We start from the raw sequence: 55,133 nt of genomic DNA, 5'->3' as shown, positions 1-55,133 counted from the left end.
CACGCGCGGGGCGTGCTCACCGACCAGGAATTTTCGGACAAGAAGGCGGAGCTGCTGGCGCGACTGTAGCGCCTCTGCCAGTCCAGAGGTGGGCTCTTCCCATCCCCGCCCTCATCCTGAGGTGCCGGGGCGCAGCACCTCAGGATGAGGGCGCGGGCTGGAACAGTCCTTATCGGCGTCAGGCGATGCCGGCGCGCAGCAGGTCGTGGACGTGGACGATGCCGACCGGCCGGCCGTCCGTGACGGCGAAGACCGCGGTGATCAGCCGGCGGTTCATCAATTCCAGCGCGGCCTGGGCGAGCTTGTGCGGCTCGACGGTGATCGGGTCGCGGGTCATGACCGCCGAGACCGGCGTGTCGAGGATCGCCGGGCCCATATGGCGGCGCAGGTCGCCGTCCGTGACGATGCCGACAAGGCGCCCGGCCGCGTCGGTGACGCCCACGCAGCCGTAGCGGCGCGCCGCGATCTCGATCAGCACCTCCGACATGAGGGCGCCCTCGTGGACCAGCGGCATATCCTGGGGCCCATGCATCACCTGCTGCACGGTCTTGAGGCGGGCCGCCAGCGTGCCGCCGGGATGGAGGGTGTGAAACCGCGCCGAGGTGAAGCCGCGCCGCTCCAGCAGCGCCACAGCCAGCGCATCGCCGAGCGCCAGCTGGATCAGGCTGGAGGAGGTCGGCGCGAGGTCGTGCGGGCAGGCCTCTCGCACCCGCGGCAGCTCCAGGAGCACGTCGGCGGCCTTGCCCAGCGTGCTCTCGCCGTTGCGGGTGATGGCAACCAGCGGGATCGAGAAGCGGCGGCTGAAGCCTACCAAGTCGGACAGCTCCGCGGTCTCTCCGGACCACGACAGGGCGATGATCACGTCGTCGCGGGCGATCATCCCGAGATCGCCGTGGCTCGCCTCGGTGGGATGCACGAAGAACGCGTGGGTGCCGGTGGAGGCCAGCGTCGCGGCGATCTTGCGGCCGATATGCCCGCTCTTTCCGATGCCGCTGACGATGACCCGGCCCTTGCTCTGCAGGATGGTCTGCACCGCCTCCTCGAAGGCCGCGCCGAGCCGCCCCTGGAACGCCGCGCTGGTTTCCTGCAGGGCCGCAATCCCCATCTGCAGGCTGCGCATCCCGAGGTCGCGGGTGGTGGCGAGGTGCGCGGACGGCGCGTCGTAGAGGGTGTCGCGCAGGGCGCTGGAGGCGGGAGCGTTCATCGTGTCCGTTCTCGGCCCGTCCGGCCGGGTCCGCGGGCCGGGGCGGCCGGCGATGCGAAGCGTGTGCGGCGACGCTAGGCAGCCGTCGTGGTTGAAATGTGACGCGGGGACGACGGAGCGCCGCAGCCTGGTTGAAGCCATGCCCCGGCGGGTCCATGCTGCCGCGACGCCATCCCGCCACGCGGGCCGAAGGAGGGCACAAGCCCCATGACCATCCGCTTCCCCGAACCCGACCCGAGCATCCTGGCGCGCCGCGAGGCGATCCTGGCGGGCCTCGCGCCCCTGGTGGCGCCGGAGGCCCTGGTGGTGAGCGAGGACGAGCGCCGGGCCTTCGAGACGGATGGGCTCACCGCCTACCGTCAGATGCCGCTCGCCGTGGTCCTGCCTTCGACCACCGAGGAGGTCGCGGCCGTGATGGCTTACTGCCACCGCAACAATGTGCGGGTGGTGCCCCGCGGGGCCGGCACCTCGCTGGCGGGCGGGGCCATCGCGCAGGCCGACGCGATCATCCTGGGCGTCGGCAAGATGACCAAGGTCCTCGATATCGACTTCGCCAACCGCACCGCCCGGGTGCAGAGCGGCATCACCAATCTCGCGATCTCGGGGGCGGTCAGCCACGAGGGCTTCTTCTACGCCCCCGATCCGTCGAGTCAGCTCGCCTGCACGATCGCGGGCAATATCGCGATGAATTCCGGCGGCGCGCACTGCCTCAAATACGGCGTGACCACCAACAACCTGCTGGGCGTCACCCTCGTGCTCAACGACGGCACCGTGGTGGAGATCGGCGGGGAGCATCTCGACAGTCCCGGCTACGATCTCCTGGGCCTCGTCTGCGGCTCGGAAGGCCAGCTCGGCGTCGTCACCGAAGCGACGGTGCGCATCCTGCGCGCCGCGGAAGGCGCGCGGCCGGTTCTGGTCGGGTTTTCGAAGGTCGAGGATGCGGGCGACTGCGTCGCCGCGATCATCGCGGCCGGCATCATCCCGGTGGCGATCGAGTACATGGACCGGGAGGCGATCCTCATCACCGAGGACTTCGCCCAGGCCGGCTATCCCCGCGACGCCGAGGCCATGCTGATCATCGAGGTCGAGGGCTCGGACACCGAGTGCGATGCCATGCTGGCGCGGATCGAGCGGATCGCTCAGGATTTCCGGCCGACGAGCGTCCGGGTCTCCCGCTCGGAGGCGGAATCCGCCGCGATCTGGAAGGGCCGCAAGTCGGCGTTCGGGGCGACGGGCCGGATCTCCGATTACATCTGCATGGACGGTACCATCCCCACCGGCCGGCTCGGGCCGGTGCTGGAGCGGATCGGCGCGATCTGCGCCGAGAAGGGCCTGCGGGTCGCCAACGTGTTCCACGCGGGCGACGGCAACCTGCACCCGCTGATCCTGTTCGACATCAACAAACCGGGCGAGCTGCAGAAGGCCGAGGCCGCCGGCGACGAGATCCTGAAGCTCTGCGTCGAGGTCGGCGGCTGTCTGACCGGCGAGCACGGCGTCGGCATCGAGAAGCGCGAGCTGATGCGCTTCCAGTACGATCAGGTGGATCTGGAGCAGCAGATGCGGGTCAAAGCGGTGTTCGATCCCGACTGGATGCTGAACCCCGCCAAGGTGTTCCCGCTGGAGGGACGACTCGCGGCCTGATCCGGGCCACAAGGTGGAGGCTCTCGACCGTCCCCGATCGAGAGCCCGCCTCCGATCCGTCCCGGTGTGTCAGGCGGCCTCGACCTTGCGGCTGGCGCGACCCTTGGCCGGGGTGGCCGCGGCCTTGCGGCGGCCCTGCGCCGGGGCGGGCGCGGCCTCTTCCGCCGGCGCGGATTCCTTGTCGGCCTGCTGGGCGCGGCCGGGCTGGCCGAGGCCGAGGCTCTTGGCCAGCGCCGAGCGCTGCGCCGAATAATTCGCCGACGTGGTCGGGTAATCGGCCGGCAGGCCGAAGCGCTCACGATAGCTCTGCGGATCCAGACCGTGCTTGGTCAGGTGGCGCTTCAGGGTCTTGTACGACTTGCCGTCGATGAAGCTGATCAGACCATCGGGTCGGATCGACTTGCGGATCTGGGCGGGTGTCGGCCGCTCGACAGACTCGGCCGCGGGTGCGGACGGGCCGGAAGCGATCGTGTTCAGGGCCTCGTGGATGCTCGCGATCAACGCCGGCAATTCGGCCGACGGCAGCGAGTTGTTGGAAACGTAGGCCGCGACGACGTCTACGGTCCGTTCGATGTGATCCAATTGCGATGTCGGCGCAGCTTCTGACATTCTCTCTTTCCTTGGCTAGAAAGCCTGATGTGGTCCCCTCTGTCCGCGAGTTAAGACAGCGCCTGAAAAAAGCAAGGTGATTCATACAATTCCCTGTGATCGGCTAAAAGTCTAAGTCTGCATCACCCGATCAGGCTTACAGGGTAAGGTTGCAATGACGGCGCTGTATGCACACTTATGAGGCGCTTTATCCCGACCGGATTTGCGAATGCTGCGCGGATCCGGCAGGCGGGTTTTCGTTGGTGGCAGAGACCGTTACACCCCGGTTGAGGGGGTGCTCTAGACGGTGTTGCGCCGACGCTCATCGGTTCTGCCGAAGGCAGCACCGAGACAATGCACAGTGTTCGTGTCGGACTGCGTATCCGGCAGAGGCGCCTGCGGCATTTGCGCTTGGCCGCTTCCCCCGTCAGGCGAAGGTTTTGCGCGGGTCGAAAGCGTCGCGCACTGCCTCGCCGGCGAAGACGAGCAGGCTCAGCATCACGGCGATGACCAGGAACCCGGTCAGCCCGAGCCACGGCGCGGTCAAGTTGTCCTTGCCCTGGGCGAGCAGCTCACCGAGCGACGGCGAGCCCGGCGGCAGGCCGAAGCCGAGGAAGTCGAGGGACGTCAGGGTGGTGATCGAGCCGTTGAGGATGAACGGCAGGAAGGTCAACGTCGCCACCATGGCGTTCGGCAGCAGGTGGACGGTCATGATGCGGATATTCGACAGACCCAGCGCCCGCGCGGCCCGGACGTATTCGAAGTTCCGGGCGCGCAGGAACTCGGCGCGCACGACGCTCACCAGCGAGACCCAGGAGAAGAGCAGCATGATCCCGAGCAGCACGAAGAAGCCCGGGGCGATGAAGGCCGAAATGATGATGATCAGGTAGAGGGTCGGGATGCCGCCCCAGACCTCGATGAAGCGCTGGAAGGCGAGATCGACCCAGCCGCCGAAATAGCCCTGCACGGCCCCGGCCACCACGCCGATCGCCGAGGAGATCGCCGCCAGGATCAGGCCGAACAGCACCGAGATGCGGAACCCGTAGATCACCCGCGCCAGCACGTCCCGCGTGGTGTTGTCGGTGCCGAGCCAGTGCCAGGGGATGTCTGCGCAGGTCGTGCCGCCGAGTTTTTCCGCCACGGGCCGGCACTGCGCGTCCGAGAGCATCCAGGTCGGCGGCGAGGGCGAGGGGGTCGGCAGGTCCTCGTTGATCGTGTCGTAGGAGAACGGGATCGGCGGCCAGAGCGCCCAGCCGTTCTCGGCGATCTCCTTGCGGATCTCGGGGGAGCGGTAATCGGTCACGGCGAGGAAGCCGCCGAACTTCTCCTCGGGGTAGTCGACCAGTACCGGAACCAGCCACTCGCCCTTGTAGGACAGGAGGATCGGCCGGTCGTTGGCGATGAACTCGGCGAAGAGGCTGAGGACGAACAGCCCGGCGAAGATCAGGAACGACCCATAGCCGAGGCGGTTGCGGCGGAAATTGTCGAGCCGGCGCCGGTTGAGCGGCGACAAGCCGCGGCTTCTCGTCGGAGCGGGCGGCGGGGGCGCCCCTTCATCGGGACGCAGGACGATGGGCTGGGCGCCGGGCATCGGAGCCGGCACGACCTCGCTGTCGCCGGGACGGGCGAACTCGTTCATGGGCGTCGCTCCGCGTTTCGGGCGTGCGCCCGCTTTCGTGACGGATATCGCACGCGGCGATCCCCTCTCCAGACGGGAGAGGGGACACGTCGCGCTTGGCCGCAGCGGCAGCGCCGTCCCGCCAAGCGAGACCCGGGCCGGCATGCGCAACGCCGGGCCCCATCGATCCGTCCGGAGACGCTCAGCCGTCGAGACGGGTCGCGGTACCCTCGATCTCGGTGGGGCGCAGGCCGCCGCTGCGCTCCATCCAGCGGCGCAGCAGGCGGACATTGCGGCGGTTGGCCTTGAAGGCGGCGTCGAACAGGTCGCCCGCCAGCGGCACCGCGCCGATCAGCCCATCGAAGGCGACGTTCAGCCCCATCCGGGCCAGCAGCCAGCGCGGCGCCCCGAGGCGCTTGGCCTCGTAAACGATGAAGGACGAGATCACCATGCCGGCCACGTCGCCGATCACCGGCACGAGGCCGATCAGCGCGTCGAATCCGACCCGCCGGTTGATTCCCGGGATGATGAAGGCCGTGTCCATCAGGTGGGCCAGCGTCTCCAGCCGGGCGAGGCTCGCCTCGCGGCCGAGATCCGCCGACAGGAACGGCGGCCGGCCGCCGGGAAACGTCTCGGCGCGGGCGAAGCGCCCGGCCGGGGAAGCCTGGGTGAAATCCATGATCGGGGTCCGTCGGGAAGCCATTCTCCCCAACGATGTGGCCCCCCGGCCGGATCCCCGCAAGGAAGGGGGCCGTCACACCCCACCCCCGGTAAGCCCGCGCATCCGGTCGAGGGCGGCGTCCAGGGTCGCGTCGCCCTTGGCGAAGCACAGGCGGACGAGGCTGCGCACCGACGCGTCCGGGTAGAAAGCACTCACCGGGATCGCCGCGACGCCGTGGCGGGTGACGAGTGCCTCGCAGAACGCCACGTCGTCCGCGTGGCCGAGGCCCGTGATGTCGATGTTGAGGAACCACGTGGCTTGGGCGGGCAGTACCCGGAAACCGAGATCCCGCAGCCCTGTCGCCAACCGGTCGCGGGAACCGGCATAGCCCGCCCGCATGGCTTCGAACCACGGAACCGGCTTTCCGAGCCCGTAGGCCACCGCCTCCTGAAGGTTCGGCGGAGTGGTGAAGGTGAGGAACTGGTGCGCCTTGGCGAGCCCGCGCATCAGCCGGGCATCGGCCATCACGAAGCCGACCTTCCAGCCGGTGAGCGAGAAAATCTTGCCCGCTGAGCCGATCTTGACCGTCCGCTCACGCATCCCGGGCAGCGCCATGAGCGGAATGTGGCGTGCGCCGTCGAAGACCATGTGTTCCCAGACCTCGTCGCAGAGCGCGGTCACGTCGAAGCGCCGGCAGTAGCGCGCGAGCAGGTCGAGATCCTCGTGGCCGAACAGCGTCGCGCTCGGATTGAGCGGATTGTTCAGCACCACGACCCGGGTGCGGTTTCCGAAGGCCTCGTCGAGGGCCGCCTCGTCGAGGCGGAAGGCCGGCGGCTGCAGGGCGACGATCCGCGGCACGCCGCCGGCCCGCCGGACCAGCGGCAGGTAGGCGTCGTACATGGGCGCGAACAGCACGACCTCGTCGCCGGGCTCGATCAGCGCCAGGAGCGCACCGGCGAGGGCTTCGGTGGCCCCGGAGGTCACCATCACCTCGGTCTCGGGATCGAGGACGAGGCCTTGATGCTGCGCGTAATGTGTTGCCACCGCCTCGCGCAGAACCGGGAGGCCCATCATCGGCGGATACTGGTTCCAGCCGTCCAGCAGAGCCCGGGCGCCGCGCTCCCGGACGTCCGCAGGGCCGGGCTCGTCGGGGAAGCCCTGGCCGAGATTGATCGCCCCGTGGACGCGCGCCAGCCGCGACATGGTCTCGAACACCGTCGTCGGCAGGGCGGCGAAGACCGGATTCATGCGGAACAAGTCGCCGCTTCAGGCGCAACGGGCAATCGGAGCATCGCCGGCCTGTAGCACGAGGCCGGCCGCGTGCGGAATGTGCGCGGCCGCACAGACCTGCGCGGGCGCGCAGATCGGGTGGGTGACGAATGTTGACTTTCATCACTCGTATCGTAGGTTGGAATCACGGCTGGAGTGGCGCTCTCGTCGGCGGGGCTTCGCCCCCTCGCCCCGCTGTCGGGGTGCCGCTCCGGTCCTCTCGAAGGGCCATCGATCTCCGGATCGGTGGTCCTTTCGGCATGTCCGGAGCCTGCCGTGGCGACGGCGTCCCCGACTCCAGGGTGCGGACGATGACGCGCTGCCTTCTCTTGGCCCTGCTGATCGCCGGTCTCGGATTCGGCCTGCGACAGGCCATCCCGGTCACGCCCGTGGACGCGGCGTTCCAGTCAGTGCTGCACGCCTACGCGACACCGGGGACCAGCCCGGGGAACGACCAGCAACACGACTGAAACTTCGCCGCCCTAGTGACGGCGCATTGGCCGGGCACCGGTGGACGGCGCCTGCGGGGTGAACATGGCGCCGCGGTAAGGAGCCGTTCGGGGTCCAGACAACTTTATGGGCTTACGCTCTCGCGTGAGAGACGGGATCCGCCGGAGCACGCGACGATGGCGCCGCGGGGGACCGGAATGGGGGCTTGGACAGCGAGGGATAGGGCATCACCGGTCGCAGCGGCGGCCGGCCTGTGCTCTAGTCAGGTATGAACGAGAGTTCACCGATCCGGACCGACACGGCCCGCGCCTACCAGCCCGGTGAGGCGCCCACGCGCGATGTCCGGACGCGACGCCGGTTCCGGCCGATCCGCTGGCTCGTCATCCTCGTGCTGCTCGCCGGCGCCGGGGCGATCGGCCATCGCTGGTACGAGGCCCGGACCGACAAGGGTGCCGAGCCCGCCACGGCGCATCGGACCGGCGGCCGCGGCGGCCGGCACGGCGGCGCCGACATGCCGCAGGCCGTCGGCATCGCCACCGTGACCACCGGCGACATGCCGGTGGTCCTGCAGGGCCTCGGCACCGTGACGCCGCTCGCCACCGTGACGGTGAAGTCGCAGATCAGCGGCTACCTGACCCAGGTGAAGTTCCGCGAAGGCCAGATGGTGAAGGCGGGCGACGAACTCGCCCAGATCGACTCCCGCCCCTACGAGGCGCTGCTCGCCCAGTATCAGGGCCAGCTCGCCCGGGATCAGGCGCTCCTGCAGAACTCGAAGCTCGACCTGCAGCGCTACCAGACGCTGAACCGGCAGGACTCGATCTCGAAGCAGAACGTCGACACGCAGGCCGCGCTCGTGAAGCAGAACGAGGGCACGGTCGCGGCCGACCAGGCGCTCGTCGACCAGCAGAAGCTCAACATCACCTACACGCACATCGTCTCGCCGGTGGACGGCCGGGTCGGCCTGCGCCAAGTCGACCAGGGCAACTACATCTCGGCCGCCTCGACGGCGATCGTGGTGGTGACCCAGCTGCACCCGATCTCGGTGGTCTTCACCCTGCCGGAGGACGACGTGGCGCGGGTGATGCGGCAGGTGCGCGCCGGCGCCAAGCTCACCGTGCGGGCCTACGACCGCGGCGACGCCCACGAGATCGCCACCGGCCGCCTCGACACGGTCGACAACCAGATCGACACGACCACCGGCACGGTGAAGCTGCGCGCGCTGTTCGACAATTCCGACGAGGAGCTGTTCCCGAACCAGTTCGTCAACGCCAAGCTGACCGTCGACACGGTGCGGGGCGCGACGCTGGTGCCGAATTCCAGCCTGCTCCAGGGCACGCCCGGCACCTACGTCTACCTGATGGATGGGGACAGCAAGGTCACGGTCCGGCCGATCAAGACCGGCGAGACCGACGGGACCCACACCGTGGTGGCCTCGGGCCTGAACCCGGGCGACCGGGTCGTCACCGACGGCACCGACCGGCTGAAGGACGGCGCGCCGGTGCGGATCACCGAGGGCGCGCGGGCGGCCGCGGGCGACGGCAAGGCCGCGGAGGCGAAGCCCGACGGCAAGGGTGAGGTGAAGCCGGGTGCACCGGCCGAGACCGCGGCTGATACGCAGGGTGCAGCGGAGGGCGGTCGTCGGCACCGGCGCCGTCAGGCGCAGTGAGGACGGGTCTGGCACGCGAGACCCGCGGCCTTCCCTCCCCCCTCCGCGGACCCGGGAAGATTCCGGAAGGTCAGTCCCAATCTCCTCCTCATCCTGAGGTGCGGCGCAGCCGCCTCGAAGGAGGGCTCCAAGGATCGCGCGGCCGGCTGGAGGACTCCTTCGCGGCCTCCGCTGCGCTCCGGCACCTCAGGATGAGGGCGCGGATGGGACGTCCGTTCCTCTCAATCCAAGCCTCCACGCAGCACGTGCTCACCGGCGCGGACGGGTCGCGCTCATGAACCCGTCCCGCCTCTTCATCCTGCGGCCGGTGGCCACGACGCTGCTGATGCTGGCGATCCTGATCGTCGGCGGCGTGTCGTACCTGAACCTGCCGGTCTCGGCGCTGCCGGCGGTCGATTACCCGACCATCCAGGTCCAGACCTTCTATCCGGGCGCCAGCCCGGAGGTGATGACCTCCTCGGTGACGGCGCCGCTGGAGCGGCAGTTCGGCCAGCTCGCCAACCTCAACCAGATGACCTCGCAATCCTCCGCGGGCGCCTCGGTCATCACCCTGCAGTTCAGCCTGGACCTGCCCCTGGACATCGCCGAGCAGCAGGTTCAGGCGGCGATCAACGCCGCCGGCAACCTCCTGCCCTCCGACCTGCCGGCGCCGCCGATCTACGCCAAGGTCAACCCGGCCGACGCGCCGGTCCTGACGCTGGCGCTCACCTCGAAGACCCTACCGCTCACCCAGGTGCGCGACCTCGCCGAGTCGCGCCTGGCGCAAAAAATCAGTCAGGTGGCGGGCGTCGGCCTCGTGAGCATCTCGGGCGGGCAGCGCCCGGCCGTGCGGGTGCGGTTCAACGCGCGGGCGCTCGCCGCCTACGGGCTCAACATCGACGACCTGCGCACGACGATCACCAACCTCAACGTCAACACGCCCAAGGGCACGATCGACGGGCCGACGCAGTCCTACGCGATCAACGCCAACGACCAGATCCGCGACCCGAAGGCCTACGATTCGGCGATTATCGCCTACCGCAACGGCGCCCCGGTGATGCTGTCGGAGGTGGCCGACGTGGTCGAGGGGCCGGAGAACACCAAGCTCGGCGCCTGGGCCGACGCGACGCCGGCGGTGATCCTCAACATCCAGCGCCAGCCCGGTGCCAACGTCATCGCGACCGTCGACAAGATCAAGGCGCTGCTGCCGCAGCTCCAGGCGAGCCTCCCGGCCGCCGTGGCGGTGGCGCCGCTCACCGACCGGACCACCACGATCCGCGCCTCCGTGGAGGACGTGCAGTTCGAGCTCGGCCTCGCCATCGCGCTGGTCGTGCTGGTGATCTTCCTGTTCCTGCGCAGCCTGTCGGCGACCCTGATCCCGAGCCTGTCGGTGCCCCTGTCGCTGGTCGGCGCCCTCTCGGTCATGGACCTCTACGGCTTCTCCCTCGACAACCTGTCGCTGATGGCGCTGACCATCGCCACCGGCTTCGTGGTCGACGACGCCATCGTGGTGATCGAGAACATCGCCCGCCACGTGGAGGCCGGCGACTCGCCCCTGGAGGCGGCGCTCAAGGGCTCCCGCGAGATCGGCTTCACCATCATCTCGCTCACCGTCTCGCTGATCGCCGTGCTGATCCCGCTCCTGTTCATGGGCGACGTGGTCGGGCGGCTGTTCCACGAATTCGCCATCACGCTGGCGGCCACGATCGTGATCTCGGCGGTGGTGTCGCTGACGCTGGTGCCGATGCTGTGCGCCCGGCTCCTGAAGCACGTGCCCGAGGCGGCGCACCGCCGGGAGGGTGCGATCGCCCGCCTCGGCCGGCGCGCCATCGACGGCACGATCGAGTCCTACGGCCGCTCCCTGCGGGTCGTCCTGAACCACCAGGGCCTGACGCTGCTGGTGGCGCTCGGCACGCTCGGGCTCACGATCTACCTGTTCGCGGTGATCCCGAAGGGCTTCTTCCCCGTGCAGGACACGGGCGTGATCCAGGGCATCACCCAGGCCGACCAGTCGGTCTCCTACGCTGCCATGGCCGAGCGCCAGCAGCGGATGGCCGAGATCGTCCTCAAGGACCCGGACGTGGCGAGCCTGTCGTCGTTCATCGGGGTCGACGGCCAGAACGTCACGCTCAATTCCGGCCGGATGCTGATCAACCTGAAGCCCCGAGAGGAGCGCACGGCCTCGGCCAGCGCGATCATCCGGCGGATCTCGGCGGCCACCGCGAACCAGCCCGGCATGCGGCTCTACATGCAGCCGGTCCAAGACCTGACCATCGACACCGCGGTCTCGGCGACCCAGTACCAGGTGATCCTGGAGAGCCCGAACATCGACGATTTCGAGACCTGGGTGCCGCGCTTCACCGAGGCGCTGGCGAAGTCGCCCGTGGTCACCGACGTGGCGAGCGACCACCAGGGCCAGGGGCTCGCCGCCTACGTGACCATCGACCGGCCCACCGCCGGCCGCTACGGCATCACCCCGGCCACCATCGACAACGCCCTCTACGACGCCTTCGGCCAGCGGATCATCTCGACGATCTTCACCCAGTCCAATCAGTACCGGGTGATCCTGGAGGCCGACCCGAAGCTGCACACGACCCTGCGCAGCCTCGACGCGATCTACCTGCCCTCGTCCACGGCGACCAACGGGCAGGTGCCGCTCTCGGCCGTGGCGCGGATCAGCGAGCGGCGGGCGCCGCTGCTGATCTCGCATCTCGGCCAGTTCCCCGCCACCACCGTGTCGTTCAACCTCGCGCCCGGCGCGGCGCTCGGGCAGGCGGTCGAGGCGATCGACAAGGTCAAGGCCGAGATCGGCCTGCCGCCCTCGTTCCGGGTGGTGCCGCAGGGCTCGGTCTTCGCCTTCCAGTCGGCGCTCGGCAACGAGCTGTTCCTGGTCCTGGCGGCGATCGTCACGGTCTACATCGTGCTGGGCGTGCTCTACGAGAGCTTCATCCACCCGATCACGATCCTCTCTACCCTGCCGTCGGCGGGCATCGGGGCGCTGCTCGGCCTGATGCTATTCGGCCTGTCCCTCGACATCATCGCGGTGATCGGCATCGTGCTGCTGATCGGCATCGTGAAGAAGAACGCCATCATGATGATCGACTTCGCGCTCCAGGCGGAGCGCGAGGACGGGCTGGAGCCCCGGGAGGCGATCTTCCAGGCCTGTCTGCTGCGCTTTCGGCCGATCCTGATGACGACGCTCGCGGCGCTCTTCGCCGCGGTGCCGCTGATCCTCGGCACCGGCGTGGGCTCGGAGCTGCGCCAGCCGCTCGGCATCTGCATCGCGGGCGGCCTGATCGTCAGCCAGGTGCTGACGCTGTTCACGACGCCGGTGATCTACCTGGCCTTCGACCGGCTGGAGCGGCGGATCGCGGGGCGGCGGGATCCTGATCTCGCGGGCGGCGAGGCGCTGCCGTGAACATCTCCGAGCCGTTCATCCGGCGGCCGGTCGCGACCACGCTGCTCACGATCGGCGTGCTGCTCGCCGGGCTGTTCGCCTTCCTGAAGCTGCCGGTGGCGCCGCTGCCGCAGATCGACTTCCCCGTCATCCTCGTCCAGGCGCAGATGGCCGGCGCCTCGCCCGACACCATGGCCACCACCGTGGCGGCGCCCCTGGAGCGGCGGCTCGGCGCCATCGCGGACGTTAACGAGATGACGTCCACGAACTCCCTCGGGTCGACCCGGATCGTGCTGCTGTTCGGCCTGAACCGCGACATCGACGGAGCGGCGCGCGACGTGCAGGCTGCCATCAACGCCGCCCGGGCCGACCTGCCGACCTCGCTCCGTCAGAACCCCACCTACCGGAAGTTCAACCCCGCCGACACGCCGATCATCATCCTCGGCATGACCTCGGAGACGCTGACCCGCGGCCAGGTCTACGATTCCGCCGCCACCGTGGTGCAGCAGAAGCTGTCGCAGCTGCCGGGCGTCGGCAACGTCGATATCGGCGGCTCGTCCCTGCCGGCGGTGCGGGTCGAGCTCGATCCCACGGCCCTGTTCAACTACGGCATCGGCCTGGAGGGCATCCGCGCCGCGCTCGCCTCCGCCAACGCCAATTCGCCCAAGGGCGAGATCGACGCGGGCGACCGGCGCTACCAGCTCTACGCCAACGACCAGGGCCGCAAGGCCGCCGATTACCGCGACATCATCGTGGCCTACCGCAACGGCGCCGCGGTGAAGCTCACCGATGTCGGCCAGGTGCTCGACGGGGTCGAGGACAAGCGCAACCTCGGCATCGTCAACGGCAAGCCCGGCGTGCTGCTGTTCGTCTACAAGCAGCCCGGCGCCAACGTGGTCGAGACCATCAAGGCCGTGAAGGAGGCCCTGCCGCAGATCACCGCGGCGCTGCCCGGCGGCATCGACATCAAGCTCACCGGCGACCGCAGCGCCACGATCCGCGCCTCGCTCTCGGCCACCGAGGAGACCCTGCTGGTGGCGGTCGGCCTCGTGATCCTGGTGGTCTTCGCCTTCCTGCGCTCCTGGCGGGCCACCCTGGTCCCGGCGGTCGCCGTGCCGATCTCGATCATCGGCACCTTCTCGGCGATGTACCTGCTCGGCTACTCGCTCAACATCCTGTCGCTGACCGCGCTGATCATCGGCACCGGCTTCGTGGTCGACGACGCCATCGTGGTGCTGGAGAACGTTCAGCGGCACATCGAGGAGGGCAAGCCCCGGCTCCAGGCGGCGCTGATCGGCGCCCGGGAGGTCGGCTTCACGGTGATCTCGATGAGCCTGTCGCTCATCGCGGTGTTCCTGCCGATCCTGCTGATGGGCGGCCTCGTCGGCCGTATCTTCCAGGAATTCTCCGTCACCCTGTCCCTGTCGATCCTGATCTCCCTGGTCCTGTCGCTCACCACGACGCCGATGATGTGCGCCCGGCTGCTGCGCGCCGAGGGACAAGGGCTCGCGCCGGGGCGCCGCTCGAACCTGCTGATCCGGATCCTGGAAGGCGGCTTCGCCCGGCTGCTCGGCGCCTACGAACGGACGCTCGCGGTGGCGCTGGCCCATCCGCGCCTCGTCCTGCTGAGCCTGCTCGCCACGGTGGGCCTCAACGTCTACCTCTACATCATCGTGCCGAAGGGCTTCTTCCCCGATCAGGATACCGGCCAGATGATGGGCGGCATCCAGGCCGACCAGCGCATCTCGTTCCAGTCGATGGAGAAGAAGCTCAAGCAGGCGACCGCGATCGTCGGGGCGGATCCGGCCGTCGAGAGCGTCGTCGGCTTCACGGGAGGGCGCGGCACCAACTCGGCCAACGTGTTCGTCGGCCTGAAGCCGCTGAACGAGCGGGCGCCGATCTCCGCCGTGATGGCGCGGCTGCGGCCGAAACTCGCGCAGGTCGCGGGCGCGCGCCTCTACGTCTTCCCCCGCCAGGACCTGCAGATGGGCGGGCGCCAGAGCTTCGCCCAGTACCAGTACACCCTCCAGGGGGACACCGCCGAGGAGCTGTTCGCCGCCGCCCCGAAGCTGGTGGCGGCCCTGCAGAAGGACTCGACCTTCGCGGATGTGACCTCGGACCAGCAGGAGGGCGGGCTCGAGAGCCGGGTCGTGATCGACCGGGCGACCGCGTTCCGCTACGGCATCACGCCGAACAAGATCGACAACACCCTCTACGACGCCTTCGGCCAGCGTCAGGTCTCGACGATCTACAACCCGCTGAACCAGTACCACGTCGTGATGGAGATCGCGCCGCGCTACCTGGAGACGCCGGAGACGCTCAAGCAGATCTACGTCTCGACCTCGGGCGGCAACGCGCCGGGCTCGGCCACCACCAACGCGGTCGCCGGCACGGTGGCGGCGGGCGGGACGGTCAACACCAACGCGGCGACCGGCACCAGCAGCCCGGGCAGCGGGGCGTCGGCGGCCTTGAGCACCGCGGGTGCCGCCACAGGTACCGGCGCGGTCGGCAGCGCGTCGGGGAGCACGGGCGCCGTCGCGGCGGCTGCAGCCGCCGCCTCCGCCAGCACGGCCGACACGGCGTCGAACGCCGCCGCCATCGCGTCCGATTCGGCCCGCAACGCCTCCGCCAACGCCATCGCGGCGAGCAAGGGCGGCGCCTCGTCGAGCGCGCCGGTCTCGGCCGCCAAGGAGACGATGGTGCCGCTCTCGGCCTTCGCGCGGATCGAGCCCGGCAGCGCCCCCGTGCAGGTGAGCCACCAGGGCCTGTTCGTGGCGACCACGATCTCGTTCAACCTCGCGCCGGGCAAGAGCCTGTCGGACGCCACCGACGCCATCGACCGGGCGATGGCGTCCCTGCAGCTGCCCGCCACGATCCACGGCGAGTATGCCGGGGCGGCCAAGAACTACGTCGCCTCCGCGTCGCGCCAGCCCCTGCTGATCCTGGCGGCGATCCTGGCGGTCTACGCGGTGCTGGGGATCCTCTACGAGAGCTTCGTGCACCCGCTCACGATCCTCTCCACCTTGCCCTCGGCCGGCGTCGGCGCGGTGCTGGCCCTGCTGGTGACCGGCACCGACTTCACCATCATCGCGCTGATCGCCGTGTTCCTGCTCATCGGCATCGTGAAGAAGAACGCGATCATGATGATCGACGTGGCGATCGATGCCGAGCGGACCCGGGCCGCGAATCCGGTGGACGCGATCCGCGAGGCCTGTCTCCTGCGCTTCCGGCCGATCATGATGACGACGCTCGCGGCCATGCTCGGGGCCGTGCCGCTGATCCTGGCCAACGGCGAGGGCGCCGAGCTGCGCCAGCCGCTGGGCATCGCCATCGTCGGCGGGTTGATTGTGAGCCAGATCCTGACCCTCTACACCACCCCCGTCGTCTACCTCACCCTCGATCGCCTCCGGCACAGGGTGCTCAACCGACGCAGGCGCGCCGGACGAGGCGGAGAAGCGGCACTGCCAGCCGGAGAGTGATGGTTAAGGTTTCACGTGAAACAGCCGCGGCTGCGTTCAGTCGCGCGCCTACCCCTACCTCCGCCCAGAGCTACGGGACGGCGACGGGCAGCCTTCGCGGCCTCGGCTCCCTCCTCCTCGCCGCGCCTTTCCTCGCGGGCTGCGTGGTCGGACCCGACTATGCCCGGCCCTCCGTGGAGACGCCGCTGGCCTACAAGCAGGGCGGCGTCCGGGAGGACAGCCCGGCCTATGTCGCGGCCCGCAAGAAGGGCTGGCGGGAGGCCCAGCCCAACGACGCCGTCGAGCGCGGGGATTGGTGGCGGGTGTTCAGGGACCCGACCCTCGACCGGCTGATCCGGCTGGTCGACGTCGACAACCAATCCCTTCGGCAGGCGGTGGCGAATTACCGGCAGGCCCGGGCGCTCGTCGCCTCGGCCCAGGCCGCCCTGTACCCGACGGTGATCGGCGCACCGAGCATCACCCGGACCGGCAGCGGCAGCATCACGCGCACCAACGTGTCGCTGCTCGGTCAGGCGAGCTGGGAACTCGACCTGTTCGGCGGCACCCGCCGCAACATCGAGAGCGAGGCGGCGCTGGCGCAATCCGACGCCGCCACGATCGCGCTGACCCGCCTCACCATCCAGGCGGAGGTCGCCGCCGACTATCTGACGGTGCGCTACGCCGATGCCCTCCAGAAGGTGCTCGACGAGAATGTCGAGAACTTCAGGAAGACGGTGGCGATCACCGAGAACCAGTACGCGGCCGGCATTGCGGCCCGCTCCGACGTGATCACCGCGCAGACCCAGGTCCAGACCATCGAGGCCCAGGCCATCGCGGTGCGCCTGACCCGCGTGCAGTACGTGAACGCCATCGCCACGCTGATCGGGCGTCCGCCCTCGGAGGTCTCGATCCCGGTGGCCGGCATCGGCCGGAACCCACCCGGGGTGCCCGTGGGGATCCCCAGCGATCTGCTCGAGCGCCGGCCGGATGTTGCTCAGGCGGAGCGCCTCGTCCAGGCGCAGAGCGAGCGCATCGGCGTGGCGGTTGCGGCCTTCTTCCCTAGCGTGACGATCTCGGCGCAGGGCGGCATCTCCGGGGCGACCCGCAATGGCCTGCTGTCGGCGGCCAACCAGGTCTGGTCGGTAGCGGCGTCCGGCAGCGAGGTCCTGTTCGACGGCGGGGCCCGCACCGCGGCCCTGCGTGCGGCGGAAGCCGGCTACGACGCCGCCGTGGCCAATTACCGGCAGGTGGTGCTCGCCGCGTTCGCGGAGGTGGAGAATCAGATGGCAGCCCTGCGCATCCTCGGCCAGCAGCAGAAGGCCCAGGACATCGCAGTCGACCTGTCACGCAAGGCCGTGGAGATTACCCTCAACGAGTACCGGGCCGGCACGCAGAACTTCACCACCGTGGTGACCGCGCAAGGAACGCTGGTCACCAACGAGGTCAACGCGCTCCAGGTGCGGCTCAGCCGCTTCACGGCGGCCGTCACGCTGATTCGGGCGCTCGGCGGCGGCTGGGATGTGCGCTCCCTGCCGAGCGATTCCGAGCTGAAGGGTCCGAGTCTGCCGATCGATCGGGGCGGCCAGGCGGTCCGTCCCGACGAGTAGGTCCCGGCCGGGCGCATCACCGGCACGGTGAGCGGGCCCGCCAGCCGTCTCCAGCGCTTGACTGTCGCGAGAGGCCACGGGCGACGCGCGGGTCGGCGAGGCTCCGGGCGCACGGGCGTGCATACGGTTCCCCTCGGTCATAAGATCGGCCCGGCAGAGCCCCATGGGCACCGGAACGGGCCCCGCCGCGGCGGGTTGTCAGGCCGGCTTGCTGCAGCGCAGCCAGACGGGAGTCAGGGATGGCCGAGCGGACGACAGCCCTCAAGGACAAGGCATCCTGCGGCACGAAACCGGCACCGCCCTGCACGCTGGTAATCTTCGGCGCGGGCGGCGACCTGACCAAGCGCCTGCTGATGCCCTCGCTCTACAACCTCGTCGGCGCCGGTCTCCTGCCCGAAGGTTTCTCGATCCTGGGTGTCGACCACGGCGAGGGCACCGACGAATCCCTGCGCGACAATCTCACCCGGAGTCTGGAGGCGTTCAGCAAGGATCCGACCTCGGAGTTCCACGCCGACCATATCGACCAGACAAGCTGGAGCTTCATCCGCGAGCGGCTGCACTACCTCAAGGGCGACTTCGAGAATCCCGAGACCTTCGCGGCGGTGGCGCAGCGCGTCACCGGCAACGCCGTGTTCTACTGCGCGGTGGCGGCGCGCTTCTTCGGGACGATCGTGGACGGGCTCGGGCAGGCCGGCCTGCTCAGGCAGGCGGACGGGCATTTCCGCCGTGTCGTCATCGAGAAACCGTTCGGCTCCGACCTCGTCTCGGCCCGGGAGCTCAACGCCCGTATCCTCAAACAAGGCGACGAGAGCCAATTCTACCGGATCGACCATTTCCTGGGTAAGGAGACGGTGCAGTCGATCATGGCGTTCCGCTTCGCCAACGGGTTGCTGGAGCCCGTCTGGCGGCGGGAATACATCGACAGTATCCAGATCACCGCCGCCGAGACGGTGGGTGTCGAGGAGCGTGGTGGGTTCTACGAGCCGACCGGGGCGCTGCGCGACATGGTGCCGAACCACATGTTCCAGCTCCTCTGCATGGTCGCCATGGAGCCGCCGAACTCCTTCGACGCCGAGGCGGTGCGCACCGAGAAGGCCAAGCTCGCCGAGGCCGTGCGGCCGATCCCACCGGAGGACGCGGTGCGCGGCCAGTACACCGCCGGCACCTCGGAGGGGCGCGACGTGCCGGCCTACCGCGACGAACCACATGTGGCCCGGGACTCGGTCACCGAGACCTACATCGCCCTCAAGCTCACCATCGAGAACTGGCGCTGGGCGGGGGTGCCCTTCTACATCCGCACCGGCAAGCGCATGACCGGGCGGCGCACCGAGATCGCGGTGCTGTTCAAGCCGGCCCCGTTCAAGATGTTCGAGGCCACGCCCAACGCCGATCTCGGCCCGACCGTGATGCGGATCCTGATCGACCCGGAGCACGGGGTCAGCACTGAGTTCAACGTGAAGGTCCCGGGGCCGCAGATGAAGATCGGCCGCGTGCGGTCCGGCTTCCGCTACAAGGACTTCTTCGCGGACACGCCGAATGTCGGTTACGAGACGCTGCTCTACGATTGCATGATCGGCGACGCGACCCTGTTCCAGCGGGCCGACAACATCGAGGCCGGCTGGGCAGCGGTGGACCCGCTGCTCAGGGTCTGGCCGCAGGCAGACGTGAAATTTTACCCGGCGGGCAGCACCGGCCCGAAGGAGGCCGACGACCTCCTGGCGCGCGACAGCCGCCACTGGCTGGGACTCGACGGCCAGACCGATTGAGACCGGCTGAACGACCCGCTTCCCTCATCGCCTCGCCAGAGGGCGCGTCCCGTTCAGCGCCGCTTGAACGGCAGCATCGCCGCCACGGCCAGCGCGTCGACCCGGTTGTTGAGCGGGTCACTGGCGTGGCCCTTCACCCAGTGCCACGCGACGTCGTGGCGCTCGCGGGCGACGTCGATGCGGCGCCAGAGATCCTCGTTCTTCACAGGCTTCTTGTCGGCGGTCCGCCAGCCCCGCGCCTTCCAGTTATGGATCCAGCCGGTGATGCCCTGGCGCAGGTACTGCGAGTCGGTGAACAGATCGACGCGGCAGGGGCGCTTCAGGGCCTCCAGCGCCTCGATCGCCGCCAGGATCTCCATGCGGTTGTTGGTGGTGTGCGCCTCGCCCCCCGAAAGCTCCTTCTGGGTATCGCCGAAGATCAGGATCGCGCCCCAGCCGCCCGGGCCGGGATTCCCCGAACAGGCACCGTCCGTGTAGATCGTCACGCGCTTCGGCTCGGCCGCGGCCTCACCGCCGGCCGCGGTCACATCGGTGCTCATCCCGCTCTCAGCCCTGCCGCCCGTAATCCCGCGCGTCCCGCGCCTGCCGGTGGAAGGTCAGCCGGCGGTCGAATTCCCGCGGATCCTTCGGCTTCACCAGGGCGCCCGGCGGCACGTTCAGCCAGTCCACCAGCCGGGTGAGCATGAAGCGGAGCGCCGCACCCCGGCACAGTATCGGCAGGGCCGCGACTTCCGCGGACTCCAGGGGGCGCACGGCCTCGTAGCCGGCGATCAGCGCGGCCGCCCTGTCCCGGTGGAAGGTGCCGTCAGCCTCGAAGCACCACGCGTTGAGGCAAACCGCGAGATCGTACGCGAAGGCATCCGTGCAGGCGAAGTAGAAGTCGATCAGGCCCGACAGCGCGTCGCCGATGAAGAACACGTTGTCGGTGAAAAGGTCCGCGTGGATCACCCCGCCCGGCAGGTTCCGGGGCCAGTGCGCCTCGAGGAGGGCGAGGTCGGCGCGGGTGCGCTCCGCCAATCCCGGCGCGACCGAATCGGCCTGCGCCTCGGCTTGGGCGAAGAGCGGGCGCCAGGAGGAGACCGAGAGGCTGTTCTCCCGCACCATCGCGAAATCCTGGCCGGCGGCGTGGAGTTCGGCCAGCGCGCGGCCGAGTTCCCGGCAATGCTCGACACCCGGCGTCTTGACCGAGACGCCCTCCAGGAAGCTCACGATCGCGGCGGGCCGTCCGCACAGGCGCCCGAGCGCCGTGCCGGCCCGGTCCCGCACCGGCTGCGGGCAGGCGAGACCGCGGGCCGAGAGATGCTCCATCAGCCCGATGAAGAACGGCAGATCGTCCTCCCTCACCCGCTTCTCGTAGAGGGTCAGGATGTAGGAGCCCTCGGTCGTGTGCAGGAAGAAGTTCGAGTTCTCGACGCCTTCGGCGATGCCCTTGTAGGAGAGCAGGGTGCCGATCGCGTAAGCGGACAGGAAGTCAGCGAGCGCCGCGTCGGAAACCTCGGTATAGACGGCCACGTGTTCGCGCTCTGGTTGGGAAGTTTCAGCGGCGCGGATCGTCCAACCCGCGCCCTCATCCTGAGGTGCCGGAGCGCAGCGGAGGCCTCGAAGGAGCCCTCCAGATGGCCCTGCGATCCCTGGAGCCCTCCTTCGGGGCTCGTGCTCCGCACGAGCACCTCAGGATGAGGGCATGGGTGGGATAAACCCTTGAGACGTGGTCCTGGGACCGCCTACTCGGCGGCCTCGCTGCGCAGCTCGCGCGGGAGCGGGAAGACCATGTCCTCGATCACCGTCGAGACCGTGTCGACCATGACGTCGTAGCGGGCCGCGAAGGCGTCGATGATCTCCTCGACCAGAACCTCCGGGGCCGAGGCGCCGGCCGTGAGGCCGAGCTTCCGCACGCCCTCGAAGGCCGGCCAGTCGATCTCCTCCGCGCGCAGGACGAGGCGGGTGATCGGGCAGCCAACCCGCTCGGCGACCTCCCGCAGGCGCTGCGAGTTCGAGGAGTTGGAAGACCCAACGACGATCAGGGCGTCCACGAGCGGGGCCACCTGCTTCACCGCCTCCTGGCGGTTCGTGGTGGCGTAGCAGATATCGTCCTTGTGCGGCCCGGTGATGTTCGGGAACTTCTTCTTGAGCGCGTCGACGATGTGCCGCGTGTCGTCTACCGACAGGGTCGTCTGGGTCACCCAGGCGAGGTTGTCGGGATTCTCGGGCGTCAGCGCCTCGATCTGGTCGAGGTCCTCCACCAAGGTAATCGAGCCCTTGGGCAGCTGGCCCATCGTGCCCACCACCTCGGGATGACCGGAATGGCCGACCAGCAGCACGTGGCGGCCGCGCTTGTGATGGATCTCGGCCTCGCGATGGACCTTGGTCACCAGCGGGCAGGTGGCGTCAATGGTGGTGAGGCCGCGCGAATCGGCATTCGCCGGCACGGTCTTGGCCACCCCGTGGGCGGAGAAGATCACCGGAGCGTCGCCGTCCGGCACCTCGTCGAGTTCGCGCACGAACACGGCGCCCTTCCGCTTGAGGCTCTCGACCACGTATTTGTTGTGCACGATCTCGTGACGGACGTAGACGGGCGGCCCGTAGATGGCGAGAGCCCGTTCCACCACGTCGATGGCCCGCACCACGCCGGCGCAGAAGCCGCGGGGGGCGCAGAGCAGGATCTCCAGCGGCGGCTTGCCGGCGGTGCCCGGGACGGGCTCGAAGGGCGCAGTTTCGGCGGTCATGCGGGCGATGTGGCGAGGGCGGGGCTGTCCTGTCAACAGCACTGGCCCACGAACCGGGCAGGAAGACGGCCGCGCGGCGCCTCTGTAGCACGATTGCCGCGCGGTTTTGGCCCGTGCACGGCCTAGAGGCGCCGGAGGTCGGTCACCGCCCCGAAACTGTTCTCCTGGATCCGCGCGACGGCCTCGGCGAGGGGCTCGACCGCCACCGCCATGTGATGGCCGTTGGCGTGGATCAGCGTCTCGGGGTCGAGCATCAGGCCGACATGGCCGCGCCAGAATACGAAGTCCCCCCGGCGCAGGGCCACGAGGTCGAGCGGCAAAGCCCGCCCGAGATCCCGTTCCTGCATGTCGGCGTCGCGCGGGCAGGGCAGCCCCGCCGCATCGAGGCAGAGCTGCACGAGGCCGGAGCAGTCGAGCCCGAGACTGGTGCGGCCGCCCCACAGATACGGTGTCCCGACGAGCCGCGCCGCAGTGGCCGCGTAATCCGGCTCGCGCGTCCCGAGAGGCGCACAATGGCTGGCGAACACGTAGCCGGACGGCGTCTCCAGGTAGGATCCGGCCTCGCCGGTCACGACGAGGCGGGCACCGAGGCTCAGATGGCCGAGAACCGGCCGCTTCAGGTCCGGCTCGGGATACAGGAAGCTGCGCAGTGCCGTGATGCGGTGGGTCGGCTCCGGCTCCGCCGGGCCCAGGCAGGCCGCCGGCAGGTAGCCGACGTAACCGTCGCGGGCGAGCTGCACGAAGGCGAATCCGTCGGACTCGGCGTACAGGTCGACGGCATCGCCGAGCAGCGCTTCGGTATCGAGCCCGGCCTCCGGCGCGGGCGCTCGGCGCAGGGGGGCCGAGGGTGCCGTGACCCGGCGCGGCGTGCCGGCGACGTAGCGCTCGGCCGTGACCCGGCCGCGCAGGCGGACATCGGCGACCTCGGGACGGGCGGGGGTGAGCCGGGGATCGAGCGTCTCATTCATGCGGCGAGTCTAGCACGCGCGAGTTTGCATCTTCGTTCAAGCCCGACCCCGGTCCTGTGACCGCCAGCCCATTGCGTCCCACGCCCTGCGCTCCTATGTCGCAGACGGGGCGGGACGGGAAGGATTCTGCCGCGAGATTGTTCGTGTGCTCGGCGAAGACCTCGCCGCCCTGCTTATTTCGGCATCACGCTCCCACCAGACATGTGCCCACGACGTCCGACACACGTCTTTGATGCACTGCACAACCGGACCGGAAGGCGCTATGTCTTTACGCATGAAGACCGCGAGTCGCCCCGTGAAGAAGACGCCGAAGAGCTTCGCCGACCTGCCGCCGATTCGCGTCCGCCGCGAGCCGCCGACCGTGAACGAGGCCGTCGCCGCCGCCCAGGATCTCGCCGACGATGTCGAGCAGCAGGTGGAGATCGCCGCGGGCCTGATGGGCCTTCCGGTCGAGGAGGTCCGCCCGCACGTCCTAGCGGCCAAGAAGGCCAAGCCCGAGCGCGCCCCTGAGCGGATCCTGACCCATGCGAGCCCGAGCCGGGCGCCCCGCACCGTGGTGGTCGAGCGCCGCACCCGCCCGACCGTGGTGATCGAGCGGCGCAGCCGCCCCCTCGATCCCCGCCGCTGACCGGCCCTCACCCGGGCCGCATCACCACGGCAGCGTCTCGCCGCGGTAATCGAGGTAGTGGGCACCCGGCCGGCCGAGATGCGCCGTGATCACGTCGGCGAGGCCCGTGACGCTGGTCGCCACGTCGATATCGGCCTCCTCTCCGCCCATGTCGGTGCGCACCCAGCCCGGGTGCAGGATCAGCACGGACAGGTTCTCCGCTCGGTGGCGGATCTCGAAGCTGCGCGCCAGGGTGTTCAGCGCCGCCTTGCTGGCCCGGTAGGTCTCCCAGCCGCCGGTGTCGTTCAGGCTGACGCTGCCGAGGATCGAGCTCATCAGGGCGATGCTGCCGCCGGGCGCGAGGCGATCCAGGAAGGCTTCGGCGAAGCGGATCGGGCTGATCGCGTTGGTGAGGTAGACCTGCGCGGCCACCGCCCGCGGCACCGCGTGCAGCGGGTCGTGCGCCTGGGTGGCGACGCCCGCCACCACGAAGACCAGCTCGAAGGTCTGCGCGGCCAGACGATCGTGCAGGGCGGAGACGCCGGCATCGTCGTCGATGTCGGCGGTCTCGATGCGCAGGGCGGCCGAGTCGAGCCGGGCGAGATCGGGGGACGGCGTGCGCTGGGTCGCGGTGACATGCCAGCCGCGCGCCAGGAAGGTCTCGACGAGGCCGAGCCCCAGGCCGCGCGAGGCTCCGACGATCAGCGCGCTCTTGTGCGATTGGGTCATGGTTCTCCTCCGGGATCGGCCGGATAAGGTCCGATCGGGTTCGGAGGTTTCGTGGCCGCGGCCTTCCAGGTTCCGATCAGGCCAGGTCCCGAAAATCAATCGGCGGTCTGGACCGACCAGGTGGCGTGGCGGATGCCCGGGGCGCGGGCGAGCTCGGCCGTGACCGCGTCGAGCTCCTCGGCCTTCACGGCGCTGGCCGTGAGGGTCGCCACCACGTCGACCGCGCTCTCGCCGCGCTCCTCGATCCCGACGCTGCCGACCGGGTAGTTCGCCGCCTCCAGACGCTCCACAAGGAGGTCCTGCGCCGGCCCGGCCTCGCCCGGCGCTGTGGTGACTTGGACCTCGTAGGTCGCCTCGGTCTCGGATTCGCGGATCGGCGCGCGGTTGATGGCGTTCACGAGCGGCCGGAGCGCCGTGTTGCAGGCGAGCACGGCCGTCATCACGAAGACGGCCTCCAGGGGCAGATCGGCGCCGCAGAATGCGCCCACCGCCGCCGAGCACCAGAGGGTGGCGGCCGTGTTGAGGCCGCGGACATTCATGCCCTCCTTCATGATCACGCCGGCGCCGAGGAAGCCGATGCCCGAGATCACGTAGGCCACCGTGCGGGTGCCGCCGTCCGGGCCGGTCAGCCGCATACCGAGATCGACGAAGGCGCAGGCGCCGACCGCCACCAGCACGGCCGTGCGAAGGCCCGCGGTGCGCTGCCGGTACTGCCGCTCGGCGCCGATCACCGTGCCAAGCACGAAGGCCACGATCAGACCGATGGCGGATTTGAGCTCTTCGGGGAGGGACGCGTAGCTGGTCATCCGCCGTCTCTTGGAAGCGGGGAGGTGACGAAACCGTGACACCATGGCCCGGGCAAGGCCCGAAAGCGGGGCCGGATCGGGATTGACGGCCGCACCGGGCAGCGGGCACACCGGCCAGAGCCTGAGGATCCCTTAAGAATGTGGGACCCGGCCGAGGAGACGTGCAGGATGCAGCACACGGCCCCCGCGGCGGACACGGTCCGCGCAGGATTTCTCTCCGCATGAGCGGCGCCCTCGCCGAACGCCGGCCCCAGATCATCCCGGATGAAGGCCTGCACGGCCGCGTCATGGCGCTGCGCGAGGGGCTGGAGCGCGGCCTGATCGGCAGCGCCGGCCTCGTCGAGCGCCTGCTGATCGGGCTCCTGACCGGCGGCCACCTGCTGATCGAGGGCGCGCCGGGCCTCGCCAAGACCCGCGCGGTCAAGCGGCTCGCCGACGGCCTCGACGGCTCCTTCGCGCGCATCCAGTGCACCCCGGACCTGATGCCGGCCGATCTCACCGGCACCACCGTCTGGCGCCAGGACAGCGGCACCTTCGAGTTCCTGCCCGGGCCCCTGTTCCACGCCCTCGTGCTGGTGGACGAGGTCAACCGCGCGCCGCCCAAGGTGCAGTCGGCGCTGCTCGAATCCATGGCCGAGGGTCAGGTCACGGTCTCGGGCCACACCCGCCGCCTGTCCGATCCGTTCATGGTCGTGGCGACCCAGAACCCGATCGAGCATGCCGGCACCTTCCCGCTGCCGGAGGCGCAGCTCGACCGCTTCCTGCTCCACGTCGTGGTCGACATGCCCGACGAGACCACCGAGCGGGCGATCCTCGATCTCGTCGAGGGCGAGATCACCCATCACGTCGACGCGATGACCATGCGCCTGTCGCTCGCGGACGTGCGCGCCGCCCGGGAAGCAGCGCTCGCCACCTACGTGTCGCCGGCGCTGAAGGATTATCTGGTCCGGCTCGTGGCGGCGACCCGCACCGACGCGGCCGCTCCGGACCTGCGCGCCATGATCGAGCATCCGGCCTCGCCGCGCGGCACCCTGGCGCTGATGATGGCTGGCAAGGCGCGGGCCTGGCTGCGGGGCCGTGACCACGTGATCCCCGAGGACGTCACCGAGCTGGCCCGTGACGCCCTCTCCCACCGCATCGGCCTGACCTGGCGGGCGGCCGCCGAAGGTCAGACGGCGCGCGGCCTCGTCGGCGAGCTGGTGCAGCGGGTGCGGGCGCTCTGACGGTGTTGAGGTTCGGGCAGGATCGGGACTCATCCCCTGCCCCCCTCACGGGGGAGAGCGGGCGAGGCGGCCGCGATCCCGGCATTCACCTCTCGGGCGAAGCGCTGATGGGCATGCGGCACCTCGCGCGGCGGGGCTCGGCCCCCACGACCCGGACCCTGGCGGGGCTGCCGGGTGGCATCGTCACGCGGCGCCGCGGGCGGGGCTCCGAGCCGGAGGACGTGCGCCTCTGGTCCGAGGGCGACGACCGCCGCTTCATCGACCGCAACGCCACGGCCCGCACCGGGCAGCTGCACGTGCGCACCCACCACGACGAGCGCGACCGTGCGGTGGTGGTGCTCGCCGATTTCCGGCCCTCGATGCTGTTCGGCACCCGCCGGGCCCTGCGCTCGGTGGCGGCCGCCGAGGCCCTGGCGCTGCTCGGCTGGCGGGTCGCCGCCGATGGCGGCCGGGTCGGCCTCGCGGTGGCGGCTTCGGGCGCGCCCACCGTGCTGCGGCCGGCGGGCGGTGAGCGCGCCATGATCGCGGTGACAGGCGCTCTCGCCCAGGCCCATGCGGACGCCCTCGACGCGGTGTCCGGATCGTCAGCTCACGCGGAGCCGCCGCTTGAGGCGACGCTCGGCCTCGCCCGCAGCCTGCTGCCCGCCGGTGGCCATCTCGTCGTCGCCAGTGCCCTCGACGACCCCGGGCCGGGCTTCGACGAGCTCCTGACGCTGCTCGCCGAGCGGATCGCGATCCGGCTGATCCTGGTCAGCGACGCCTTCGAGCGCGCCCGGCCGCCGGGCTTCTACCCGTTCGCCCTGGCGGACGGGCGCCGCGGGACCGCATTGCCGGCGGCAACGCCCGCCGGACAGGCCGAGGCGCGGCTCGCCGATTATGCCCGCCGCGGCATCGCGGGCGTGCGCCTCGACGTCGAGGCGGGGCCCGAGGCCTACGCGCCGCTCATGGAGCGCCTCGATGCAGTGCTGTGAGGCCGGATCCGGCGGGTCGGCGCGATGAATCCCGTCGAGACCCCGCTCAGCCTGGACCAGCTCCGCGGCCTGCACCTGCCCGGTGGTGCCGCGGGCGCCGTGCAGGGCGAGATCGTCGCGGCGGCCTGCATGGGCTTCCTGGCCGCCCTGCTGGTGGGTCTCGTGCGATACGTGCGCAGTCGGGCGCGGGCCAGCGTCCGCCGGGCGGCGCTCGCCGAGCTCGCCCGGAGCCGCAGTCTCGACCCGGACGCCCGCCTCGTGGCTCAGGCTCGCCTGCTGCGCCGCCTCGGCCGGACGCTCGGCGGCGACGCCGAGGCCGGAACCACGGGCGCCGACTGGGCCGCCCGCCTGGACGCCCGGCTCAGGACCGATTTCTTCACCCGGGGTGCCGGGCGGGTTCTGGCCGACGGGCTCTACCGGCGGCAGGCGCCGGATCTCGATGCCCTAGACGCCGAACTCGGGCGCCTGATCGGACGGCTGCGGACATGAGCGGCGTCCTGCCCGCCGGGCTCAGCGCCGTCCTGTCAGCCTTCGACCTGGCCGCGCCCTGGGCGCTGCTGGCCCTGCCCCTGCCGCTGCTGGCCGCCCGCCTGATCCCGGCCGAGCCGGAGGGCGGCAGCGGCGCCCTGCTTGTGCCCGGCACCCTGGTGGGCGACGCGCGCGCCGGAGTCGATCTCGCCGCCCGCGGCCGTCGCCGCGCTTTTCTCACCTGGACGCTCTGGATCGCCCTGGTGGTGGCGCTGTCGGGTCCGCGTCTGGTCATGCCGGCGGCGGCCCTCCCGGCTTCCGGCCGCGAGATCATGATCGCCATGGACCTGTCGGGCTCCATGGAGCGTCGCGATTTCGCCATCGACGGCGAGACCGTGACCCGGCTCGCCGCGGTCAAGCGCGTCGGTACCGATTTCATCCGGCGGCGGGCCGGGGACCGGATCGGTCTCGTGATCTTCGCCGATCAGGCCTACGTGGCGGCGGCCCCGAGCTTCGACACCGCCGCGGTCGCCCGTGCCCTCGACGAGGCGACGATCGGCATCAGCGGCCGCTCCACCGGCATCGGCGACGGGCTCGGGCTCGCCCTGCGGCGCCTGGATTCCCGGGATGCGGAGGGCGACGCCGCAGCCGGGAACAAGGCTGGCGACGAGGCCGCGAAGGCCGTGATCCTGCTGTCGGACGGCGCGAACAATGCCGGCCAGACCGCCCCCAAGGACGTGGCCGAGCTCGCCGGGGAACTGGGTATCAAGGTCTACACCATCGCGCTCGGCCCCCGGGACATGGCCGATGCCGACGGCGAGCAGGACGTGGTGGACACCGACACCCTGCGCGAGATGGCGCAGGCGAGCGGCGGCGAGGCGTTCCGGGTGCGCACCACCGAGGATCTGGTCCGCGTCGCCGACGCCATCGACCGGCTGGAAGGGGCGCGCGCCCTAGCGCCGCCCCTGCCCCTGCGCCGGGACCTCTGGCCCTGGCCGGCCGCCTTGGCGCTCCTGAGCGCCGCCGCGCTTCTCGCCAGCCGGAGGGGGGCGTGATGTTCCCGCGTGTCTCGGCCCCTCCAGCGCGCGCCCTCATCCTGAGGCGCCGGAGCGCTGCGGAGGCCGCGAAGGAGCCCTCCAGCCGGCCGCGCGATCTCTGGAACCCTCCTTCGAGGCCGCTGACGCGGCACCTCAGGATGCGGGCGCGCGTGGGAAGACCGGCCCGATGAGTGCCCTTCACGCCTTCGCGCTGCTGCGCCCCTGGTGGATCCTGGCGATCCCGATCGTCGCCCTGCTGACGCTCCGCGCCGCGTGGCGCTCGGCGCCGCTCGGTGACTGGGTCCGGGCGGTGGATCCGGCGCTGATGGCGCATCTCGCCCGCATCGGCGCCGTGCTGGGCGGCCGGCGGCAGGCCAACCTCGCCGCCGCGGTCACGGCCGGGCTGATCGCCCTCGCGCTGACCGGCCCGGCGGTGGAGCGGGCGGACGGGCGGACCTTCCGTAACCTCGACGAGACGGTGCTCGTGGTCGACCTTTCCCGCTCCGTCACGGAAGGCGGCAATCTCCAGTCCGTCCGGCAGGCCGCCGCCGCCGTGGCCGAGGCTGCCGGCACCCGGGCCGTCTCCCTCGTGGTCTATGCGGGCGACGCCTATCTCGCGGCCTCGCCGACCACCGATCGCGACAGCCTCGGCACCACCCTGTTTTCGCTGGACGCCGACACGGTGCCGGACCGCGGCTCCCATCCCGAGCGCGGGCTGGCGCTCGCCCGCCGCACGCTCGCGGAGGCCAACGTGGTGGCGGCTGACGTGGTGCTGATCAGTGACGGCGACGGGATCGGCGAGGCCGCCACCCGGGAGGCGCGGGCGATCGCCCAGCAGGGCTGGCGGCTCCAGGCCCTGTTCGTCCCCGCCGACAAGCCGCTCCCGCCCGGCGCCCCGAAACCCGACCGGGCGGCCCTCGACGCCCTCGCCCGGGCCGGCGGCGGGGCCGTGGCCGACATCGAAACCCCGGGCCCGGTGCTCGACGCGGTCGGTGCCGGCCTCGCCCAGCACCTCGCGGCCGGCGGCTACGGGGTCCTGGCTTACGCGGATCTCGGGCGCTGGCTGTTGCTGATCGCGGCCCTGCCGGCGCTGGTCCTGTTCCGCAGGAGCGCGTGATGCGGCTGACCTTGCCCGCCACGGGTCTCGCCGCCCCGCTCCGGGCCGGCCTGCCGCCGCGCTGGCGGCGCCGCGCCCGGACCGCCGGCCTCGCGCTCGCAGGCGTCGGCCTCCTGGCGCTGCTCGCCGTCTCGCAGCCCCGCACCGGGTTCGGGCGGCTGCTGATGGGCCTCGGCCTGCCGGGCCTCGCCGCCGACGTGCTCGACGATCCGGCCTGGCGCGCCGCCGCGCTCTACGAGGCCGGCCGCTACGGCGAGGCGATCGCGCTGTTCCGCAACGGCGGGCGGCGCGCGAGCTACAATCTCGGCAACGCGCTCGCGAAAGCGGGCGACCTCGACGGCGCGCTCGCCGCCTACGACGAGGCCCTGCGCTTCAACCCCCGCGACGCCGACGCCCAGGCCAACCGCTCGCTCATCGCCCGGCTGCAGGCCGAGGTGATCGACCGCGGCCCCGGCGGCGGCATCGCCAACGGCACCGGCCAGTACGGCGCCCGCTACAACAACACCGCCAACCAGGATCAGAACAACGACATCAACGCCGCCTCCAGCGGCGAGGGCCTGGCGGGCAACAAGGAGTCGAACGCCAGCGCCTCGCTTCCCGGCAACAGCAAGGTCGCCCGCCGGGGCAAGGCCGAGCAGCAATCGATCGACGCCGGCAAGGGCCAGGCCCGGGGCTCCGCGGGCGACGCGGCGGGCCGCGGCCGGACCGGCGGGGGCTCCGCCATGGTGGCTGAGGCGCCCGAGCGCGAGGTCCGCCGGGTGACGAAGAGCTTCGAGGCCCACGAGATCCGCCCCGACCGGCTCTGGCTCCAGACCCTGCCGGACGACCCGGGCCGCTATCTCAAGCTGCGCCTGCGCGCCGAGCAGACCCGCCGGGTCGAGGCCGGCACCGCGATTCCCGCCGGGAGTAATCCATGGTGACGGTTTCCGAGGTCTCGGACAGCCGCCATTCCTCTCTCCCCCGTGCGGGCGGGAGGGGAATGGCGGCTGTCCTGCTCGCTGCTCTGGTTCTCCTCGTCGCCCCCCGCCCCGTCCGGGCCGAGATCGAGCCGGGCGATCTCACCCTGACGGTGACCGCGGAGCTGAACGGCAACAGCGCCCCCTTCCCCCGCGAGATGGTGCTGTTGAAGATCCACGGGGTCTACAAGCAGCCGATCCTGCTGGAGGAGGTCGTGCAGCCGTCGCTGGCGAACTTCTCCTGGACGCAGCTCGGCCGGGACCATTGGAGCAAGACCAAGCTCCCCGACGGCCAGAGCGCCCTCGCGTTCGACCGCACGGTGGCGGTCTTCCCGCACCATGCGGGCCAGTTCACCATCGAGCCGTTCGTCCACAAGCTCACCGTCAACGATGTCGGCGAGCGGCGGGTGGTCGAGGTCCACTCGCAGCCGATCCCCTTCCCGGTGGCGCAATGGGCGGAGCCCGCCGGCGGCCCGGATGCCAAGGAGCCCTGGTGGCTGCCCGCCAAGGACGTGGCGATCACCGATTCCTGGAGCCCGGACCCCGAGACCGTGAAGGTCGGCGAGACCACCCGGCGGATCGTCACCCTGGAGGCCCAGGGCATGGTCGCCGAGGGCCTGCCGCCGCGGCCGGTGATGCGCACCCGCGGCATCATCACCTTCGCGGGGCCCGTCACCCGCGAGACCCTGCTGACCCCCTCCGGTCCGGTGGCTCGGGCCACCTACCAGTGGGACGTGAAGCCCGGCGTGCCGGAGGTGATCCCCCTCGACGCCATCGCGATCCCGTGGTTCGACACCAACACCCGCACGATGCGCGAGACCGAGATCCCGGCCCGGCAGATCGGCGGCGGCCTGCCCGATCGCGAGACCGGCGCGGCCCCGCCCCCGATCCCCTCGCCGCTCGTGGTCGCCGCCGCGGCGCTGGCCGCCTTCGGGCTCGGGCTGGCGCTGATCGGCTTCGGCCTTGGCCGCCCCTCCCTGCGGCTTTCAGCCCCGGCCCGCCGGGACCTGCACGCGGCGGCCCGGGCGGGCGATCCCGCCGGATTCCGGGCGGCCCTGGACGCGGCGATGCGGGAGGCCCCGGACCTCATCCGGATCTGGCGGACGCGGCCTGACCTTGTGGCCGCGTTCGCCGCCCTCGACCGGTCGGTCTTCGGCGCGTCGGGCGCCCCCGTCCCGGATCTGCGGGCGCTGGCCCGTGCCCTGTCGCGTCCCGAACGGGTCGCCGCCGCGGACCGGGCACCGGACCGGCTCGCCCCTCTCGACGGACCGGCCCGCTGACCGTCCGGACGGCGGGTTCGGCGGGATGATCCTCGGCTTGTGAACGCCCCTCCGGGAACGGCACGCTGCATGGCGGCTTGGGCTGCCGGCGCTGATCGCCACCGGAGATTTCGTTCATGCCCGCGATCCTGAACAGACCCGCCTGCGCGCTGGCCGCGACGCTCGTCGTCGGCTTGGCCGTCCCGGCCGCGCGCCCGTCCTCGGCCTTCGCCCGGGCCTCCGGCACCGAGCGCACACTGAAGATGGTCGATACCGACAACGACGGCACCATCGATCTGGCCGAGGCCCAGGCCGCGGCCGGTCAGACCTTCGACGCCGCCGAGAAGGACAAGGACGGCACCGTCGACGCCAAGGAATTGAAGGGCCGGATCAGCAAGAGGGACCTGAAGGCCGCCGATGGAGATGCCGACGGCACCCTCGACCGGAAGGAATACCTCGCCCTGGTTGAGCAGCGCTTCAAGGCGGCCGATCCCGACGGCGATGGCAAGCTCGACGCGAAGGAACTCAAGACCCCGGTGGGACGGAGCCTGCTGCAGCTCCTGAAGTAACCAGCGCCGGTCGTCCCCCGCCGTTGCACAGGGGATGAGCAAGTATTATTCCTGTGCAATGGCTCAGGATCTGGGCAGGCATCAATATTTTGCACTATCTTGCGTCATCTGAAGTGCCTCCTTAGGCTTGCGGTGTCCGAGCGACAAAGCATCGGGCGAACCACCAGGGAGGAGCGCGATGACACGCGCGAACGAGGTCAAGGACAGGTTCCGCGCGCGGCTGCAGGAAGCCGATGCCCGCAGCAACGACTTCCGCAAGAAGCTCTTGGAGGATGGCACGCGGGCGTTGGAACCGGTCGTCGGGGTCCTGAACCTCATGGCCGAGGTCCTCAACGAGGAGGACAACGTCCACGGCAGCATCACTGGCCTCGAGGCCAAGATCGACCAGGACAACTTCATCAGCCTCTGTGCGCGACTGCGCGGCACCGACTCCGAGCAGAAGATCAAGATCAAGTACGGTCCGGAACTCGGCGGCAGCAACTACATCTCGGTCTCGGGCCTGAACCAGCGCTACAACGAGCGCCTCGTGCCGGGCGCCGCGAGCTGCGCCGTCGGCCGGACCGTCGGCAGCGACATCCAGCTCGATGAGAACCGGGGGAACGAGCTGGCCGAGGTGGTCCGCGAGGTCGTCGAGGACTTCTACGCCGCCCAGATCGAGCAGCGCAGCCACTTCGACTTCGCGCGCTGACGCAGCCGGCGGGACGACAGGGCGCGGGGGAGCCGGAAGACCGGATTCCCCTGCCGCGACTCCTGCGCTAAGCTTGTCCGTGATGGGGATGGAGCTCCCCGACAACCGCCCGGCATCCGCGTGCCGGGCTGATGGCTCCTACCGCACGGGCGCGCCTTCAGCCGTCCGCGGTGGGGCCATGCGCCGAAGCCGCGACACGACGAGGCTGCCCGACCGAACCGGAAGGGCAGGCATGATCAACACCCTCATCGTCATCCTCGGGGCCGGGCTCGGCGGCGGTTTCCGCCACGGGGTCAACGTCGCGGTGGCGCGGCTGCTGCCGGGTCTCGGCTTTCCCCTCGCCACCGTGATCATCAACGTGCTCGGCTCGTTCCTGATGGGCGTGCTCGCCGAGGGCTTCGCCCTACGGGGCGCGGCCGGTCACCCGGCCCGGCTGTTCCTGACGACGGGCGTGCTCGGCGGCTTCACCACCTTCTCGACCTTCTCGCTCGACGCGATCAGCCTGTACCAGCGCGGCGAGACGGCGGCTGCTGCGGCCTACGTGCTGGCCTCGGTGGCGGCCGGGCTGGTCGGGCTGGTGGCGGGCCTCGCCCTGGTCCGGGCCGTCCTCGGCGGCGGCGCCTGAACCGACTCTGCTACACGGCGATGAACTTGAGTCTGTGGTCGCGGTAGAGGTCGACGATCGCCGCGGCGGTCTCCTCGATGGAGCGGCGGGTGACGTCGATCGTCGGCCAGCGGTTCCGGGTGAAGAGCCGCCGCGAGGCGGTGATCTCGTCCGCCACCGCCGAGCGGTCGACGTAGAGGGAGGATTCGTCGGCGTTGAGGCTGGAGAGCCGGTTCTGCCGGATCTGCACGATGCGCTCCGGCGAGGCGAACAGGCCGACGACGAGCGGCTTGCGGGCGCGCTCGATCGCCGGCGGCAGGGGCACGCCCGGCACCAGCGGCAGGTTGGTGGTCTTGAGGCCACGATTGGCGAGGTAGATCGAGGTCGGCGTCTTCGAGGTCCGGCTGACGCCCAGCAGGATCACGTCGGCCTCCTCCAGATCCTCCGGGAGATTGCCGTCGTCGTGGGCCAGCGTGAAGTTCATCGCGTCGATGCGCTTGAAGTACTCGGCGTTCAGCATGTGCTGGGCGCCGGGCCGGGCCGTGGTCTCGGCACCGAGATAGGCGCGCAGCAGGTCGTGGACCGGCCGCAGCACCGACAGGCAGGGCGAGCCGGTCTCGCGGGCGACCTCTTCCAGCCGCTCGCCGAGATCGCCGCCGACCAGGGTGTAGAGCACGAGGCCGGGGGCCGCCCGGATCTCCGAGATCACCCGGTCGAGCTGCGCGGCCGAGCGCACCAGCGGGTAGACATGCTCGATCGCCGACACGCCCTCGTACTGTGCGGCCGCCGCGCGCCCGACATTGATCAGCGTCTCGCCGGTGGAGTCGGAGACGAGATGGAGGTGGAAGTAGCTGCGGCCCATCCGGTCGCTTTCGTCGTGCAGCCCACGTTGTCCACCGCCGGCCGCCAGGGGAGTCGATGAATGTGGATAGGATGCCCCGCCGGAGCGGTCCAGGGCAGAGGCGGCGCCGGTTATCGACTCCGCCGTTCACAGCCCGGCGATCCGGGCAGGCGGAATCCGGCCCCGTGGGAGAATCCGGGACGCAAGGAGGGCGCGCACAGGACTCGGCGTAGCCAAGGCGCTGTCGGACCATCCGGTTCTCGCAAGATGGAGCAAATCCTTTAAAGCCCCGTTAACGGCGCGGCGCCGGGGACCGCCTGTGGACCACGTTGCGCGCCCGACTCTCAGCCCCCCAAGAGAAAAAACAGAGTCCTAGATTCTCTCTTATCTTTTCGAAGGGGCCTGTGTGGGGATCGGCGCGCCTCGACTCGACAGGAGGCGCGCCGACGGGCATGCGGGATCGGAAAGCGGGGTGGGAGCGCAGATGACGGGGACGCCGCCGGTGGAACGCACGATGCTGCGTGTCCTCGAAGGGGAAGCGATCGGGCCGCCTCCCGCCTGGATGATGCGCCAGGCGGGCCGCTACCTGCCGGAATACCGGGCGACCCGGGCACAGGCCGGCTCGTTCCTCGACCTCTGCTACAGCCCGGATTTCGCCGTCGAGGTGACGCTGCAGCCGATCCGGCGCTTCGGCTTCGACGCCGCGATCCTGTTCTCGGACATCCTGGTCGTCCCTCACGCGCTCGGCCAAGACGTGCGCTTCGTGGAGGGCGAGGGACCGCGCCTCGATTCGCTCGACGGACGGGCGGCCTTCGCGCGGCTGCGCGAGGCCGGCGATCCGGCGATTTTCTCTCACCTCGCGCCGGTCTTCGAGACCGTCAAGCGGCTGCGCGCCGAACTGCCCGGGCAGACCACGCTGCTGGGCTTCTGCGGCGCCCCCTGGACGGTGGCGAGCTACATGATCGGCGGCCGGGGCACTCCGGACCTCGCCCCCGCGCGGGCGCTCGCCGAGGGCGACACGGCTCTGGTCGACGCCCTGATCGACCGCCTTGTGGCGGTGCAGACCGAGTATCTCGTGCGCCAGTTCGAGGCCGGCGCCGACGCCGTGCAGATCTTCGAATCCCATGCCGGCACCCTGCCGCGGGCCGTGCCGGCCTCGGCCGGCACCGTCGAGCCCGTGGGCGACGCCGCCGAGAGCGCCCTTCCGGGATCCCCCGCCGCCGATGCCCTCACCCGCTGGTCGCTCCAGCCGATCGCCCGGATGGTCGCGGGCGTCCGCGCCCGGGTGCCGGGGGCCAAGATCATCGTCTTCGCCCGCGGATCGGGGCTCGACGGCCACGCGCGTGTGGTGCCGGAGACCGGCGCCGACGCCGTCGGGGTCGATTGGGGCGTGGATCTGAAGACCCTGCGCGCCCGGGTGCCGGCCACTACGGTGACGCAGGGCAACCTGCATCCCGACACGCTGATCGAAGGCGGCGCGGCCCTCGACGCCGCGGTGGACGCGGTGCTGGAGGCGACCGCTGGCCTGCCTCACGTGTTCAACCTCGGCCACGGCATCACGCCGCAGACGCCGGTCGCCCATGTCGAGCGGATGCTCGCCCGGCTTCGTGGCCAAGGCTAGGCGCGTGCTGTACGACTGGATCAAGGCCGGCCACGTCATCAGCCTGATCGCCTGGATGGCCGGGATGCTCTACCTACCGCGGCTGTTCGTCTACCACGCGAGCCTGCCGCCGGGCTCGGAGGCGCAATCGGCGACCTTCAAGGTGATGGAGCGCCGCCTGCTCAAGGCGATCATGAACCCGGCGATGATCGCCACCTGGGTGTTCGGGCTGGTGCTCGCCTGGATGAGCGGCTTCTACGCGAGCCCCTGGCTACAGACGAAGTTCGTGCTGGTCCTGGCGATGTCGGGGATCCACGGCTGGCTCGCCCGGATGGTCAAGGATTTCGCCGCCGACCGGAACACCCGCGGCCATCGGTTCTACCGGGTGCTCAACGAGGTGCCGACGCTGCTGATGATCGGCATCGTCATCCTGGCGATCGTCAAGCCGGGCCTCTGATCCCGGGATCCTGTGATGCCGGCCGGATCCGCTCCGCCGCCGCGGCGGCCGGAGCCTTTCCGCCGCCTGGCCGTTGGGGGGCCATGTCGACGTCGCTGCCCGCCCTGTCCCTCGGATTGCTCGCGTTCCTCGCGACCGGCGCTCCGGCCCGGGCCGCGAGCTTCCCCTGCGAGAAGGCCGAGGCCCCCGACGAGACGGCGATCTGCGCCCACCTTGCCCTCAACGACCGCGACGTCGAGATGGCGACCCGGTTCGAGATCCTGAAGAGCGTGCTGCCCATGGGCGGGCAGGCGAAGCTGCGCGACGATCAGGAGGCGTGGCTGCAGGAGCGCCGCGGCTGCGGCGGCGACGTCGCGTGCCTCACCGCCGCCTACGAGGCGCGGCTCACGGTGTTGCGCGGGGTTCTCTCTGAATTTGCCAAGCAGGGGCCGCAATAGCCGCCGGCGCCCGCGGAGACCGAAGCCTCACGCGGTGGAGGAGAGCCGCACAACCGCTCAGAGCCGGGCCAGCAGCCGCTCCGCCAGCGGATTCTCGGCCGCGAAGGCGTAGTCGACCCGCCGCACCGTCACGGCCCGCGCCCCGGCCTCGACCAGGGCGCCGGCCAGCTCGAACACCGCGGCCTCCTTGCAGCGCAGCACGATCTCGCCCTCCGCGCCCCGCGGGGCGCCGTAGGGCAGTTCCGCCTCGTGCAGACCCGCGATGGTGGCGAGGTCGAGGGTGCCGCTCTGCGGCAGGGCGGCGCGCACCTCCCGGGTTGTCCGGGCGCGCTCTTCGGCGGCGATGCGGCCCAGCACCGTGCGCAGGGCCGTCCGCTGGCTCTCGCCCCAGGGGGCCTTCAGCGACGCCACGAGGTTGGCCTCGGAGCGCAGGATGATCCCGTCGTCGAGTATCTTCAGGGCGTTGGCGCTGAGCGTGGCGCCCGTGGTGGTGATGTCGACCACGATCTCGGCCGAGCCCGCGGCGGGCGCCCCCTCGGTGGCGCCCAGGCTCTCGACGATCCGGTAATCGGCCACACCCTTCTCGGCGAAGAAGCGCCGCGTCAGGTTCACGTACTTGGTGGCCACCCGCAGGCGCCTCCCGTGGCGGGCGCGCATGCCGGCCGCGACCTCGTCGAGGTCCGACATGTCCCGCACGTCGATCCAGGCCTGGGGCACCGCCACCACCACGGTGGCGTTACCGAAGCCGAGCGGCGTGAGCAGCTCCACTTGGCCGCGCACGTCCGGCAGGGTCTCGCGGATCAGATCCTCGCCGGTCACCCCGAGATGCGCGGCGCCGGAGGCGAGCTGGGCGGCGATCTCCGAGGCGGAGAGGTAGCGCACCTCGACATCGGGCACGCCCAGCAGCTTGCCCCGGTAGTCGCGGGCGCCGGCGCCCTGGGCGAGCTTCAGACCGGCCCGGCCGAAGAACGCGTTGGCGTTCTCCTGCAGGCGGCCTTTGGACGGGACAGCCAGGATGAGGGTGTTGGTCAGGGTCTCGGAAGCGCTCATCGTCCGGCTCCCGCCACGCGCTCGATCCAGAAGGTGCAGCCCACCGCCGGCAGCGGCGCCGGGCTGCCGAGATGCCCGAGGAGTCCGTCGTAGCGGCCGCCGCCGACCAGGGTCGGGCCGTCGCCCCAAGCATCCCCCTGGGTCACCTCGAAGATGAAGCCGGTATAGTAATCGAGGTTGCGGGCGAAACTGCCCTGGAAGCGGAACCGCTCGATCGGCAGGCCGCGGGCCGCGATGAAGCCGGTGCGCTCCTCGAACAGATCGAGGGCCGCCGCGAGGGCGTCGTGACGGATCTGCGCGTCGCTCACCAGCGCTCGCAGGTCCCGGGCGGCCGCGTCCGGATGGCCGGCGATCGCCCGATAGCGGTCGAGGATCGCGCGGTTCTCGGCGTTGAGCCCGGCGCCGCCATGGGCCTGCGCGGCCGCCTTCGCGAGGAAGCGCTCGGCGATCTCGCCGGCGCTGCGACCGCCCACCGCCGAGATCCCGGCGATCGCCAGCACGTCCTCCACGAAGGCGCGTACGCCCCGCGGATCCTGGCCCTGGATCGCCGCCAGCAGGCCCGCATGCGGGTCCTCGGGGCGGGCGCCCGTGCCGCCGTTGGTCACGGCGTCGAGGGACCGGCCGGCGGCGAGCGCCCGGAGCGTCCGGCGCTTGGCCGCGGGCGGAACCGCCAGGCCGTCGAGGAGCGCCATGGTCAGGCCCATGTCGCCGAGCCGGACCGCCGGATCGCTGCGGCCGAACAGGGCGAGGCCTTCCAGGGCGAGGCCCAGCACCTCGGCGTCCGCCGCCGGCGTGTCGGTGCGCCCGATCGACTCGATCCCGGCCTGGAAGAACTCGTCGGGCTCCTCGGCGGCGAGCCGGAAGACCGGCCCGCAATAGCTGTAATCGGCCGCCCGGCCATCGGCCTCGGCCCTGTGCAGGCGGCAGACGGGGATGGTGAATTCCGGCCGCAGGCACAGCTCGGCTCCGGCCGCGTCCTGGGTCACGAAGATCCGCCGGCGGATATCCTCGCCCGACAGTTCCAGGAACGGCTCCAGCGGCTGCAGCACCGGCGGCGTCACCGGCCGGTAACCCGCCGCCGCCAGATGGGCGAGCAGCCGCGTGCGCGCCGCGTCTCCCGCCCCCGTCTCGCCTGCCTCGGGTCGTGTCATCGGATCCACCTCGCGCGCGCTCTGTAGCAACCGCGGCCGGACTTGGCGACACGCTCCGATGCGGGGCGGGGCCGGATGCGCGCGCAGGATTGCGCAGGGGCCCCGTCGGCCTCCGGGCATCGTCCCGGAAGCGGACGTCCGGATCCGGTCAGAGCGGCCGGGCGGTGCCGAGCCGCGCGCCGCGCGGCCGCCGCGCGGGCTTGCGCCGGGCGAGCGCCGTCACCGCCGGGGCACCCGCCATGCCGGCGCTCAGGACCGGCGCGCTGCCGGTCCCGGGCGTGGCGCGGGCGGTGGCGCTTGGCAGCCGGTCGAGGGCCGGCCGGGCTGCCCAGGCGGGCACCGCGCCGGCGAGGACCAGTCCGGCGGACAGGATCAGGATCTTCGCGCGCATGCCGACTTCTCCGCGGCGCCGATGCGGGCACCGACGCCGGCACCCGGCAGGACAACGCCGCCGGGCGCGCCGCGTTCGACGCGCGGTGCGTCAGCCCGCGGTGGCCGGGAAGTGCCGGGCCAGCACGGTGCGGACCTGCGCCACCAGATCGGCCTCGGGACAGGAGAACTGAGCCGGCCGCGCCGCCTTCCACTCGGCATTGCTGGCGATGGACTCGGCCGCCCGCGCGCCCTCGATCAGGTCCTTGATCTGAACCTCGCCGGCCAGCCGCTCGTTGGAGCCCTGGATCACCGCCACGGGGGCGCGGCGGCGGTCGGCGTATTTCATCTGCGCCTTCATTCCGGCGGCGCCGAGATAGAGCTCGGCCCGGATGCCGTCGGCCCGCAGGAGTGCGACGAGCCGCTGGTAATCGGCCATGTTCTCCCGGTCGAGGACCAGCACCACCACGGGGCCCGGCGTCTCGGCGCCGGCGAGCAGCGGGCTGCCCACGAGCTGCAGGGCCGAGAACAGGCGCGACACGCCGATCGAGAAGCCGGTGGCCGGCACCGGCTCGGACCGGAACCGGCCGACGAGGCCGTCGTAGCGCCCGCCGCCGGCCACCGAGCCGAAGCGCACGGTCTGACCGTCCTCGTTGGTGACCGGGAAGGTCAGCTCGGCCTCGTAGACCGGACCCGTGTAGTATTCGAGCCCGCGCACCACGCTCGGATCGGCGCGGATCACGTCGTGGCCGTAGCCGGCGGCGGCGCAGAGGCGCATGATCGCGTGCAATTCGGCGATGCCCGCGCGGCCGGTCTCCGAATCGCCCACCGCGTCGTGCCAGCCGGCGAAGAACTTCTCCCAGAACGCCACCTTGTCGGCGCCGTCCGCGGCATCGGCCTGGAACGACACGTAGGCGAGGATCCGCCCGATTGCCGCCGCGTCGAGGCCCGCGCCCTTGGTGAAGTCGCCGCTCTCGTCCTTGCGGCCGGCACCGAGGAGGTCGCGCACCCCGTCGACGCCCAGCCGGTCGAGCTTGTCGATCGCCCGCAGGACCGTGAGGCGCTGGCCGGCCTTGTCGGCGCCTGCCAGTCCGATCGCCTCCATGACGCCGTCGAGCACCTTGCGGTTGTTGACCTTGACCACGTACTGGCCGCCGAGCCCGAGCCGGTTCAGCGTGTCGGCCATCAGCATGCAGGTCTCGGCATCGGCCGCGACGCTGCCCGCCCCGACGATGTCGGCGTCGAACTGCATGAACTGGCGGAAGCGACCCGGCCCGGGCTTCTCGTTGCGGAAGACGTAGCCGGCCCGGTAGCTGCGATAGGGCTTGGGCAGCGCGTCGTAGTTCTCGGCCACGAACCGGGCGAGCGGCGCCGTGAGGTCGTAGCGCAAGCTCAGCCACGCCTCGTCGTCGTCCTGGAACGAGAACACGCCCGCGTTCGGGCGGTCGAGGTCGGGCAGGAACTTGCCCAGCGCCTCGGTGTACTCGACGAAGGGCGTCTCCAGGGCCTCGAACCCGTAGAGCTCGAAGCTCTTCCGGATCGTCTCCAGCATCCGCCCCTGCGCGGCGATCTCGTCGGCGCGCCGGTCGACGAAGCCGCGCGGCAGGCGGGGCTTCAGGGTCTCGGCCTTGCTCTCGGCCTTGGACATGATCGTCTTCGCTTCCCGCGGACCCGGGCGTTCCGGGTCCGGCATCCGGAGTGACTCGTCCCCGACGGAGCGGGATCCTGAGGCCGGGCTCTAGAGCATGAGGCCGATGAGCGGCAAGATTGGCGGGACGATTGTCAGTAGGGCGCCGTCAGCTTGAGCCAGAGCAGGGCCGCGAGGCTCACCACGGCGATCGGCATCTGGATGGGTCGCAGGCGGGCATGCGCCAGCGGCACCTCGCCGGCCCGCGCGGCGATCGGATCGAGGATCGCGATGAGGGCGTAGCCGAGGATCAGCATCGCAAGCGCCGGCACCGCCTTGCCCATCACGGCGGTGAACAGGCTGAACAATCCGAGCCCGTACAGGACCAGCATCATCACGATCTGTGACAGCTGCGGGCCGCCCTCGGTCCGGAAGCTGACGCCCCGGTGTACGCCCGCCAGGAACAGCAGGATCGAGGCCGCGTAGAGCAGGGTGAACAGGGCGACCAGATAGTCGAGGGGCTGCCCGTTCAGCCACCAAGCGACGGCGGCGCCCACGGCGATCGGCACCATCGGGCCGAAGCCGAAGACGATGTCGAGCCACGGGATCCGGCGCGGCTCGTGCGTGGTGAGGGTGCGTCCGGTGGCGTCGTCGCGCATGGTCGTCGGGCGGGGCTCTCGGGTTGGGGATCTGCTGCACTGCAGCGCCGGCACGGGGAACGGTCCCGTCCGGGCACGGTTCCGGGCCGCTTCGATACGTCACCTGTCTATCCGCGGCGCGGCGCTCCCGCGAGGCTCTTGAGTGCAGGGATGAAACGCGTTATCTGTGAGGGGCCCTCATCACAAGGTCTGCGCCGCAGCGCGCCCGTGAGCCACGAGGGTCCTGCCAGAACGGTTTAGCCAACCTGATCCACGGGCCCCTCGCCGCAGCGCGGCCCGCCCTTCGGCGCCCGTCCCCCGGGTGCTTGGCACAGAACCGGCCCTCCCACCTTCTCCGTCGGTTGCAAGACACCTCATGACGCCAAACCCCGACGCCCTCGCCGACATCGAGACCGTGGAGCCGGCCGATGTACCCGCCGTCCTCGACGGCGTCCGCGAGGTCAAGCTCCAGGACCTCAAGTCCAAGACGCCCACCGACCTGATCGCCTTCGCCGAGGAGGTCGAGGTCGAGAACGCATCGACCATGCGCAAGCAGGAGCTGATGTTCGCCATCCTGAAGCAGCTCGCTGCCAAGGAGGTCGAGATCATCGGCTCGGGCACCGTCGAGGTGCTGCAGGACGGCTTCGGCTTCCTGCGCTCCTCCGACTCGAACTACCTTCCGGGTCCCGACGACATCTACATCTCGCCGACCCAGATCCGCCGCTTCGGCCTGCGCACCGGCGACACCGTCGAGGGCCCGATCCGCGGTCCCAAGGACGGCGAGCGCTACTTCGCGCTTCTGAAGGTCAACACGATCAATTTCGAGAACCCCGAGAAGATCAAGCACAAGGTCCACTTCGACAACCTGACGCCGCTCTTCCCGACGAAGCGCTTCAAGCTCGAACTGGACAACCCGACCAAAAAGGACTTCTCGCCGCGGATCATCGACATCGTGGCGCCGATCGGCAAGGGCCAGCGCGCCCTGATCGTGGCGCCGCCGCGCACGGGTAAGACCGTGCTGATGCAGAACATCGCCCAGTCGATCACCCTGAACCATCCCGAGTGCTACCTGATCGTGCTGCTCATCGACGAGCGGCCCGAGGAGGTCACCGACATGCAGCGCTCGGTGAAGGGCGAGGTCATTGCCTCCACCTTCGACGAGCCGGCCACCCGCCACGTGCAGGTCGCCGAGATGGTGATCGAGAAGGCCAAGCGCCTCGTGGAGCACGGACGCGACGTCGTGATCCTGCTCGACTCGATCACCCGCCTCGGCCGCGCCTACAACACGGTGGTGCCGTCTTCCGGCAAGGTGCTCACCGGCGGCGTCGACGCCAACGCCCTGCAGCGGCCCAAGCGCTTCTTCGGCGCCGCCCGCAACATCGAGGAGGGCGGCTCGCTCTCGATCATCGCCACCGCGCTCATCGACACCGGTTCGCGGATGGACGAGGTGATCTTCGAGGAGTTCAAGGGCACCGGAAACTCCGAGATCATCCTGGACCGCAAGGTCTCCGACAAGCGCATCTTCCCGGCGATCGACATCACCCGCTCGGGCACCCGCAAGGAGGAGCTGCTGGTCCCGCCGGACGCGCTCAAGAAGACCTACGTGCTGCGCCGCATCCTCAACCCGATGGGCGTCACCGACGCGATCGAGTTCCTGCTCGACAAGCTGCGCCAGACCAAGAGCAACAGCGACTTCTTCGACTCGATGAACACCTGAGGCTCCGGTTCGACCGGCCTCCCGACCCTCCTCCTCATCCTGAGGTGAAGGGTTGGAGGGCCGGTGCATCTCTGTCCCTGTCCCGCCGCGGCACGGAACGGCCCGGCCGTGCGACCCGGCCGTTGACCTTCTTCTAACCGGTCCCTGCCAGGATCATCTTCGGGCGCCAGGTTGCGTATCGGCCCCGCGACAGCCCCGCCGACCGGCCCATCCCGGCGGCGGGGCTCGTCGCAGCCCCTGGCCGACTTGCACCGGCCCCCGGATCCGTGACACTGGCGCGATGCCCCGCTCGCCCTGGACCGGTCCGCAACCGCTCCTCCTCGCCTCGACCAGCCCGACCCGGCGCCTCCTGCTGGAGAGCGCCGCCCTGCCGGTCGAGACCGCCGCTCCCGATGTCGACGAGCGCGCCCTGGAGGCGGGGAGCGCCGGCCTGTCCCCGCCCGACCTCGCCCTGAAGCTCGCCCGCGCGAAAGCCGAGTCGGTGGCGGCACGATGTCCCGGGCGGATCGTCATCGGCGCCGACCAGGTGCTCGACCTCGACGGCACGGTGTTCCACAAGCCTGCGGATATGGGGGAAGCCCGGGCGCAACTCGCCCGGCTGTCCGGCCGGACCCATGCCCTGCATTCCGCCGTCGCCCTGGCCGGAGCGGTCGAGGACGCTTTCGTGGAGACCGCTCGGCTCACCCTGCGGCCCCTCGATGACCGGGCCATTGCGGCCTATGTGGAGTGCGCCGGCGAGGCGCGGGTCCGGTCGAGCGTCGGCGGCTACCAGCTCGAAGGACCGGGGATCCACCTGTTCCAATCGGTCGCGGGCGACCACAGCACCGTGCTGGGCCTGCCGCTTCTGCCGCTCCTCGCCCGCTTGCGCACCGCCGCGGTTCTGGATTTTTGAGGGAGCATCGCCTTGGCCGGGCATGACCATTCGCAGGGCGGCCATTCCCATGGCAGCCATTCTCACGGAGGCCATGCCCATGGCGGCCACGGAGGTCACGCGCATGCCCCGAAGAATTTCGGGCCCGCCTTCGCTATCGGCATCGCGCTCAACACCGCCTTCGTGGTGATCGAGGCGACCTACGGCTATCTCAGCAACTCGATGTCGCTCGTGGCCGATGCCGGCCACAATCTCTCGGACGTGCTGGGCCTCGCGGCGGCCTGGATCGCCGCCATCCTGGTGCGCCGGCGCGCCACCGCGCGCTTCACCTACGGCTATCGGGGCTCCTCGATCCTGGCCGCCCTGTTCAACGCGGTCTTCCTGTTGATCGCCATGGGGGCGGTGATCTGGGAGGCGCTGGTCCGGCTGGTCCATCCCGAGCCCGTGGCGGGCACGACCGTCATGGTGGTGGCCGCCGTCGGGATCCTGGTGAACGGCCTGACCGCGTGGCTCTTCGCCAGCGGCGCCAAGGGCGACATCAACGTCCGCGGCGCCTTCCTGCACATGGCGGCCGACGCCGCCGTCTCGGCCGGGGTCGTGGTGGCGGGACTCGTGATCCAGCTCACCGGGCTCGCCTGGCTCGACCCGGCGGTCAGCCTCGTCATCGCGGCCCTGGTCGTCTGGGCGACCTGGGGCTTGCTGCGCGACAGCGTGGCGATGTCGCTCGACGCGGTGCCGCCGGAGATCTCCCCGGATGCGGTGACCGGCTTCCTCCTCGACCGGCCGGGTGTCGCCGGCCTTCACGACCTGCATATCTGGTCCATGAGCACCACCAGCGTCGCCCTCACGGTCCATCTCGTGATGGCCGAGGGCCATCAGGGCCACCGCCTGCCCGGCAACGGCTTCCTCAACGAGACGGCCGAGGGCCTGCGCGCGCGCTTCGGCATCGGGCACGCGACCCTGCAGATCGAGGAGGCCGGCGGCCCGGCCTGTCGCCTCGCCCAGGATTGCGCGGCATGAGCGCCGTGAGTCCCCGGGCCTTCGTGGTCGGCCATCCGATCGCCCATTCGCGCTCGCCGCTGATCCACGGCTACTGGCTCGCCGAGCACGGAATCCCGGGCTCCTACGAGCGGCTGGACGTGGCCCCGGAGGCCTTCCCGGACTTCGTGCGCGGCCTGCCCGGATCCGGCTACCGGGGCGGCAACGTCACGATCCCCCACAAGGAGGCGGCCTTCGCGCTCGCCGACATCCTGACCTCCCGGGCGGAAAAGATCGGCGCGGTGAACACCCTGGTGGTCGAGCCCGACGGGCGGATCCGCGGCGACAACACCGACGCGCCGGGCTTCTGCGCCCATCTCGACCACAGTTTGGGCGCGGCCTGGCCGACGCGCGCGGGCGGCACCGCTGTGGTGCTCGGGGCCGGCGGAGCGGCGCGGGCGATCGTGGTGGGGCTGGCCGAGCGCGGGCTCCGGCGCATCCTGGTCGCCAACCGCACCGCGGCCCGGGCCGGGACGGTTGCGTCCCTGGCGCCGGGCATCGGCGCGGCCCTCGCCTGGGACGATCTGCCGGCGGCGTTGGAAGAGGCCGGCCTCCTCGTCAACACCACGTCGCTCGGCATGAAGGGCCAGCCGCCCCTCGACCTCGACCTCGCGCCCCTGCCGGCGGGGGCGGCGGTGGCCGACATCGTCTACGCGCCCCTGGAGACGGAGCTCCTCGCCGCGGCCCGGCGGCGGGGACTCGCGGCGGTGGACGGGCTCGGCATGCTGCTGCACCAGGCGGTGCCGGGCTTCGCGGCATGGTTCGGCCTGCGCCCCGAAGTCACGCCGGGGCTGCGGGAGCGGATCGTGGCGGATCTCGCCGGATGAGGCGCAAGACCGGTCCCGGACCCGTTGTGCTCGGGCTGACCGGCTCGATCGGCATGGGCAAGTCGGCCACCGCGGCGATGTTCGCGCGGCTGGGCGTCCCGGTCCACGACGCCGACGCCGCCGTGCACGCCCTCTACGGGCCCGGCGGTGCGGCCGCGACCGCGATCGGGACGTCCTTTCCCGGCGTGCTCGACGCGGCCGGCGGCGTCGACCGCACCCGGCTGCGCGCGGCGGTGCTCGACGCGCCCGAGCGGATGGCGGCTCTCGAGGCGATCGTCCACCCGCTGGTCCGGGCGGCCAGCACGGAGTTCCTGGCCCGGCACGCCCAGGCCCCCCTGGTCGTCCTCGACATCCCGCTCCTCTACGAGACCGGGGGCGAGGGCCGCTGCGACGCGGTCGCGGTGGTGAGCGCCCCTCCGGAGGTCCAGCGCGCCCGGGTGCTCGCCCGCCCCGGCATGACCGAGGCGGCCTTCGCGGCGATCCTGGCCAAGCAGATGCCGGATGCCGAGAAGCGGGCTCGGGCGGATTTCGTCATCGACACGAGCCGGGGTTTTCCCGCCGCCGAGGCCGAGGTGGCGCGGATCGTGGCCGCGCTCACGGAGGAGCGTGCGCCGCCGCACCGAGCCGGAGAGTGACCCGGCCGGGCCATTGCATATCTGCAGTTGTAGTTCGGGGGTGAACCGAGTGCAGGATGGACGTGATGGCGTGGCGTTTCAGAGGGATCGATCCGGTTCGCTCCGGCGGCGTCCTGGCCGCGGCTGTCCTCGCGCTGCTCGCCGCCGCGCCGGCCCAGGCCCAGTACGCCGCCGCCTGTCCCCCGCCGAAGAAGCTCGCGGCGGGCGCCTGCGTCACCGCCTGCCCGGGCGGGTACGAGGACCGCGGGCGCGAATGCGTGTACCGCAACATGTCCCGGTGAGCGGCCCGGGGATGAACGGGCACGGCGGGTTAACCGCTCCGGCCTATCCCGGTTAGGGTCCGGTCTCCCTCCTTCCGGTCCCAGCGAGTCGCCAAACCCATGCTGCGCGAGATCGTCCTCGACACCGAGACCACCGGCACGGAGGCGAAAGGCGGCGACCGGCTGATCGAGATCGGCGCCGTCGAACTCCTCAACCACATCCCCACGGGCCGGACCTTCCACCGCTACTGCAACCCGCAGCGGCCGGTTTCCGAGGGCGCATTCGCCGTGCACGGCCTGTCCGACGCGTTCCTGTCCGACAAGCCGATCTTCGCGGAGATCGTGGGCGAGCTGCTGGATTTCCTCGGCGACGGGCGCCTCGTCATCCACAACGCGCCCTTCGACGTCGGCTTCCTCAACATGGAATACGCCCGACTCGGGGCCAATGCCCCGCCGCCGATCCAGCTGGAGGACGTGGTCGACACTCTGCCCATGGCCCGGCGCAAGCATCCGGGGGCGGCCAACAACCTCGACGCCCTCTGTGCCCGCTACGGCATCGACAACACGCGACGCACCAAGCACGGGGCGCTCCTCGACGCGCAGATCCTGGCCGAGGTCTATGTCGAGCTGCTCGGCGGCAAGCAGACCAGCCTCGGGCTCCTGGAGGCGGAGATCGCCGCCCCAATCGACGGCGCGATCACCCCGCAGGCGGCGCCGGCGGTGCCCCGGCCTTACCGGAGCCGCCTGACCGACTCGGAACGGGCCCGCCACGAGAGCTTCCGGGCGAGCCTCGGTCCCGCCGCGATCTGGGCCGAGTACATCGGCGCGGATGATCCGGCCTGAGCCGCCGCCAGACCCGCGCCGAAGGATGTTGCCGCATCGCACATCGGCGTTTATTGCAATGCACAATGCGCCGTCGGCGTACCATCTGTCGGATGGTGAGGATCGCCCATGCGAAGGCACAGGCGCGGAGGTCCCGACCGCGGCGGGAAGATCGAGGCAGCGAGGCGCGCACGCATGACCGAAGATTTCGGCAGCCGCGACGGAGAGCGCGACGACAAGACCGGCCCGTCGCCGTTCGCCGACATGATCGAGGCCTCCCGCCTGACCGGCCTCGGCCGCCTGGAGGAGGCCACGGCCCTCATCCAGCGCAGCCTGGGAGGCCAGAAGGCCGCCCCGCGCCCGCCGGGTCCGGCACGCCGCGACGAGGCCGGCCGGGAGGCCCGGGCCGAGGCGCCGCGGGAGACCGCGGCGGAAGCCGGCATGCGGGTGCGCGAGGTGGTGGGTCAGGTGGTGCGCGGCCTCGCCCCGGTGCTGAAGGGCCTCGGCAACCCGCTGCGGCAGCCCGGGCCGCCTGCCGCCGGCCGGAGCAGCGGCTCGGGGGGCCGATTCGTGACCCTCAGCCACACCGAGGCCGCCGGCACTCGCGAGTACAAGCTGTTCATCCCGAGCCATCCGAAGGAGCCGGCGCCGCTGGTGGTGATGCTGCACGGCTGCACGCAGAACCCCGACGATTTCGCCGCCGGCACGGGCATGAACGAACTCGCCGAGCGCGCGGGCTTGTACGTCGTCTATCCCGCCCAGAGCCGCCAAGCCCATGCCCAGCGCTGCTGGAACTGGTACGAACCCCGCGATCAGGGCCGCGGATCGGGCGAGCCGGCGATCATCGCGGGCCTGACCCGCACCGTGATGGCGGCCCATCCCATCGATCCGGCCCGGGTCTACATCGCCGGCCTGTCGGCAGGGGGGGCGGCCGCCCTGAACATCGCCCGGGCCTATCCGGACCTCTACGCCGCGGTGGGCGTCCATTCGGGACTCGCCGCCGGCTGCGCCCGCGATCTCGGCTCGGCGCTGATGGCCATGCAGGTCGGCGCGCCGGGCCTCGGCACGGCCACGCCGTTCGGCGCCCCCCCGACCGGGCGGCGCGTGCCGACGATCGTCTTTCACGGCGAGGATGACGGCACGGTGAGCGTGCGCAATGCCGACCAAGTCCTGGCGCAGGCCAATGTCGCGGGACTGACGGCGCGGTCCGAGACCTTCGAGGACCACGGCCATCCCTTCACCCGCACCCGCTACCGGGACGAGGCGGGCCGGGTCGTCGTCGAGGATTGGCGGGTGCGCGGCGCCGGCCACGCTTGGTCGGGCGGCCGCTCGGAGGGCAGCTATACCGACGGCGAGGGACCTGACGCCTCCCGGGCGATGCTCGACTTCTTCGCCGAGCATCGGCTGGGGCCGGACCGGCGCTAGGGCACGTCGGACGAAGGCCGCCCGCACCCCTCTTGCGATCACGTGAGGATCCCGGGAAACCCGACCCTGCGTCCTTGCCCGCGCACCCTCATGCCTTCCCCCAATCCGGACCGATCATGACCGCAACGCCCGCACCGATCCCGACCCTCGACGGCCTCGCGGAGGTCGCCGACCGGTACGACCTGATCCTCTGCGACGTCTGGGGCGTGCTGCATGACGGCCAGAAGGCCCACGGACCGGCGGGCGAGGCGCTGATCCGCTTCCGCGGCCTCCCGGGCTCGCGGTCGCGCCGGGTGGTCCTGGTCTCCAATGCGCCGCGGCCCGGGGACGGCGTGCAGCGCATCCTCGACCGGTTCGGGGTGCCGCGGGAGGCCTACGACGCGATCCTCACCTCGGGCGACCTCACCCATGACCTGATCGCCGCACGCCCGGGCGCGCGGATCCGGCATCTCGGGCCGGAGCGCGACCTCGGCATCTTCCAGGGCCTCGACCTCACCCTGGTCCCCGAGGAGGAAGCCGATCTCGTCGTCTGCACGGGCCTGTTCGACGATCGGAGCGAGACCGCCGACGATTACCGGCCTGAACTCACGCGTCTCGCGGCGCGCGGACTCACGATGATCTGCGCCAATCCCGACCTCGTGGTCGAGAGCGGCAACCGGCTGATCCCCTGCGCGGGCCTGATCGCGGCGGCCTATGCCGCGATCGGCGGCGCGGTGGTGTATGCCGGCAAGCCGCACCGGCCGGTCTACGAGGCGGCGCTGGCCAAGGGCGGGGCGCTCGGCGGCGCGGCGGTGGATCCGGGCCGGGTCCTGGCCATCGGCGACGCGATCCGCACCGACATCGCGGGCGCGCGCGGCTTCGGCGTGGCGAGCCTGCTGGTGGCCCGGGGCATTCACGCGGAGGAACTCGGCGTCACGGCCGAGCACCACCGGCTGGGCGACGTGGCGGAGTGGCTCGGCCGCCAGGCGGTGCACCCGGACGCGGTGATCGAGCGGCTGGTCTGGTAGCGCGGCGCGTCCCCGGCGCGTCCCCGGCGCTTGGCCGGCATGCTACAGGCCGGCCATGACCGATTCCGTCCCCGCCGCGACCCACGCCCGAACCATCCTGGCCGCGCACGAGCATCGTCGCCAGATCGCCCCGCTGACCGGGTGGGATCCCGGCCTCGACCTCGCCGCCGCCTACCGGGTGGCCGAGGCGGTCCGCCGCCTTCGGGTCACGCGCGGCGAGCGGACGGTCGGCCGCAAGATCGGCTTCACCAACACGACGATCTGGGACCGGTACGGCGTGCGCGCGCCGATCTGGGGACATGTCTACGACACGACCCTGCGGGACCGGGCCGCGCTGCCGGGAGCGGTGGCGCTCACAGCCTTCGTCGAGCCCCGGATCGAGCCGGAGATCGTGTTCGGCCTCAGACGGGTCCCGGAGCCCGGCATGGATCAGGCGGCCCTGATCGGCTGCCTCGACTGGGTGGCGGCCGGCTTCGAGATCGTGCAGTCGCTCTATCCCGGCTGGCGCTTCGCCGCTCCCGACACGGTAGCGGCCTTCGGGCTGCACGGATTGCTGGTGGTCGGTGAGCGGGTGCGGATCGCCCCCGGTGCGGCGCAGGACTGGATCGACCGACTCGGAGCGTTCTCGGTCGATCTGCTGCGCGACGGGGCGGTTGCGGAACGGGGCGGCGGCCGGAACGTGCTCGGGGCCGGACCCCTGGCGGCCCTCGGCCACCTCGTCGATGTGTTGGCTAACGATTCAGTCGGGCCGCCGCTGGCGGCCGGCGAAATCGTGACCACCGGGACGCTCACCGACGCGCTGCCGGTTGCCGCCGGGGAGGTCTGGAGCATGAGGCTCGCCGGGTTGTCCCTGCCCGGTCTCGATCTAGCGCTGGCCTGACGGAGCCGGCGTCGGATAACTCGGCCTTGTCCCCGACTGGGTACGGGTACGGATATTGTGATCGTTAGCCGACAGGCCACATGTTGAGACATGCCTGGACGCGCGCGGAGACGATACACCACCTTCCTCATCTCCGTGACGACGGACCTTCCCGGCGACGGCGCCTCGGGTGCAACGGTCTACGCGGTGATGACGTCCAGCGCCGGGGAGGCGCTGGAGGCCGTGCGCGCACGGGCCGAGCCGCAGAGTGCGGTCACCCTGGTGGGGAGCCTCTCCACCCGGGTCGCCAAGGCGCTCAAGCTGAAGCCCGACGAGCTGCGCGCGGTGTGACCCGCGCCCGCCCGCGCCGCCGGGTTCAGTCCACGGCCAGCCGGTAGCCGACCCCCCGCACCGTCTGCAGGAAGACGGGGTTGGCCGGATCGACTTCGGTCTTGCGGCGCAGGCGGTTGATCTGCACGTCGACGGTGCGCTCCGCGGCCGCGCCTCCGGAGCCGGCGAGCTGCTCGCGCTCCACGTTGGCGCCCCCGGCGACCGCCAGGATCGTCAGGATCTCGCGCTCGCGCTCGGTGATGCGGATCAGCTCGTCGTCCCGGCGCAGCTCACCCCGGTCGATCCGGAACGCGAACGGCCCGAAGGTCACGGCCTCGGCTGCCGCCGCGCGGGGGCGGACGCTGCGCTGGATGATGTTGTTGAGCCGGAGCGTCAGCTCCCGGGGCTCGAAGGGCTTGGGCAGGTAATCGTCCGCGCCGATCTCCAGGCCCATGACCCGATCGTTCGGGTTGGAGCGGGCGGTGAGCATCAGGATCGGGACCCGCGAGGTCTCGCGGACGCTCCGGGCGTAGTCGAAGCCGTTCTCGCCGGGCATCATCACGTCGAGCACCATCGCGTCGAACACGACGCTCTGGGCCCGGGCCCGGGCCTCGGCGGCACTCGCCGCCACGGTGACCCGGAAACCCTGGTCGGTGAGGTAGCGGGCGAGCAATTCGCGCAGGCGGCGGTCGTCATCCACGACGAGGACGTGCGGCGCCTCGTCGGGCAGTTCGGCCCGGGCGGTCATCGTCACGCGGCACCCCCCTCGGTCGCGCGCTGTTCGGCCCCCGCGCCCCGCCGCGCCATCAGGCACCGGACCGCGGCACGGTCCTCCGGCTCGATCATCGCCATCAGGAAATCCTCCGGGGAGCCCCGCGCATCCGGCGCGGCGAGCGCCCGGGCGAGGCGGCGGGCTTGGACGCGGGTAAGATCGGCCGCCAGCTTGGCGCCCGCTTCCGTGCAGTAGAGAAGGCGCTGGCGCCGGTCGCTCGAACCGGGCTTCTGCGCGATGTAGCCCTGCCCAATCAGGTCCTTGAGGACCCGGTTCAGGCTCTGCTTGGTGATGCGCAGGATGTCGAGCAGCTCGGCGATGGTCAGGCCCGGATACCGGTCCACGAAGTGCAGCACCCGGTGATGCGCCCGGCCGAAGCCGTAGGCGGCGAGGATCCGGTCGGGATCGCCCACGAAGTCCCGGTAGGCGAAGAACAGAAGCTCGATCAGGTCGTCGCTGCCGAGGGAGGCCGGCGCGGCACCCGAAACGGGTTTTGCCGCGACGGGCTCCTCGCGCGGGGCTGTCCGTGTCACGGCGCGGCCGCTCCCAACGGGTGATAGGTCAGTCTCCGTGACGTTTCTCAAGCACGCCCGGACCCGTCAACCCTGACCGCGGGTCCCGGGATACCGGTCCGGCACGGCCGTCACCCGGCAAGGGAGCTGGGGCGGGACACCATCCGGGCTTGCCGGCGTTCCGGCCGCTCCGCTACGCATCATCTGTCGGGCGGATGGATCGGCGGGAAGCATGGGCGACGCATCTGGATCGGGATCCCGCCGCCTGTGGATCCGCGACCCGCTCGCCATCCTGGCCGAGGGGGCCGGCGGCGGTGTCGTCGTCGCGGGAACCCGCATCGTCGAGCATGTGGCGGCGGGCGCCCGTCCGGCGAAGCCGGTGGACGAGACCTTCGACGCCTCGCGCCACGTCGTCATCCCCGGGCTGATCAACACTCACCACCACGCCTTCCAGACGCTGACCCGCGCCCACCCGATCGCGATCAACAAGCCGCTCTTCCCGTGGCTGAAGGCGCTCTACACGGTCTGGGGGCGGATCACCCCGGAGGCGTTCCGGCTCGCCACGCAGGTGGCCTATACCGAGCTGCTGCTCTCGGGCTGCACCACGGCGGGCGACCACCACTACCTGTTCCCCAAGGGGCTGGAGGATTCGGTGGACGTCCAAGTCGCGGAGGCCCGCGCTCTCGGGATCCGCGCCGTCGTCACCCGCGGCTCCATGAGCCTGTCCGACCGGGAGGGCGGCCTGCCCCCCGGGAGCCTGACGCAGGACGATGACACGATCCTGTCCGATTGCGAGCGGGTGCTCAACCTGTTCCACGATCCCGCCCCGGGGGCCATGGTGCAGATCGGGCTCGCCCCCTGCTCACCCTTCGCGGTGACCAAGCGCCTGATGCGCGAGAGCGCGGACCTCGCCGCCCGGCAGGGAAGCCGCCTGCACACTCATCTCGGCGAGACGCTCGCCGAGGACGATTACTGCCTCTCCATGTTCGGCTGCCGCCCCGTCGACTATCTGGAGGAGGTCGGCTGGCTGAGCGACCGGGTCTGGCTGGCCCACGGCATCCATTTCAACGATGCCGAGGTCGCCCGGCTCGGCAAGGCGGGGGTCGGCGTGTGCCACTGCCCGACCTCGAACATGACCCTGGCCTCGGGCCGCTGCCGCACCTGCGAGCTGGAGGCGGCGGGCGCGCCCGTGGGCCTCGGGGTCGACGGCTCGGCCTCGAACGACAGCTCGAACCTCATGGAGGGCGTACGCCACGCGGTGATGCTGAGCCGGCTCACCTACGGGGCGGAGGCCGTGACCCACCGCGATGCGCTCCGCTGGGCGACCGAGGGTTCGGCCGCGTGCCTCGGCCGCTCCGATATCGGGCGGATCGAGCCGGGCCGGGAGGCGGACCTCGCGCTGTTCACCCTGGAGGAGCTGCGCTTCTCCGGCGCCCACGACCCGCTGGCGGCGCTGGTCCTGTGTGGCGCCACACGGGCCGACCGGGTGATGGTGGCCGGTCAGTGGCGGGTGATCGACGGGCATCCGCTCGGGGTCGATACGGGGCTCTTGCGCGAGGCGCATTCCCGGCTGGCGGTGACGCTGTTCGGAACGGTGTGAGGCGCACCCCGCGGCGGCGCCCGCCCTCCCGCCGAGGGGAGAGCGGGCGCGGCTGATCCTCAGAACAGCCCGTCGATCTGGCCTTTGGGGTCGAGACGGATCGTGTCGGCGGCCGGCACCCGGGGCAGGCCCGGCATGGTCATGATCTCCCCGCAGATCGCCACCACGAAGCCGGCGCCGGCCGAGAGCCGGACGTCGCGCACGCCGACGATGTGGCCCTCGGGGGCGCCCATCAGGCTCGGGTCGGTGGAGAACG

The 55,133-nt window shown here is 71.1% G+C and carries 53 protein-coding genes, 1 pseudogene and 1 riboswitch (2 of these 55 running past the window's edge); of the genes and pseudogenes, 34 read left to right on the top strand and 20 right to left on the bottom strand.

Annotated features, from left to right (window positions below; all coding sequences use genetic code 11):
* Window positions 1–69: the final stretch of an SHOCT domain-containing protein gene (locus ACYCO6_RS31955; RefSeq protein ID WP_459766922.1), read on the top strand. It extends 693 nt beyond the left edge of the window; 69 of the gene's 762 nt are visible here — the last part of the coding sequence; its start codon lies beyond the left edge, outside the window; it ends in the stop codon at window positions 67–69.
* A 109-nt stretch (window positions 70–178) separates the two neighbouring features.
* On the opposite strand, the gene ACYCO6_RS31950 is transcribed toward ACYCO6_RS31955, so the two are convergent.
* Window positions 179–1,204, bottom strand: a complete 1,026-nt coding sequence (locus ACYCO6_RS31950; protein WP_459766920.1) for a KpsF/GutQ family sugar-phosphate isomerase — start codon at window positions 1,202–1,204, stop codon at window positions 179–181.
* Between the two features lie 207 nt (window positions 1,205–1,411).
* Here ACYCO6_RS31950 and ACYCO6_RS31945 point away from each other — a divergent pair, with 207 nt between their 5' ends.
* Window positions 1,412–2,845, top strand: coding sequence for an FAD-linked oxidase C-terminal domain-containing protein (locus ACYCO6_RS31945; RefSeq protein ID WP_459766918.1), 1,434 nt, complete (start codon window positions 1,412–1,414; stop codon window positions 2,843–2,845).
* A 69-nt stretch (window positions 2,846–2,914) separates the two neighbouring features.
* Here the strand turns inward: ACYCO6_RS31945 and ACYCO6_RS31940 are convergent, their stop codons facing one another.
* The 4 genes from ACYCO6_RS31940 to ACYCO6_RS31925 all read right to left on the bottom strand — a co-directional run bounded on the left by ACYCO6_RS31940 (window position 2,915) and on the right by ACYCO6_RS31925 (window position 6,960).
* Window positions 2,915–3,454 carry a Ros/MucR family transcriptional regulator gene (locus ACYCO6_RS31940; RefSeq protein WP_459766916.1) on the bottom strand — a complete coding sequence of 180 codons (540 nt, stop codon included), beginning with the start codon at window positions 3,452–3,454 and terminating at the stop codon, window positions 2,915–2,917.
* A 406-nt stretch (window positions 3,455–3,860) separates the two neighbouring features.
* Window positions 3,861–5,072: an ABC transporter permease gene (locus tag ACYCO6_RS31935; protein WP_459766914.1), complete on the bottom strand. Its 1,212-nt coding sequence runs from the start codon at window positions 5,070–5,072 to the stop codon at window positions 3,861–3,863.
* A gap of 181 nt (window positions 5,073–5,253) precedes the next feature.
* Window positions 5,254–5,730, bottom strand: coding sequence for a DUF4112 domain-containing protein (locus ACYCO6_RS31930; RefSeq protein WP_459766912.1), 477 nt, complete (start codon window positions 5,728–5,730; stop codon window positions 5,254–5,256).
* Between the two features lie 75 nt (window positions 5,731–5,805).
* Entirely contained in the window at window positions 5,806–6,960 is a 1,155-nt protein-coding gene (locus ACYCO6_RS31925; RefSeq protein WP_459766910.1) for an aminotransferase, read from the bottom strand.
* Window positions 6,961–7,292: 332 nt separating this feature from the next.
* Between ACYCO6_RS31925 and ACYCO6_RS31920 the strand changes: the two genes are divergently transcribed.
* The 6 genes and pseudogenes from ACYCO6_RS31920 (at window position 7,293) to zwf (ending at window position 19,304) form a co-directional block, all read left to right on the top strand.
* Window positions 7,293–7,451: a hypothetical protein gene (locus tag ACYCO6_RS31920; protein WP_459766908.1), complete on the top strand. Its 159-nt coding sequence runs from the start codon at window positions 7,293–7,295 to the stop codon at window positions 7,449–7,451.
* Window positions 7,452–7,699: 248 nt separating this feature from the next.
* Window positions 7,700–9,097: an MdtA/MuxA family multidrug efflux RND transporter periplasmic adaptor subunit gene (locus tag ACYCO6_RS31915; protein WP_459766906.1), complete on the top strand. Its 1,398-nt coding sequence runs from the start codon at window positions 7,700–7,702 to the stop codon at window positions 9,095–9,097.
* A gap of 274 nt (window positions 9,098–9,371) precedes the next feature.
* Complete coding sequence (locus ACYCO6_RS31910; RefSeq protein WP_459766903.1) at window positions 9,372–12,494, top strand: MdtB/MuxB family multidrug efflux RND transporter permease subunit; 3,123 nt, start codon at window positions 9,372–9,374, stop codon at window positions 12,492–12,494.
* Entirely contained in the window at window positions 12,491–15,952 is a 3,462-nt protein-coding gene (locus tag ACYCO6_RS31905; protein ID WP_459766901.1) for an efflux RND transporter permease subunit, read from the top strand. Before ACYCO6_RS31910 ends, ACYCO6_RS31905 begins: the two co-directional genes overlap by 4 nt.
* A 101-nt stretch (window positions 15,953–16,053) precedes the next feature.
* Window positions 16,054–17,538, top strand: a pseudogene (locus ACYCO6_RS31900) (efflux transporter outer membrane subunit); the annotation flags it as partial.
* Between the two features lie 239 nt (window positions 17,539–17,777).
* Complete coding sequence (zwf, locus tag ACYCO6_RS31895; protein WP_459766899.1) at window positions 17,778–19,304, top strand: glucose-6-phosphate dehydrogenase; 1,527 nt, start codon at window positions 17,778–17,780, stop codon at window positions 19,302–19,304.
* Window positions 19,305–19,357: 53 nt separating this feature from the next.
* Here zwf and rnhA read toward each other — a convergent pair whose 3' ends face one another.
* The 4 genes from rnhA to ACYCO6_RS31875 form a co-directional block, all read right to left on the bottom strand.
* The gene (gene rnhA, locus ACYCO6_RS31890) at window positions 19,358–19,843 is read right to left on the bottom strand and encodes a ribonuclease HI (RefSeq protein ID WP_459766897.1); all 486 of its coding nucleotides are present in this window, start codon (window positions 19,841–19,843) and stop codon (window positions 19,358–19,360) included.
* Between the two features lie 7 nt (window positions 19,844–19,850).
* A complete protein-coding gene (locus ACYCO6_RS31885; protein WP_459766894.1) occupies window positions 19,851–20,816 on the bottom strand; it encodes a homoserine kinase in 966 nt (321 codons plus the stop codon).
* Window positions 20,817–21,028: 212 nt separating this feature from the next.
* Window positions 21,029–22,030 (bottom strand): 4-hydroxy-3-methylbut-2-enyl diphosphate reductase, encoded by a 1,002-nt coding sequence (ispH, locus tag ACYCO6_RS31880; RefSeq protein ID WP_459766892.1) that lies wholly within the window; start codon window positions 22,028–22,030, stop codon window positions 21,029–21,031.
* 122 nt (window positions 22,031–22,152) lie between these two features.
* Window positions 22,153–22,998 carry a C40 family peptidase gene (locus ACYCO6_RS31875; protein WP_459766890.1) on the bottom strand — a complete coding sequence of 282 codons (846 nt, stop codon included), beginning with the start codon at window positions 22,996–22,998 and terminating at the stop codon, window positions 22,153–22,155.
* A gap of 295 nt (window positions 22,999–23,293) precedes the next feature.
* Here ACYCO6_RS31875 and ACYCO6_RS31870 point away from each other — a divergent pair, with 295 nt between their 5' ends.
* Window positions 23,294–23,626, top strand: coding sequence for a hypothetical protein (locus ACYCO6_RS31870; protein ID WP_459766888.1), 333 nt, complete (start codon window positions 23,294–23,296; stop codon window positions 23,624–23,626).
* 21 nt (window positions 23,627–23,647) lie between these two features.
* On the opposite strand, the gene ACYCO6_RS31865 is transcribed toward ACYCO6_RS31870, so the two are convergent.
* Entirely contained in the window at window positions 23,648–24,334 is a 687-nt protein-coding gene (locus ACYCO6_RS31865) for an SDR family oxidoreductase (protein WP_459766886.1), read from the bottom strand.
* Between the two features lie 95 nt (window positions 24,335–24,429).
* Complete coding sequence (locus tag ACYCO6_RS31860) at window positions 24,430–25,140, bottom strand: MgtC/SapB family protein (protein WP_459766884.1); 711 nt, start codon at window positions 25,138–25,140, stop codon at window positions 24,430–24,432.
* 221 nt (window positions 25,141–25,361) lie between these two features.
* On the opposite strand from ACYCO6_RS31860, the gene ACYCO6_RS31855 reads away from it, so the two are divergent.
* The 10 genes from ACYCO6_RS31855 to crcB all read left to right on the top strand — a co-directional run bounded on the left by ACYCO6_RS31855 (window position 25,362) and on the right by crcB (window position 34,053).
* Complete coding sequence (locus tag ACYCO6_RS31855; RefSeq protein WP_459766882.1) at window positions 25,362–26,363, top strand: AAA family ATPase; 1,002 nt, start codon at window positions 25,362–25,364, stop codon at window positions 26,361–26,363.
* A 107-nt stretch (window positions 26,364–26,470) separates the two neighbouring features.
* Window positions 26,471–27,334: a DUF58 domain-containing protein gene (locus tag ACYCO6_RS31850; RefSeq protein ID WP_459766880.1), complete on the top strand. Its 864-nt coding sequence runs from the start codon at window positions 26,471–26,473 to the stop codon at window positions 27,332–27,334.
* Between the two features lie 24 nt (window positions 27,335–27,358).
* Window positions 27,359–27,823, top strand: coding sequence for a DUF4381 family protein (locus ACYCO6_RS31845; protein ID WP_459766878.1), 465 nt, complete (start codon window positions 27,359–27,361; stop codon window positions 27,821–27,823).
* Window positions 27,820–28,857, top strand: coding sequence for a VWA domain-containing protein (locus ACYCO6_RS31840; RefSeq protein ID WP_459766876.1), 1,038 nt, complete (start codon window positions 27,820–27,822; stop codon window positions 28,855–28,857). The genes ACYCO6_RS31845 and ACYCO6_RS31840 overlap by 4 nt, the downstream gene beginning before the upstream one ends.
* A gap of 169 nt (window positions 28,858–29,026) precedes the next feature.
* Window positions 29,027–29,956 (top strand): VWA domain-containing protein, encoded by a 930-nt coding sequence (locus ACYCO6_RS31835; RefSeq protein ID WP_459766874.1) that lies wholly within the window; start codon window positions 29,027–29,029, stop codon window positions 29,954–29,956.
* A complete protein-coding gene (locus ACYCO6_RS31830; RefSeq protein ID WP_459766872.1) occupies window positions 29,956–30,876 on the top strand; it encodes a tetratricopeptide repeat protein in 921 nt (306 codons plus the stop codon). The genes ACYCO6_RS31835 and ACYCO6_RS31830 overlap by 1 nt, the downstream gene beginning before the upstream one ends.
* A gap of 59 nt (window positions 30,877–30,935) precedes the next feature.
* A complete protein-coding gene (locus ACYCO6_RS31825) occupies window positions 30,936–32,192 on the top strand; it encodes a hypothetical protein (RefSeq protein ID WP_459766870.1) in 1,257 nt (418 codons plus the stop codon).
* Between the two features lie 116 nt (window positions 32,193–32,308).
* Window positions 32,309–32,740 (top strand): EF-hand domain-containing protein, encoded by a 432-nt coding sequence (locus ACYCO6_RS31820; RefSeq protein ID WP_459766868.1) that lies wholly within the window; start codon window positions 32,309–32,311, stop codon window positions 32,738–32,740.
* Between the two features lie 178 nt (window positions 32,741–32,918).
* A complete protein-coding gene (locus tag ACYCO6_RS31815) occupies window positions 32,919–33,428 on the top strand; it encodes a hypothetical protein (RefSeq protein ID WP_459766866.1) in 510 nt (169 codons plus the stop codon).
* Between the two features lie 75 nt (window positions 33,429–33,503).
* A riboswitch (Fluoride riboswitch) is annotated at window positions 33,504–33,576 on the top strand.
* Window positions 33,577–33,660: 84 nt separating this feature from the next.
* Window positions 33,661–34,053 (top strand): fluoride efflux transporter CrcB, encoded by a 393-nt coding sequence (crcB, locus tag ACYCO6_RS31810; RefSeq protein WP_459766864.1) that lies wholly within the window; start codon window positions 33,661–33,663, stop codon window positions 34,051–34,053.
* 10 nt (window positions 34,054–34,063) lie between these two features.
* Here crcB and ACYCO6_RS31805 read toward each other — a convergent pair whose 3' ends face one another.
* Window positions 34,064–34,894 carry a pyruvate, water dikinase regulatory protein gene (locus tag ACYCO6_RS31805; RefSeq protein ID WP_459766862.1) on the bottom strand — a complete coding sequence of 277 codons (831 nt, stop codon included), beginning with the start codon at window positions 34,892–34,894 and terminating at the stop codon, window positions 34,064–34,066.
* Between the two features lie 463 nt (window positions 34,895–35,357).
* Between ACYCO6_RS31805 and ACYCO6_RS31800 the strand changes: the two genes are divergently transcribed.
* From ACYCO6_RS31800 to ACYCO6_RS31790, 3 genes are all read left to right on the top strand, one after another.
* The gene (locus ACYCO6_RS31800) at window positions 35,358–36,494 is read left to right on the top strand and encodes a uroporphyrinogen decarboxylase (RefSeq protein ID WP_459766860.1); all 1,137 of its coding nucleotides are present in this window, start codon (window positions 35,358–35,360) and stop codon (window positions 36,492–36,494) included.
* 4 nt (window positions 36,495–36,498) lie between these two features.
* The gene (gene hemJ / locus ACYCO6_RS31795; RefSeq protein WP_459766858.1) at window positions 36,499–36,930 is read left to right on the top strand and encodes a protoporphyrinogen oxidase HemJ; all 432 of its coding nucleotides are present in this window, start codon (window positions 36,499–36,501) and stop codon (window positions 36,928–36,930) included.
* Between the two features lie 83 nt (window positions 36,931–37,013).
* Entirely contained in the window at window positions 37,014–37,367 is a 354-nt protein-coding gene (locus ACYCO6_RS31790) for a lysozyme inhibitor LprI family protein (protein WP_459766855.1), read from the top strand.
* A gap of 57 nt (window positions 37,368–37,424) precedes the next feature.
* On the opposite strand, the gene hisG is transcribed toward ACYCO6_RS31790, so the two are convergent.
* The 5 genes from hisG to ACYCO6_RS31765 form a co-directional block, all read right to left on the bottom strand.
* Window positions 37,425–38,417, bottom strand: a complete 993-nt coding sequence (gene hisG, locus ACYCO6_RS31785; protein WP_459766853.1) for an ATP phosphoribosyltransferase — start codon at window positions 38,415–38,417, stop codon at window positions 37,425–37,427.
* On the bottom strand, window positions 38,414–39,568 hold the full coding sequence (locus tag ACYCO6_RS31780) for an ATP phosphoribosyltransferase regulatory subunit (protein WP_459766851.1): 1,155 nt from the start codon (window positions 39,566–39,568) through the stop codon (window positions 38,414–38,416). The genes hisG and ACYCO6_RS31780 overlap by 4 nt, the downstream gene beginning before the upstream one ends.
* Window positions 39,569–39,716: 148 nt before the next feature.
* Window positions 39,717–39,959 carry a hypothetical protein gene (locus tag ACYCO6_RS31775; RefSeq protein ID WP_459766849.1) on the bottom strand — a complete coding sequence of 81 codons (243 nt, stop codon included), beginning with the start codon at window positions 39,957–39,959 and terminating at the stop codon, window positions 39,717–39,719.
* 90 nt (window positions 39,960–40,049) lie between these two features.
* Entirely contained in the window at window positions 40,050–41,585 is a 1,536-nt protein-coding gene (gene hisS / locus ACYCO6_RS31770; protein ID WP_459766847.1) for a histidine--tRNA ligase, read from the bottom strand.
* Between the two features lie 134 nt (window positions 41,586–41,719).
* The gene (locus tag ACYCO6_RS31765) at window positions 41,720–42,223 is read right to left on the bottom strand and encodes a DUF3429 domain-containing protein (RefSeq protein WP_459766845.1); all 504 of its coding nucleotides are present in this window, start codon (window positions 42,221–42,223) and stop codon (window positions 41,720–41,722) included.
* 355 nt (window positions 42,224–42,578) lie between these two features.
* Between ACYCO6_RS31765 and rho the strand changes: the two genes are divergently transcribed.
* The 11 genes from rho (at window position 42,579) to ACYCO6_RS31710 (ending at window position 52,014) form a co-directional block, all read left to right on the top strand.
* A complete protein-coding gene (rho, locus tag ACYCO6_RS31760) occupies window positions 42,579–43,919 on the top strand; it encodes a transcription termination factor Rho (RefSeq protein ID WP_459766843.1) in 1,341 nt (446 codons plus the stop codon).
* 280 nt (window positions 43,920–44,199) lie between these two features.
* On the top strand, window positions 44,200–44,811 hold the full coding sequence (locus tag ACYCO6_RS31755; RefSeq protein WP_459766840.1) for a Maf family protein: 612 nt from the start codon (window positions 44,200–44,202) through the stop codon (window positions 44,809–44,811).
* Window positions 44,812–44,823: 12 nt separating this feature from the next.
* Window positions 44,824–45,810 (top strand): cation diffusion facilitator family transporter, encoded by a 987-nt coding sequence (locus ACYCO6_RS31750; RefSeq protein WP_459766838.1) that lies wholly within the window; start codon window positions 44,824–44,826, stop codon window positions 45,808–45,810.
* Window positions 45,807–46,655 carry a shikimate dehydrogenase gene (locus ACYCO6_RS31745; protein ID WP_459766836.1) on the top strand — a complete coding sequence of 283 codons (849 nt, stop codon included), beginning with the start codon at window positions 45,807–45,809 and terminating at the stop codon, window positions 46,653–46,655. The genes ACYCO6_RS31750 and ACYCO6_RS31745 overlap by 4 nt, the downstream gene beginning before the upstream one ends.
* Window positions 46,652–47,290 carry a dephospho-CoA kinase gene (gene coaE, locus ACYCO6_RS31740; protein WP_459766834.1) on the top strand — a complete coding sequence of 213 codons (639 nt, stop codon included), beginning with the start codon at window positions 46,652–46,654 and terminating at the stop codon, window positions 47,288–47,290. Before ACYCO6_RS31745 ends, coaE begins: the two co-directional genes overlap by 4 nt.
* Before the next feature lie 65 nt (window positions 47,291–47,355).
* On the top strand, window positions 47,356–47,571 hold the full coding sequence (locus tag ACYCO6_RS31735) for a hypothetical protein (RefSeq protein WP_459766832.1): 216 nt from the start codon (window positions 47,356–47,358) through the stop codon (window positions 47,569–47,571).
* A gap of 99 nt (window positions 47,572–47,670) precedes the next feature.
* A complete protein-coding gene (dnaQ, locus tag ACYCO6_RS31730) occupies window positions 47,671–48,393 on the top strand; it encodes a DNA polymerase III subunit epsilon (protein ID WP_459766830.1) in 723 nt (240 codons plus the stop codon).
* 174 nt (window positions 48,394–48,567) lie between these two features.
* A complete protein-coding gene (locus ACYCO6_RS31725; protein WP_459766828.1) occupies window positions 48,568–49,797 on the top strand; it encodes an extracellular catalytic domain type 1 short-chain-length polyhydroxyalkanoate depolymerase in 1,230 nt (409 codons plus the stop codon).
* 116 nt (window positions 49,798–49,913) lie between these two features.
* Complete coding sequence (locus ACYCO6_RS31720; protein WP_459766826.1) at window positions 49,914–50,804, top strand: TIGR01459 family HAD-type hydrolase; 891 nt, start codon at window positions 49,914–49,916, stop codon at window positions 50,802–50,804.
* A gap of 55 nt (window positions 50,805–50,859) precedes the next feature.
* Window positions 50,860–51,684: a 2-keto-4-pentenoate hydratase gene (locus tag ACYCO6_RS31715; protein WP_459766824.1), complete on the top strand. Its 825-nt coding sequence runs from the start codon at window positions 50,860–50,862 to the stop codon at window positions 51,682–51,684.
* 90 nt (window positions 51,685–51,774) lie between these two features.
* Window positions 51,775–52,014 (top strand): hypothetical protein, encoded by a 240-nt coding sequence (locus ACYCO6_RS31710; RefSeq protein WP_459766822.1) that lies wholly within the window; start codon window positions 51,775–51,777, stop codon window positions 52,012–52,014.
* Between the two features lie 25 nt (window positions 52,015–52,039).
* Here the strand turns inward: ACYCO6_RS31710 and ACYCO6_RS31705 are convergent, their stop codons facing one another.
* Both ACYCO6_RS31705 and ACYCO6_RS31700 read right to left on the bottom strand, forming a co-directional pair.
* Window positions 52,040–52,741: a response regulator gene (locus tag ACYCO6_RS31705; protein ID WP_459773808.1), complete on the bottom strand. Its 702-nt coding sequence runs from the start codon at window positions 52,739–52,741 to the stop codon at window positions 52,040–52,042.
* 2 nt (window positions 52,742–52,743) lie between these two features.
* Window positions 52,744–53,298 carry a MarR family winged helix-turn-helix transcriptional regulator gene (locus ACYCO6_RS31700; protein WP_459766820.1) on the bottom strand — a complete coding sequence of 185 codons (555 nt, stop codon included), beginning with the start codon at window positions 53,296–53,298 and terminating at the stop codon, window positions 52,744–52,746.
* Window positions 53,299–53,509: 211 nt separating this feature from the next.
* Between ACYCO6_RS31700 and ACYCO6_RS31695 the strand changes: the two genes are divergently transcribed.
* On the top strand, window positions 53,510–54,877 hold the full coding sequence (locus ACYCO6_RS31695) for an 8-oxoguanine deaminase (RefSeq protein ID WP_459766818.1): 1,368 nt from the start codon (window positions 53,510–53,512) through the stop codon (window positions 54,875–54,877).
* A gap of 59 nt (window positions 54,878–54,936) precedes the next feature.
* Here ACYCO6_RS31695 and ACYCO6_RS31690 read toward each other — a convergent pair whose 3' ends face one another.
* A protein-coding gene (locus ACYCO6_RS31690; RefSeq protein ID WP_459766816.1) for a formate--tetrahydrofolate ligase crosses the window boundary here: on the bottom strand, window positions 54,937–55,133 show its final stretch. 1,477 nt of this gene lie beyond the right edge of the window; 197 of the gene's 1,674 nt are visible here — the last part of the coding sequence; its start codon lies off the right edge, out of view — the gene reads right to left on this strand; the stop codon is at window positions 54,937–54,939.

This window comes from Methylobacterium sp. CM6257, from assembly GCF_054611515.1.
This window is presented reverse-complemented; position numbering and strand designations above follow the sequence as displayed.

Excerpts from the sequence above, each read along its gene's own strand:
- ACYCO6_RS31950 (WP_459766920.1), bottom strand. The coding sequence starts at position 1,204 with ATGAACGCTCCCGCCTCCAGCGCCCTGCGCGACACCCTCTACGACGCG.
- ACYCO6_RS31945 (WP_459766918.1), top strand. The coding sequence starts at position 1,412 with ATGACCATCCGCTTCCCCGAACCCGACCCGAGCATCCTGGCGCGCCGC.
- ACYCO6_RS31940 (WP_459766916.1), bottom strand. The coding sequence starts at position 3,454 with ATGTCAGAAGCTGCGCCGACATCGCAATTGGATCACATCGAACGGACC.
- ACYCO6_RS31935 (WP_459766914.1), bottom strand. The coding sequence starts at position 5,072 with ATGAACGAGTTCGCCCGTCCCGGCGACAGCGAGGTCGTGCCGGCTCCG.
- ACYCO6_RS31930 (WP_459766912.1), bottom strand. The coding sequence starts at position 5,730 with ATGGATTTCACCCAGGCTTCCCCGGCCGGGCGCTTCGCCCGCGCCGAG.
- ACYCO6_RS31925 (WP_459766910.1), bottom strand. The coding sequence starts at position 6,960 with ATGAATCCGGTCTTCGCCGCCCTGCCGACGACGGTGTTCGAGACCATG.
- ACYCO6_RS31920 (WP_459766908.1), top strand. The coding sequence starts at position 7,293 with ATGACGCGCTGCCTTCTCTTGGCCCTGCTGATCGCCGGTCTCGGATTC.
- ACYCO6_RS31915 (WP_459766906.1), top strand. The coding sequence starts at position 7,700 with ATGAACGAGAGTTCACCGATCCGGACCGACACGGCCCGCGCCTACCAG.
- ACYCO6_RS31910 (WP_459766903.1), top strand. The coding sequence starts at position 9,372 with ATGAACCCGTCCCGCCTCTTCATCCTGCGGCCGGTGGCCACGACGCTG.
- zwf (WP_459766899.1), top strand. The coding sequence starts at position 17,778 with ATGGCCGAGCGGACGACAGCCCTCAAGGACAAGGCATCCTGCGGCACG.
- rnhA (WP_459766897.1), bottom strand. The coding sequence starts at position 19,843 with ATGAGCACCGATGTGACCGCGGCCGGCGGTGAGGCCGCGGCCGAGCCG.
- ispH (WP_459766892.1), bottom strand. The coding sequence starts at position 22,030 with ATGACCGCCGAAACTGCGCCCTTCGAGCCCGTCCCGGGCACCGCCGGC.
- ACYCO6_RS31875 (WP_459766890.1), bottom strand. The coding sequence starts at position 22,998 with ATGAATGAGACGCTCGATCCCCGGCTCACCCCCGCCCGTCCCGAGGTC.
- ACYCO6_RS31865 (WP_459766886.1), bottom strand. The coding sequence starts at position 24,334 with ATGACCCAATCGCACAAGAGCGCGCTGATCGTCGGAGCCTCGCGCGGC.
- ACYCO6_RS31860 (WP_459766884.1), bottom strand. The coding sequence starts at position 25,140 with ATGACCAGCTACGCGTCCCTCCCCGAAGAGCTCAAATCCGCCATCGGT.
- ACYCO6_RS31855 (WP_459766882.1), top strand. The coding sequence starts at position 25,362 with ATGAGCGGCGCCCTCGCCGAACGCCGGCCCCAGATCATCCCGGATGAA.
- ACYCO6_RS31850 (WP_459766880.1), top strand. The coding sequence starts at position 26,471 with ATGGGCATGCGGCACCTCGCGCGGCGGGGCTCGGCCCCCACGACCCGG.
- ACYCO6_RS31845 (WP_459766878.1), top strand. The coding sequence starts at position 27,359 with ATGAATCCCGTCGAGACCCCGCTCAGCCTGGACCAGCTCCGCGGCCTG.
- ACYCO6_RS31840 (WP_459766876.1), top strand. The coding sequence starts at position 27,820 with ATGAGCGGCGTCCTGCCCGCCGGGCTCAGCGCCGTCCTGTCAGCCTTC.
- ACYCO6_RS31835 (WP_459766874.1), top strand. The coding sequence starts at position 29,027 with ATGAGTGCCCTTCACGCCTTCGCGCTGCTGCGCCCCTGGTGGATCCTG.
- ACYCO6_RS31830 (WP_459766872.1), top strand. The coding sequence starts at position 29,956 with ATGCGGCTGACCTTGCCCGCCACGGGTCTCGCCGCCCCGCTCCGGGCC.
- ACYCO6_RS31825 (WP_459766870.1), top strand. The coding sequence starts at position 30,936 with ATGGCGGCTGTCCTGCTCGCTGCTCTGGTTCTCCTCGTCGCCCCCCGC.
- ACYCO6_RS31820 (WP_459766868.1), top strand. The coding sequence starts at position 32,309 with ATGCCCGCGATCCTGAACAGACCCGCCTGCGCGCTGGCCGCGACGCTC.
- ACYCO6_RS31815 (WP_459766866.1), top strand. The coding sequence starts at position 32,919 with ATGACACGCGCGAACGAGGTCAAGGACAGGTTCCGCGCGCGGCTGCAG.
- crcB (WP_459766864.1), top strand. The coding sequence starts at position 33,661 with ATGATCAACACCCTCATCGTCATCCTCGGGGCCGGGCTCGGCGGCGGT.
- ACYCO6_RS31805 (WP_459766862.1), bottom strand. The coding sequence starts at position 34,894 with ATGGGCCGCAGCTACTTCCACCTCCATCTCGTCTCCGACTCCACCGGC.
- ACYCO6_RS31800 (WP_459766860.1), top strand. The coding sequence starts at position 35,358 with ATGACGGGGACGCCGCCGGTGGAACGCACGATGCTGCGTGTCCTCGAA.
- ACYCO6_RS31790 (WP_459766855.1), top strand. The coding sequence starts at position 37,014 with ATGTCGACGTCGCTGCCCGCCCTGTCCCTCGGATTGCTCGCGTTCCTC.
- hisG (WP_459766853.1), bottom strand. The coding sequence starts at position 38,417 with ATGAGCGCTTCCGAGACCCTGACCAACACCCTCATCCTGGCTGTCCCG.
- ACYCO6_RS31780 (WP_459766851.1), bottom strand. The coding sequence starts at position 39,568 with ATGACACGACCCGAGGCAGGCGAGACGGGGGCGGGAGACGCGGCGCGC.
- ACYCO6_RS31775 (WP_459766849.1), bottom strand. The coding sequence starts at position 39,959 with ATGCGCGCGAAGATCCTGATCCTGTCCGCCGGACTGGTCCTCGCCGGC.
- hisS (WP_459766847.1), bottom strand. The coding sequence starts at position 41,585 with ATGTCCAAGGCCGAGAGCAAGGCCGAGACCCTGAAGCCCCGCCTGCCG.
- ACYCO6_RS31765 (WP_459766845.1), bottom strand. The coding sequence starts at position 42,223 with ATGCGCGACGACGCCACCGGACGCACCCTCACCACGCACGAGCCGCGC.
- rho (WP_459766843.1), top strand. The coding sequence starts at position 42,579 with ATGACGCCAAACCCCGACGCCCTCGCCGACATCGAGACCGTGGAGCCG.
- ACYCO6_RS31755 (WP_459766840.1), top strand. The coding sequence starts at position 44,200 with ATGCCCCGCTCGCCCTGGACCGGTCCGCAACCGCTCCTCCTCGCCTCG.
- ACYCO6_RS31745 (WP_459766836.1), top strand. The coding sequence starts at position 45,807 with ATGAGCGCCGTGAGTCCCCGGGCCTTCGTGGTCGGCCATCCGATCGCC.
- coaE (WP_459766834.1), top strand. The coding sequence starts at position 46,652 with ATGAGGCGCAAGACCGGTCCCGGACCCGTTGTGCTCGGGCTGACCGGC.
- ACYCO6_RS31735 (WP_459766832.1), top strand. The coding sequence starts at position 47,356 with ATGGCGTGGCGTTTCAGAGGGATCGATCCGGTTCGCTCCGGCGGCGTC.
- dnaQ (WP_459766830.1), top strand. The coding sequence starts at position 47,671 with ATGCTGCGCGAGATCGTCCTCGACACCGAGACCACCGGCACGGAGGCG.
- ACYCO6_RS31725 (WP_459766828.1), top strand. The coding sequence starts at position 48,568 with ATGACCGAAGATTTCGGCAGCCGCGACGGAGAGCGCGACGACAAGACC.
- ACYCO6_RS31720 (WP_459766826.1), top strand. The coding sequence starts at position 49,914 with ATGACCGCAACGCCCGCACCGATCCCGACCCTCGACGGCCTCGCGGAG.
- ACYCO6_RS31715 (WP_459766824.1), top strand. The coding sequence starts at position 50,860 with ATGACCGATTCCGTCCCCGCCGCGACCCACGCCCGAACCATCCTGGCC.
- ACYCO6_RS31710 (WP_459766822.1), top strand. The coding sequence starts at position 51,775 with ATGCCTGGACGCGCGCGGAGACGATACACCACCTTCCTCATCTCCGTG.
- ACYCO6_RS31705 (WP_459773808.1), bottom strand. The coding sequence starts at position 52,741 with ATGACCGCCCGGGCCGAACTGCCCGACGAGGCGCCGCACGTCCTCGTC.
- ACYCO6_RS31695 (WP_459766818.1), top strand. The coding sequence starts at position 53,510 with ATGGGCGACGCATCTGGATCGGGATCCCGCCGCCTGTGGATCCGCGAC.